Origin of the sequence: Microbacterium sp. Beta (assembly GCF_005502545.1) — a bacterium.
Lineage (GTDB): Bacteria > Actinomycetota > Actinomycetes > Actinomycetales > Microbacteriaceae > Microbacterium > Microbacterium oxydans.
On record NZ_SCOG01000018.1, the window covers coordinates 1 to 55435 of the forward strand.

General features: G+C 69.8%; 55 protein-coding genes (1 of these 55 cut by a window edge). 27 read left to right on the forward strand and 28 right to left on the reverse strand.

What is annotated here, in order from left to right; all coding sequences use genetic code 11:
- Nucleotides 1-3: 3 nt before the first annotated feature.
- The 4 genes from FFS56_RS15065 to FFS56_RS15080 all read right to left on the reverse strand — a co-directional run bounded on the left by FFS56_RS15065 (nucleotide 4) and on the right by FFS56_RS15080 (nucleotide 4616).
- Complete coding sequence (locus tag FFS56_RS15065) at nucleotides 4-948, reverse strand: hydrolase (protein ID WP_137772329.1); 945 nt, start codon at nucleotides 946-948, stop codon at nucleotides 4-6.
- Entirely contained in the window at nucleotides 948-1799 is an 852-nt protein-coding gene (locus tag FFS56_RS15070; RefSeq protein ID WP_127012641.1) for a tryptophan 2,3-dioxygenase family protein, read from the reverse strand. Before FFS56_RS15070 ends, FFS56_RS15065 begins: the two co-directional genes overlap by 1 nt.
- A 61-nt stretch (nucleotides 1800-1860) precedes the next feature.
- Entirely contained in the window at nucleotides 1861-3576 is a 1716-nt protein-coding gene (locus tag FFS56_RS15075) for an amidase (RefSeq protein ID WP_046747720.1), read from the reverse strand.
- On the reverse strand, nucleotides 3576-4616 hold the full coding sequence (locus FFS56_RS15080) for an agmatine deiminase family protein (protein WP_127012640.1): 1041 nt from the start codon (nucleotides 4614-4616) through the stop codon (nucleotides 3576-3578). Before FFS56_RS15080 ends, FFS56_RS15075 begins: the two co-directional genes overlap by 1 nt.
- A 67-nt stretch (nucleotides 4617-4683) precedes the next feature.
- Here FFS56_RS15080 and FFS56_RS15085 point away from each other — a divergent pair, with 67 nt between their 5' ends.
- Nucleotides 4684-5403, forward strand: coding sequence for a TetR/AcrR family transcriptional regulator (locus FFS56_RS15085; RefSeq protein ID WP_082108611.1), 720 nt, complete (start codon nucleotides 4684-4686; stop codon nucleotides 5401-5403).
- Between the two features lie 25 nt (nucleotides 5404-5428).
- Nucleotides 5429-6802 carry a pyridoxal-dependent decarboxylase gene (locus FFS56_RS15090; RefSeq protein WP_171011043.1) on the forward strand — a complete coding sequence of 458 codons (1374 nt, stop codon included), beginning with the start codon at nucleotides 5429-5431 and terminating at the stop codon, nucleotides 6800-6802.
- Between the two features lie 32 nt (nucleotides 6803-6834).
- Here FFS56_RS15090 and FFS56_RS15095 read toward each other — a convergent pair whose 3' ends face one another.
- Nucleotides 6835-7359, reverse strand: a complete 525-nt coding sequence (locus tag FFS56_RS15095) for a TetR/AcrR family transcriptional regulator (RefSeq protein WP_046747724.1) — start codon at nucleotides 7357-7359, stop codon at nucleotides 6835-6837.
- A 97-nt stretch (nucleotides 7360-7456) separates the two neighbouring features.
- Between FFS56_RS15095 and FFS56_RS15100 the strand changes: the two genes are divergently transcribed.
- On the forward strand, nucleotides 7457-8167 hold the full coding sequence (locus FFS56_RS15100; RefSeq protein WP_046747725.1) for an MBL fold metallo-hydrolase: 711 nt from the start codon (nucleotides 7457-7459) through the stop codon (nucleotides 8165-8167).
- 25 nt (nucleotides 8168-8192) lie between these two features.
- Here FFS56_RS15100 and FFS56_RS15105 read toward each other — a convergent pair whose 3' ends face one another.
- The 3 genes from FFS56_RS15105 to FFS56_RS15115 all read right to left on the reverse strand — a co-directional run bounded on the left by FFS56_RS15105 (nucleotide 8193) and on the right by FFS56_RS15115 (nucleotide 11554).
- A complete protein-coding gene (locus FFS56_RS15105) occupies nucleotides 8193-8756 on the reverse strand; it encodes a cysteine hydrolase (protein WP_061015729.1) in 564 nt (187 codons plus the stop codon).
- Nucleotides 8753-10195, reverse strand: a complete 1443-nt coding sequence (locus FFS56_RS15110) for a cytosine permease (protein ID WP_061015727.1) — start codon at nucleotides 10193-10195, stop codon at nucleotides 8753-8755. Before FFS56_RS15110 ends, FFS56_RS15105 begins: the two co-directional genes overlap by 4 nt.
- A gap of 78 nt (nucleotides 10196-10273) precedes the next feature.
- On the reverse strand, nucleotides 10274-11554 hold the full coding sequence (locus tag FFS56_RS15115) for a M18 family aminopeptidase (RefSeq protein ID WP_127012639.1): 1281 nt from the start codon (nucleotides 11552-11554) through the stop codon (nucleotides 10274-10276).
- Between the two features lie 267 nt (nucleotides 11555-11821).
- Between FFS56_RS15115 and FFS56_RS15120 the strand changes: the two genes are divergently transcribed.
- Together FFS56_RS15120 and FFS56_RS15125 are read left to right on the forward strand one after the other, a co-directional pair.
- Nucleotides 11822-12685 (forward strand): EamA family transporter, encoded by an 864-nt coding sequence (locus tag FFS56_RS15120; RefSeq protein ID WP_127012638.1) that lies wholly within the window; start codon nucleotides 11822-11824, stop codon nucleotides 12683-12685.
- Nucleotides 12686-12802: 117 nt separating this feature from the next.
- Nucleotides 12803-14236 carry an HNH endonuclease signature motif containing protein gene (locus FFS56_RS15125; protein WP_127012637.1) on the forward strand — a complete coding sequence of 478 codons (1434 nt, stop codon included), beginning with the start codon at nucleotides 12803-12805 and terminating at the stop codon, nucleotides 14234-14236.
- Nucleotides 14237-14259: 23 nt separating this feature from the next.
- On the opposite strand, the gene FFS56_RS15130 is transcribed toward FFS56_RS15125, so the two are convergent.
- Nucleotides 14260-14916 (reverse strand): response regulator transcription factor, encoded by a 657-nt coding sequence (locus FFS56_RS15130; protein WP_218867291.1) that lies wholly within the window; start codon nucleotides 14914-14916, stop codon nucleotides 14260-14262.
- A gap of 227 nt (nucleotides 14917-15143) precedes the next feature.
- On the opposite strand from FFS56_RS15130, the gene FFS56_RS15135 reads away from it, so the two are divergent.
- Nucleotides 15144-16286, forward strand: a complete 1143-nt coding sequence (locus FFS56_RS15135) for a histidine kinase (RefSeq protein ID WP_127012636.1) — start codon at nucleotides 15144-15146, stop codon at nucleotides 16284-16286.
- A gap of 254 nt (nucleotides 16287-16540) precedes the next feature.
- Here the strand turns inward: FFS56_RS15135 and FFS56_RS15140 are convergent, their stop codons facing one another.
- Complete coding sequence (locus tag FFS56_RS15140; RefSeq protein WP_046747733.1) at nucleotides 16541-17284, reverse strand: GntR family transcriptional regulator; 744 nt, start codon at nucleotides 17282-17284, stop codon at nucleotides 16541-16543.
- Nucleotides 17285-17453: 169 nt separating this feature from the next.
- Between FFS56_RS15140 and FFS56_RS15145 the strand changes: the two genes are divergently transcribed.
- From FFS56_RS15145 to FFS56_RS15170, 6 genes are all read left to right on the forward strand, one after another.
- Nucleotides 17454-18383, forward strand: coding sequence for a phosphate/phosphite/phosphonate ABC transporter substrate-binding protein (locus FFS56_RS15145; RefSeq protein ID WP_046747734.1), 930 nt, complete (start codon nucleotides 17454-17456; stop codon nucleotides 18381-18383).
- Nucleotides 18384-18490: 107 nt separating this feature from the next.
- Nucleotides 18491-19321 (forward strand): phosphonate ABC transporter ATP-binding protein, encoded by an 831-nt coding sequence (phnC, locus tag FFS56_RS15150; RefSeq protein ID WP_046747735.1) that lies wholly within the window; start codon nucleotides 18491-18493, stop codon nucleotides 19319-19321.
- Complete coding sequence (phnE, locus tag FFS56_RS15155) at nucleotides 19318-21072, forward strand: phosphonate ABC transporter, permease protein PhnE (protein ID WP_127012635.1); 1755 nt, start codon at nucleotides 19318-19320, stop codon at nucleotides 21070-21072. The genes phnC and phnE overlap by 4 nt, the downstream gene beginning before the upstream one ends.
- Nucleotides 21069-22208 (forward strand): TIGR03364 family FAD-dependent oxidoreductase, encoded by a 1140-nt coding sequence (locus FFS56_RS15160; protein WP_127012634.1) that lies wholly within the window; start codon nucleotides 21069-21071, stop codon nucleotides 22206-22208. The genes phnE and FFS56_RS15160 overlap by 4 nt, the downstream gene beginning before the upstream one ends.
- Nucleotides 22205-22912, forward strand: a complete 708-nt coding sequence (locus FFS56_RS15165) for a phosphonatase-like hydrolase (RefSeq protein WP_127012633.1) — start codon at nucleotides 22205-22207, stop codon at nucleotides 22910-22912. Before FFS56_RS15160 ends, FFS56_RS15165 begins: the two co-directional genes overlap by 4 nt.
- Nucleotides 22913-22923: 11 nt before the next feature.
- Entirely contained in the window at nucleotides 22924-24012 is a 1089-nt protein-coding gene (locus FFS56_RS15170; RefSeq protein WP_052748693.1) for an alcohol dehydrogenase catalytic domain-containing protein, read from the forward strand.
- Between the two features lie 69 nt (nucleotides 24013-24081).
- Here the strand turns inward: FFS56_RS15170 and FFS56_RS15175 are convergent, their stop codons facing one another.
- Both FFS56_RS15175 and FFS56_RS15180 read right to left on the reverse strand, forming a co-directional pair.
- Nucleotides 24082-24633 carry a CinA family protein gene (locus tag FFS56_RS15175; RefSeq protein ID WP_127012632.1) on the reverse strand — a complete coding sequence of 184 codons (552 nt, stop codon included), beginning with the start codon at nucleotides 24631-24633 and terminating at the stop codon, nucleotides 24082-24084.
- A 25-nt stretch (nucleotides 24634-24658) separates the two neighbouring features.
- Nucleotides 24659-25138: a hypothetical protein gene (locus tag FFS56_RS15180; protein WP_127012631.1), complete on the reverse strand. Its 480-nt coding sequence runs from the start codon at nucleotides 25136-25138 to the stop codon at nucleotides 24659-24661.
- Between the two features lie 186 nt (nucleotides 25139-25324).
- Between FFS56_RS15180 and FFS56_RS15185 the strand changes: the two genes are divergently transcribed.
- From FFS56_RS15185 to FFS56_RS15195, 3 genes are all read left to right on the forward strand, one after another.
- Nucleotides 25325-25672 carry a hypothetical protein gene (locus tag FFS56_RS15185; protein ID WP_046747740.1) on the forward strand — a complete coding sequence of 116 codons (348 nt, stop codon included), beginning with the start codon at nucleotides 25325-25327 and terminating at the stop codon, nucleotides 25670-25672.
- A 111-nt stretch (nucleotides 25673-25783) separates the two neighbouring features.
- Nucleotides 25784-26668, forward strand: coding sequence for an SDR family oxidoreductase (locus tag FFS56_RS15190; protein ID WP_127012630.1), 885 nt, complete (start codon nucleotides 25784-25786; stop codon nucleotides 26666-26668).
- A 135-nt stretch (nucleotides 26669-26803) separates the two neighbouring features.
- The gene (locus tag FFS56_RS15195; RefSeq protein WP_127012629.1) at nucleotides 26804-27721 is read left to right on the forward strand and encodes a DMT family transporter; all 918 of its coding nucleotides are present in this window, start codon (nucleotides 26804-26806) and stop codon (nucleotides 27719-27721) included.
- Here the strand turns inward: FFS56_RS15195 and yidC are convergent.
- A complete protein-coding gene (yidC, locus tag FFS56_RS15200; protein WP_127012628.1) occupies nucleotides 27693-28472 on the reverse strand; it encodes a membrane protein insertase YidC in 780 nt (259 codons plus the stop codon). The genes FFS56_RS15195 and yidC overlap by 29 nt on opposite strands.
- Nucleotides 28473-28538: 66 nt before the next feature.
- On the reverse strand, nucleotides 28539-28811 hold the full coding sequence (locus FFS56_RS15205) for a DUF6412 domain-containing protein (RefSeq protein ID WP_046747744.1): 273 nt from the start codon (nucleotides 28809-28811) through the stop codon (nucleotides 28539-28541).
- Between the two features lie 145 nt (nucleotides 28812-28956).
- Between FFS56_RS15205 and FFS56_RS15210 the strand changes: the two genes are divergently transcribed.
- Complete coding sequence (locus FFS56_RS15210; RefSeq protein WP_127012627.1) at nucleotides 28957-30003, forward strand: DUF561 domain-containing protein; 1047 nt, start codon at nucleotides 28957-28959, stop codon at nucleotides 30001-30003.
- Between the two features lie 136 nt (nucleotides 30004-30139).
- Here FFS56_RS15210 and purU read toward each other — a convergent pair whose 3' ends face one another.
- The gene (gene purU, locus FFS56_RS15215) at nucleotides 30140-30991 is read right to left on the reverse strand and encodes a formyltetrahydrofolate deformylase (RefSeq protein WP_046747746.1); all 852 of its coding nucleotides are present in this window, start codon (nucleotides 30989-30991) and stop codon (nucleotides 30140-30142) included.
- Nucleotides 30992-31107: 116 nt separating this feature from the next.
- Between purU and FFS56_RS15220 the strand changes: the two genes are divergently transcribed.
- Together FFS56_RS15220 and FFS56_RS15225 are read left to right on the forward strand one after the other, a co-directional pair.
- Nucleotides 31108-32322 (forward strand): cation:proton antiporter, encoded by a 1215-nt coding sequence (locus FFS56_RS15220; protein WP_046747747.1) that lies wholly within the window; start codon nucleotides 31108-31110, stop codon nucleotides 32320-32322.
- Nucleotides 32319-32789: a glutaminase gene (locus tag FFS56_RS15225; protein WP_127012626.1), complete on the forward strand. Its 471-nt coding sequence runs from the start codon at nucleotides 32319-32321 to the stop codon at nucleotides 32787-32789. The genes FFS56_RS15220 and FFS56_RS15225 overlap by 4 nt, the downstream gene beginning before the upstream one ends.
- Nucleotide 32790: 1 nt before the next feature.
- Here the strand turns inward: FFS56_RS15225 and FFS56_RS15230 are convergent, their stop codons facing one another.
- Genes FFS56_RS15230 through FFS56_RS15245 form a run of 4 tightly spaced genes read right to left on the reverse strand, consistent with a single transcriptional unit; the run spans nucleotide 32791 to nucleotide 36199 of the window.
- A complete protein-coding gene (locus FFS56_RS15230; RefSeq protein WP_127012625.1) occupies nucleotides 32791-33507 on the reverse strand; it encodes a GMP synthase in 717 nt (238 codons plus the stop codon).
- A 40-nt stretch (nucleotides 33508-33547) separates the two neighbouring features.
- Nucleotides 33548-34288: a substrate-binding domain-containing protein gene (locus tag FFS56_RS15235; protein WP_127012624.1), complete on the reverse strand. Its 741-nt coding sequence runs from the start codon at nucleotides 34286-34288 to the stop codon at nucleotides 33548-33550.
- A 10-nt stretch (nucleotides 34289-34298) separates the two neighbouring features.
- Nucleotides 34299-34610 carry a hypothetical protein gene (locus FFS56_RS15240; protein ID WP_046747751.1) on the reverse strand — a complete coding sequence of 104 codons (312 nt, stop codon included), beginning with the start codon at nucleotides 34608-34610 and terminating at the stop codon, nucleotides 34299-34301.
- Nucleotides 34610-36199: a PspC domain-containing protein gene (locus tag FFS56_RS15245; RefSeq protein WP_164734116.1), complete on the reverse strand. Its 1590-nt coding sequence runs from the start codon at nucleotides 36197-36199 to the stop codon at nucleotides 34610-34612. The genes FFS56_RS15240 and FFS56_RS15245 overlap by 1 nt, the downstream gene beginning before the upstream one ends.
- A 114-nt stretch (nucleotides 36200-36313) precedes the next feature.
- On the opposite strand from FFS56_RS15245, the gene FFS56_RS15250 reads away from it, so the two are divergent.
- Nucleotides 36314-37558 carry an ATP-binding protein gene (locus FFS56_RS15250; RefSeq protein ID WP_046747753.1) on the forward strand — a complete coding sequence of 415 codons (1245 nt, stop codon included), beginning with the start codon at nucleotides 36314-36316 and terminating at the stop codon, nucleotides 37556-37558.
- Nucleotides 37551-38210: a response regulator transcription factor gene (locus tag FFS56_RS15255; protein WP_046747754.1), complete on the forward strand. Its 660-nt coding sequence runs from the start codon at nucleotides 37551-37553 to the stop codon at nucleotides 38208-38210. Before FFS56_RS15250 ends, FFS56_RS15255 begins: the two co-directional genes overlap by 8 nt.
- Before the next feature lie 23 nt (nucleotides 38211-38233).
- On the opposite strand, the gene FFS56_RS15260 is transcribed toward FFS56_RS15255, so the two are convergent.
- From FFS56_RS15260 to FFS56_RS15275, 4 genes are all read right to left on the reverse strand, one after another.
- Nucleotides 38234-38641 (reverse strand): DapH/DapD/GlmU-related protein, encoded by a 408-nt coding sequence (locus FFS56_RS15260; protein WP_017829277.1) that lies wholly within the window; start codon nucleotides 38639-38641, stop codon nucleotides 38234-38236.
- A gap of 80 nt (nucleotides 38642-38721) precedes the next feature.
- A complete protein-coding gene (locus FFS56_RS15265) occupies nucleotides 38722-39495 on the reverse strand; it encodes a DNA-formamidopyrimidine glycosylase family protein (protein ID WP_046747755.1) in 774 nt (257 codons plus the stop codon).
- Nucleotides 39495-40328, reverse strand: a complete 834-nt coding sequence (locus FFS56_RS15270) for an EI24 domain-containing protein (RefSeq protein WP_127012622.1) — start codon at nucleotides 40326-40328, stop codon at nucleotides 39495-39497. The genes FFS56_RS15265 and FFS56_RS15270 overlap by 1 nt, the downstream gene beginning before the upstream one ends.
- Nucleotides 40329-40351: 23 nt before the next feature.
- Entirely contained in the window at nucleotides 40352-44932 is a 4581-nt protein-coding gene (locus FFS56_RS15275) for an ATP-dependent helicase (RefSeq protein WP_127012621.1), read from the reverse strand.
- A 70-nt stretch (nucleotides 44933-45002) separates the two neighbouring features.
- On the opposite strand from FFS56_RS15275, the gene FFS56_RS15280 reads away from it, so the two are divergent.
- From FFS56_RS15280 to FFS56_RS15295, 4 genes are all read left to right on the forward strand, one after another.
- Nucleotides 45003-45410, forward strand: a complete 408-nt coding sequence (locus FFS56_RS15280) for a DUF6157 family protein (protein ID WP_061015686.1) — start codon at nucleotides 45003-45005, stop codon at nucleotides 45408-45410.
- 147 nt (nucleotides 45411-45557) lie between these two features.
- Nucleotides 45558-46319: a DUF998 domain-containing protein gene (locus FFS56_RS15285; RefSeq protein ID WP_127012620.1), complete on the forward strand. Its 762-nt coding sequence runs from the start codon at nucleotides 45558-45560 to the stop codon at nucleotides 46317-46319.
- Between the two features lie 33 nt (nucleotides 46320-46352).
- Nucleotides 46353-47624, forward strand: a complete 1272-nt coding sequence (locus FFS56_RS15290) for a sensor histidine kinase (RefSeq protein ID WP_127012619.1) — start codon at nucleotides 46353-46355, stop codon at nucleotides 47622-47624.
- Entirely contained in the window at nucleotides 47621-48286 is a 666-nt protein-coding gene (locus FFS56_RS15295; protein WP_127012618.1) for a response regulator transcription factor, read from the forward strand. Before FFS56_RS15290 ends, FFS56_RS15295 begins: the two co-directional genes overlap by 4 nt.
- Before the next feature lie 47 nt (nucleotides 48287-48333).
- Here FFS56_RS15295 and FFS56_RS15300 read toward each other — a convergent pair whose 3' ends face one another.
- Complete coding sequence (locus tag FFS56_RS15300; protein ID WP_127012617.1) at nucleotides 48334-49953, reverse strand: ATP-binding cassette domain-containing protein; 1620 nt, start codon at nucleotides 49951-49953, stop codon at nucleotides 48334-48336.
- 288 nt (nucleotides 49954-50241) lie between these two features.
- Here FFS56_RS15300 and FFS56_RS15305 point away from each other — a divergent pair, with 288 nt between their 5' ends.
- Entirely contained in the window at nucleotides 50242-50526 is a 285-nt protein-coding gene (locus FFS56_RS15305) for a hypothetical protein (RefSeq protein WP_127012616.1), read from the forward strand.
- Here FFS56_RS15305 and FFS56_RS15310 read toward each other — a convergent pair whose 3' ends face one another.
- The gene (locus FFS56_RS15310) at nucleotides 50527-51183 is read right to left on the reverse strand and encodes an alpha/beta fold hydrolase (RefSeq protein WP_127012615.1); all 657 of its coding nucleotides are present in this window, start codon (nucleotides 51181-51183) and stop codon (nucleotides 50527-50529) included.
- Between the two features lie 120 nt (nucleotides 51184-51303).
- On the opposite strand from FFS56_RS15310, the gene FFS56_RS15315 reads away from it, so the two are divergent.
- The gene (locus tag FFS56_RS15315) at nucleotides 51304-51909 is read left to right on the forward strand and encodes an NUDIX hydrolase family protein (RefSeq protein ID WP_046747764.1); all 606 of its coding nucleotides are present in this window, start codon (nucleotides 51304-51306) and stop codon (nucleotides 51907-51909) included.
- A gap of 12 nt (nucleotides 51910-51921) precedes the next feature.
- On the opposite strand, the gene FFS56_RS15320 is transcribed toward FFS56_RS15315, so the two are convergent.
- A complete protein-coding gene (locus FFS56_RS15320; protein WP_127012614.1) occupies nucleotides 51922-52995 on the reverse strand; it encodes a low specificity L-threonine aldolase in 1074 nt (357 codons plus the stop codon).
- A gap of 55 nt (nucleotides 52996-53050) precedes the next feature.
- Between FFS56_RS15320 and FFS56_RS15325 the strand changes: the two genes are divergently transcribed.
- Nucleotides 53051-54442, forward strand: a complete 1392-nt coding sequence (locus tag FFS56_RS15325) for an MFS transporter (RefSeq protein WP_113680603.1) — start codon at nucleotides 53051-53053, stop codon at nucleotides 54440-54442.
- Nucleotides 54443-54525: 83 nt separating this feature from the next.
- Here the strand turns inward: FFS56_RS15325 and FFS56_RS15330 are convergent, their stop codons facing one another.
- Both FFS56_RS15330 and FFS56_RS15335 read right to left on the reverse strand, forming a co-directional pair.
- A complete protein-coding gene (locus FFS56_RS15330) occupies nucleotides 54526-55206 on the reverse strand; it encodes an SDR family oxidoreductase (protein ID WP_127012613.1) in 681 nt (226 codons plus the stop codon).
- Nucleotides 55207-55337: 131 nt separating this feature from the next.
- A protein-coding gene (locus FFS56_RS15335; protein WP_127012612.1) for a DUF6421 family protein crosses the window boundary here: on the reverse strand, nucleotides 55338-55435 show its 3' end. Its footprint extends 1342 nt past the window's final position; 98 of the gene's 1440 nt are visible here — the last part of the coding sequence; the start codon falls outside the window, past its right edge; the stop codon is at nucleotides 55338-55340.

A 55435-nucleotide genomic window follows, 5' to 3' on the forward strand; every position in this document is an offset into this window, starting at 1 on the left:
GGCCTAGTCTAGTGGGCTCGGAGAGGTGTATAAGGGACAGGAGGAGCTGCTGACGGGGAGGAGCAGGAGCACCGATCCGGAGTCGAGCGGATCCACGGGGGCGAGCGCTCGCAGGAGGGCCGCGTCGTCGACTCCGGCCTCGCGAAGGGCACCGACCTCGTGCGGGTTCAGGTCGACAGGCATCGGTCCGTTGCCCAGGTCGGTGCCGTAGAACACGGTGCCGCCCGCGGCGTGGAACCGGCGCACGTTGTCGATCGCGGTCGCACGCTCGGGGTCGTCGTGGATCGCGAGCGTCGAGATCCATGAGGCGGAGGCCGCCTGACGCACGATCTCGTCATCGTCGAGGCGCTCCGTGAACGGCGCATGGGCGAGCCCGGCTGCGCCGAGAGCGACCACCCGCTGCGCTTCACCCGCACCTTCGGCGTGCGCGACGACGGGGAGGTCGTGGTCGGCCGCGACCCGGACGATCGCGCGGAACAGCTCGTCGGTGAAGACCGGCCCTGCGCCGCTGTTGCTGGTGACCTTGATGCAGGTGGCACCCGCATTCGCCATCCCGGAGACCGTGGCTGCGGCAGAGTCCGCGTCCGTGATCTCGCGGACCGATCCCTCCGGCGCCCAGTCCCGGTCGGAGGGATAGCCACCAGGAGCGGTCAGGAACGCCCCGGCGAAGTCGATCTCGACGTGGCGCCGGGCGGTGGGCGTGAGCTGACGCAGCACCTCGGGGTTTCCGCCGAGGTCGACCACGCGGCCGAGGCGAGACCCTGCCAGCAGAGTGTGGTCCACCAGCTGCAGGTGCACGTGGTGGTCGGTGAATCCGCCCGTGATGACACCTCCGATGCGGGGGAGTCCGGGGGCCGGGCGCTCATCACGCAGGCGCACACGCCCGTCGACGAGCTCGACGACGCCCTCGCGCCACGCGCTCCCGTCGAAGAACGTCGCAGCGTGCATCAGCTGCCGATCTCCGTGCGCACGGTGTAGAGCTCGGGGAAGAACGTCAGATCCAGTGCGCGCTGCAGGAAGCCGACGCCGCTGGAGCCGCCGGTGCCGACCTTCATACCGATCGTGCGAGCGACGGTCTTGAGGTGTCGGAACCGCCAGAACTGGAAGTTGTCCTCGAGGTCGACCAGGTCTTCGCAGGCCTCGTACAGATCCCAGTACCGGCTCGGGTTCTGGTAGATCTCGCGGATCGCCGGCACCAGTGCCGGTGTCTCCCGATAGGGCTCCCGCACGTCACGCTCGAGGATCTCCGTCGGAACCGGCAGCCCGCGGCGGGCGGCGAAGCGCAGGAACTCGTCGTACAGCGTCGGCTTCTCCCACTCGGCGGTGAGCAGCGCGAGGTTGGCCGGGTGGTCGGCGAACACACTCAACATCTTCGCGTTCTTGTTGCCGAGGGCGAACTCCACGGCGCGGTACTGCACGGACTGGAACCCGGAGGAGTTGCCGAGCGCCCCACGGAACTGCGCGTACTCGGTGGGCGTCAGCGTCGCGAGCACCGACCACTGCTGGGTCATCACGTCCTGGATGCGTTTCACTCGGGCGATGCGCTTCAGGGCTTCGCGCAGGTCGTCCCTGGCCAGCAGCTGACGCGCGGACGACAGCTCGTGCAGCAGCTGCTTGAGCCACAGCTCCGTGGTCTGGTGCTGGATGATGAACAGCATCTCGTCGTGGTGTTCGGGTTCGCTCACCGGGTGCTGCGCCGTGAGCAGCTGGTCGAGTGCCAGGTACGAGCCGTACGTCATGCGCCCAGACAGATCGGTGACGATGCCGGATTCGAGGGCGCGTTCGTTCTCGGTGTGCATCTGCCGAACATATCACTTTCGTGGCGAGCGTCACAGGAGTGTTATGTCACGCATCCGGGATTCAGAGCGCGGGAGTGCGGGGCGGCGGCGTGCGCCGTGTGCCCGGTCGGCCGAGAGCCTCGAATGCCGCGGCGAAGCGCAGCAGCCTCGTGTCGTCGTAGGCCCGTCCCGCGAACGTCAGCCCGATCGGCATGCCGATATCGCCCATCAGCCCCATCGGCACCGTGACCGTCGGGATGCCGAGGTGCCGTATCGCGAGGTTGCCGTTCGCGATCCACACGCCGTTGCGCCACCCGAGGTCGGCCGATTCCGGGTTCACGTCCATGTCAGCCGGGCCCACATCCGCGACCGCGGGGAACACGACGGCATCGAGCCGCAGCACGTCCATCCAGACTTCGAGGTCGCGGCGACGCGTCTCCTCCAGGCCGCGCAGACCGCTTTCGAGCTCGGGCATGTCCGCGATCCCGACGCCGGGGTTGTCGCGCACCCAGCCGGGGTACTCGGCGATGTCGTCGTCGAAGCCCGTGTAGCGGTCGGGGAGTGCGCCGTCCGGATGCGGGAAGATCGTCGCCCCGTCGATCTCGGTGAGCGAGTGCAGGGCCGGATCGCCGTTCGCCCGGAGGAAGTCCTCCCACGCCCATGCCGAGAGGTCGACGATCTCGCGGTGCAGGTATTCGGGTGACACGAGGCTGCGGGTGGCGATGGTGTGTGCGCCCGGTCGGTCGCCCTCGTAATTCGAGACGACGGGGAAGTCCACCTCGACCACGGTCGCTCCCGCGGCGGTGAGATCGTGGCGCGCCGCCTCCCAGCGTTCGATGATGCTCGCCCGTGTCTCGATGCGCCGGCCCGTCGGGCCGCCGACTCCGGGATTCTCGGCACTGCCGGCATCCGGGTCGGCGTTGATGTACATCCGGGGGATGCCGATGCGGGCGCCGACGAGGGGGAGGGCGGATTCCGTCGCGAGCTCCGGATACGACTCCGGCCGGAGGGAGGATGCGGCGGGCAGCTGCACCCACGGCTGCGCGCGCCAGAAGTCGCCACGGACCTCCGCATCGTCGGCCACGATCACGTCGAGCACCTCGAGGAGGTCCGCCATGGTGCGGGTGTGCGGCACCACGACGTCCATGGTCGGCACGAGAGGCCAATTGCCGCGGGTCGAGATCACCCCGCGGGAGGGTGTGTAGGCGCACAGCGCATTGTTGGTGGCCGGCCCGCGTCCGCTCGACCAGGTCTCCTCGCCGAGTCCGAAGGCCGCGAAGCTCGCCGCCGTCGCCGTGCCTGATCCGTTCGACGACCCCGAGGCGAAGGGGGCCGTGAGGAAGGCGGCGTTGTAGGGGCTCTCGGCTCGGCCGTAGACACCGCGCTGCATGCCGCCGTTCGCCATCGGGGGCATGTTCGTCAGCCCGAGGCAGATCGCTCCCCCCGCGCGCAGTCGTTCGATCGTGAAGGCGTCGCGCTGAGCGACGAGCTGTGCGAATGCCGGGCTCCCTGCGGCGGCCGTGAGCCCGCGCACGAGGTAGCTGTCCTTCGCGGTGTACGGGATGCCGTCGAGGGGACCGCGAGCCTCGCCCCTGGCGCGGCGTGCGTCAGAGGCCGCGGCCTCGTCCCGTGCATCCGCGTTCGCGACGACGACCGCGTTCAGGGCGGTCTCGGTGTCGGGGGCGTCGTACGCGGCGATGCGTGCGAGATACGCGTCGACCAGCGCGACGGCCGTCGTCTCCCCTGTCTCGAGGGCGCGGCGCAGGTCGGCGATGGACGCCTCGACCACGTCGACCATCAGCGGAGTCCGTCGAGCGCCGGCTGCTGCTGGGTGATGCAGTGGATGCCACCGCCGCGGTCGAACAGCGGACGTGCATCCACCGTGACGACCCGGCGGCCGGGGTAGGCGTCGGCGAGGATCTCGCGTGCTGCGGCATCGGCCTTGTCATCGCCGAAGCCGCACGCCACCACGCCGTCGTTCGTGACGAGGTGGTTGACGTAGCTCCAGTCGACGGGACCCTCGTCGTCGCTCAGCATCGACGGAGCGGGCAGCCCGATCACCTCGAAGCGGCGCCCGGCGGCATCCGTCTGCTCCGAGAGCAGGGCACGCAGCTCGCGGGTGACGGCGTGGTCGGGGTGGTCGGGGTTCTGCTGGTCGTGCAGCAGCAGTCGCCCGGGGCAGGCGATGGTGGCGACGATGTCGACATGGCCGTTGGTGCCGAAGTCGTCGTAGTCGCGCGTGAGCCCCCGGGGGAGCCAGATCGCTTTCGTGGCGCCGAGCGTGCGGGACATCTCGGCCTCCACCCGCTGCTTGTCGGCGTAGGGATTGCGGCGGGGGTCGAGCTGCACGGTCTCGGTGAGGAGCACAGTGCCCTCTCCGTCGACGTGGATGCCGCCCCCCTCGTTCACCAGGGCGGAGCTCACCAGCTCGGCACCGACGACGCCGGCCACGATGCGTGCGTGCTGTGCGGCCTTCCGCCACTCCGCCCATTCCGGGGCGCCCCACCCGTTGAAGATCCAGTCGACCGCTCCGAGGACGCCAGGACGCTCGTCGTCGACCACGAACGTGGGCCCTGAATCGCGCATCCAGAACTCGTCGACGGGTGCTTCCACGATGTCGATGCCGCTGCTGAGCATGCGCCGCGCCCTGGCGAGCTCGCTCGGGTCGACCAGCATCGAGACGGGCTCGAACTCGGCGACGGCATGAGCGACAGCGGTCCAGGTGGCATAGCCCTCTTCGCGCGCCGCTGCGGTGTCGCCGAGAGTCTCTCCCTCCGCGGGGAACGCCATCCACGTGCGCTCGTGACGTGCGGTCTCGGTGGGCATGCGCCAGCTCATCGTGGTCTCCTCGTGCGGCGGGTCCGACTATTGAACATGCGATCAACAGGTGTTACGGTAACCCCTGATGAAGACGACGTCAACAGGTGCGACCGCTCGGCGGATGTCGCCGCAGGAGCGCGATCACTCGATCCTCGAGGGGGCGCTCGGCCTTGCCCGCGAAAGCGGTCTGGAGAGCCTGACGGTCCGTGCGATCGCCGCCAGAGTGGGTGTCACCCCCGCCCTCGTCGCGCATTACCGACCGGGGATGGACGCCTTCGTCGCCGAGGTCTTCGGATCGATCGTGGCGGCCGAGCGCGAAGAGGTGATCTCCGCCTTCGACGACCGCCCGTCCCGCGACGCCGCTGAGCTGGACGCCGCTGAGTTGCGCGGTGGTCTGCTGCGCCTGATCGAGACCCTTCTCGACGCCGACCGCGACGACGTCACCCTCATCTGGGTGCAGGCGTGGGCGCTCGGTGCCCGCAACGAGGCGCTCGCCGCCCGTGTGCGGCAGGAGATGGACGGATGGCAGAGCGCGCTCGAGGAGATCTTCGCCCGCGCAGCCGCCGACGGGGGGATCGAAGCGGGTCGCGCCGACACGGCCGCATGGCTGCTGCTCGCGATGGTCGACGGCATGAACGCGCACTCGCTGGTCAAGTGGGCGCCGCGCGACCGTGCCGACCTCGCCAGGCGCGCACTGTCCGCCGTGCTGGACAGTGCCGCCCCCGATGCCCTCGTCGGTGCTCGATCCTCTGACTCCCGACCTGCTGACTCCCGACCTGCTGACTCCCGACCTGCTGACTCCTGACCTGATGACACGTAAAGGAACGCCCATGGATGCTGTGCGCATGCACGCGGCCTCGCCCGAATCGACCGCGATCGTCGATGCCGTGCTCGACTACTCGCGTCGCCGCATGCTCGCGGCCGATGTGCCGCTCGACAAGCCGCAGTCCGAGGCCGAGCTGAACCGCCTCGTCGGGCCGACCATCACGGACGCGGGGCTGGGGGCGGCGCGGGCGCTCAGCGTGTTCGAGCATGTGCTCGCCCCGGCCTGCCTGACGACGAGTCATCCGCTGTACCTGTCGTTCATCCCGACGGCGCCGACCATGGCCGCCATCGCCTTCGACCTCGTCGTGTCGGCCTCCGGGCTCTACGGCGGCAGCTGGCTCGAAGGGGCCGGGGCCGTGCACGCCGAGAACGAGGTGCTGTCGTGGTTGGCCGGCGAGTTCGGGCTCCCCGACACGGCCGGTGGCGTCTTCGTGCAGGGCGGCACGATCGGGAACCTCTCGGCGCTGGTGGCCGCCCGTGAGGCGGCGAAAGCCCGTCTGGTCGCGGCGGGGAGGGAACTGCCGAGCCGGTGGAAGATCCTCTGCAGCGTCGAGGCGCACTCCTCGAACAAGTCGGCCGCGCGCGTGATGGATGCCGACGTGCTGCTGGTGCCGGCGGGAGAGGACGGCGTGCTGCGTGCCGAGGGCGTCCGCGAGGCGCTGGCCGAGCACGGGGACGAGATCTGCGCGGTGGTCGCGACCGGGGGATCGACGAACTTCGGCATCGTCGACGACATCGCCGGCATCGCCGCACTCAAGGACGAGTTCGACTTCTGGCTGCACATCGACGGCGCCTACGGCCTCACGGCCATGCTGGCCCCGGAGGCTCGGCACCTGTTCGCGGGTGTGGAGCGCGCCGACTCGGTCATCGTCGACCCGCACAAGTGGCTGTTCGCTCCGTTCGACTGCTGTGCCCTGATCTACCGCGACCCCGACAGCGGACGTCGGGCGCACACGCAGCACGCCGAGTACCTCGACATCCTGACCGACGTCGACGAGTTCAGTCCCTCGGACTATTCGATCCAGCTCACTCGTCGACCGCGCGGTCTGCCGATGTGGTTCTCCGTCGCGACTTACGGCGTGACGGCATACCGCGAGGCCGTGAGCGCCGGTCTCGCTCTGACCCGGCGGATCGCCGACGAGATCGCCCGACGCCCCGAACTGAAACTGGTGCGCGACCCGCAGCTGTCGATCGTGGTGTTCGAGCGCGAAGGATGGGAGCGCGCCGACTATGACCGCTGGTCGGCCGCTCTGCTCGACTCGCAGCGTGCCTTCGTGGTGCCCAGCTCCCACGCCGGTCGTCCGAACACGCGCTTCGCGATCCTGAATCCGCTCACCACGTTCGAAGACCTCGTCGGCATCCTCGACACCATGAGGTAGGCGAGGCGGACTCGACCTGCAGGGTGGGCAGGTCAGGCGGTGATTCCGGCCAGCAGACGGTGCAGGCCGTACTCGAAGGCGCGATCGACGTCGCCGCCGAGGCGGAACGCCCCGGACAGCTCCATCTGCAGGAAACCCGTGGCCCACGCCGTGAAGAAGCGCGCGGCGTCGAGGGCGTCTTCCTGCCCGACCAGGGCGGAGGCGGTGCGGATCAGGGGCGCGGCTGACCGTTCGAGGGCATCGTGCGGGGCCGCGATCGTGAACATGAGGCGGAAGCCCTCCGGATGCTGGTGCGCGAAGTCGCGATAGGCGTGCGCGAGCGCACCGATGTCGTCGCCCGCGGCTTCGAGACGTGCGGTGAGCGCGTCGATCGAGGCTGCGGCGACGGCGGAATGCAGTGCGTCACGGTCTCGCACGCGCTTGTACAGCGAGGGGGCGCGGACCCCCACCCGTTCTGCGACGGCCTGCATCGTGAGTCCGGAGGGACCGGCGACCTCGAGGATCTCCCGCCCGGCGGCGACGATCTCCTCGGTGGAAGTGCGTTCGGGTGTCGGCATCGATCCTCCTGCGACGGCTGTGGACTGTCATGGCTATTGACATTAGCCATGATAGCTACGTATCGTAGCCATCGCAATCATCCCGAGAGGATCAGCCATGAAGCTCGCTCCGCACCTGCACCGACTGGGCAACGACATCGTCGCCTCCTACCTCATCGACCTGCCGGAGGGGATCACCCTGATCGACGCCGGTCTCCCCGGACACTGGCACGATCTGCAGCGCGAGCTCTCGACGATCGGGCGCCCTCTGTCCGATATCCGCGGTCTCGTGTTGACGCACGGCGACGGCGACCACATCGGCTTCGCCGAACGGCTGCGGAAGGAGGTCGGGGCACCGGTGTTCATCCACGAGGCCGACAGCCATCGGGTGCGCACCGGCGAGAAGCCCAAGACCCCCATGGGGCCGGCCAAGATCGGACCGACGCTCGGGTTCCTCACCTACGGACTCCGCAAGAACGCGCTGCGCACGCCACACGTGTCGGTCGTGACCGAGGTGACAGACGGCGATGTGATCGACCTGCCGGGCGCGCCGGTCGTGCTCGGGATGCCCGGCCATTCGCCTGGGAGCATCGCGGTGCACGTCCCCGCCGTCGACGCGGTGTTCGTCGGCGACGCTCTGACGACCCGTCACGTGCTCACCGGTCGCACCGGCGCCCAACCCGCACCGTTCACCGACGAGCCCGCGGAGGCACTGGCCTCGCTCGACCGTCTCGCCGACGTGTCGGCGGCGTGGGTGCTGCCGGGGCACGGAGCGCCCTGGCACGGTTCCCCCTCCGACATCGCCGCAGCGGTCCGCGCTTCCGCCTGACGCGCCGCGGTCAGGTCGGCGCGGGTCAGTGGGCCGCGAGCACCGTCGCGGTGTCACTCATCGTGATCTGCGGCGGGTAGAGACTCATCACCCGCAGGGCGGCGGCGTGATTCTCCGCGGTCGAACCGGCACAGGCGTCGGCCGCTATCGTCACATGTGCGCCCGCGTCGGCGGCGGCCAGCGCGGTCGAGATCACGCAGCAGTCGGTCGAGACGCCCGCGAGCACGACGTGCCCGCCGCGTCCGATGATCCGCTCGAGCTCCGGACCCCACTTGCCGAACGTCGGCAGGTCGATGCTCGGGTGCGGCGAGAGCGCCTCGGCGTCGGGGACGAGGGCGAACAGGGGATCGCTCGGCGGTTGGTCCGCGAAGGGCCAGGCGTCGAAGTACGCACCCCACGACGTCGTCCTGTCGGCGGTCGGCATCCAGCGGGTCACGATCACGCGATCGCCGAACGCATCGGCCAGGGCGCGGATGCGCGGCATCACCTCGGGGAAGAACGGCGATCCCCAGGCGGAATCCGGCGCGGCGAAGATGGTCTGCGGATCGATCACCACGAGCCAGGTGTCGGTGGTCGCGGACGCATTCACGCGGCCTCCTGCTGCCGGATCTTCGCCGCCCTCGCGAAGTACGTCACGAGGAACGAGAGCACCAGCGCGAAGAACACTCCGAGGTTCGCATAGGCCCACTCGCCGTCGCGGCCGCCGATGAGGAACAGCAGGTAGCCCTGCCAGTTGTTCCAGGCTGCGTCCTCGGCGAAGTTGTTCACGACCAGGCCCCAGCCGATCACGCTGGTGACGACCATCGTGCCGATCGAGGTCCAGTCCCACGCGCCGTAGCGTCCGCGCTGGTCGAACAGTGCCTCTTCGTCGTAGTCCTTCCGGCGGCGCAGGATGTCGGCGATGAGGATGCCGGCCCACGAGGCGAGGGGAACGCCGAGCGTGATCAGGAAGCTCTGGAACGGTCCGAGGAAGTCGGTCGCGAAGAACACCACGAAGATCGTGCCGACCGTGAGGATGACCCCGTCGATCGCTGCGGCGGACGGGCGGGGGATCCGGATGCCGAGGCTGAGCAGCGTGAGCCCGGAGGAGTAGATGCCCAGCACCGCGCCCGAGACGAGGGCGAGTACCGCAGTGAGCAGGAACGGTACGAGCACCCACACCGGCAGTATCGAGGCGAGCGCGCCGATGGGGTCGGCGGCGATCGCGTTCATGAGGTCTTCGTCGGAGCCGCCCAGCAGCAGGCCGAACACCACGAGGATCACCGGTGCCACCGATCCGCCGATCGTGTTCCAGGCGACGATCGCCCCGTCCGATGCGGTGCGCTTCTGATAGCGCGACCAGTCGGCGGCGATGTTGATCCAGCCGAGACCGAAACCGGTCATCACCATGACGAGCGCGCCGATCACCTGGCCGACGCCGCCGTCGGGTCGGGCCAGCACGACCGCGAGGTCCACCTGCGGAGCGGCGAGCACGATGTAGAGCACGGTCACGACACCGGTGATCCACGTGAGCACCGACTGCAGCTTCATGATCGTGTGATAGCCGAGCACGGACGCCGTGACGATCAGCGCTGCGACGATCACGGTGGCGACGATCTTGAGCGCGATGCTGTCTCCATCACCTCCGAGCTGGGTGATCACGGTGGCGGTGGCGAGCACGGCCATGATCGCGAGGAACGTCTCCCAGCCGATCGAGGTGAGCCACGAGACGATCCCCGGCACCTTCTGACCCTGCACGCCGAAGGCCGCCCGCGAGAGCACCATCGTCGGCGCGGAGCCGCGCTTGCCGGCGATCGCGATGAGCCCGCAGAGCAGGAACGACACGACGATGCCGATGACCGAGACGATCGTCGCCTGCCAGAACGAGATGCCGAAGCCGAGGACGAACGACCCGTACGACATGCCGAACACCGACACGTTCGCGGCGAACCACGGCCAGAACAGGTCTCGCGGCTTCGCTGTCCGCTCGGATTCGGGGATGATCTCGATGCCCGCACGCTCGATGAGGGCCGGCTTGATGTCCGTCATGCTCACATCCTGGCACTGCCGAGGCGGTCGCAGGCGGTTTCGGCGGCGGCCCCGCCGCGGTGTGCAGCCGGCGGGGGCCTAGCCGGCGAAGAAGGACTGCGCTGTGCGGGTCAGATCGTGCAGGTCCGAGACCCCTGCGAGCTCTCGCGCGGAGTGCATGGACAGGATGGGGATGCCCACGTCGACCGTACGGATGCCGAGCCTGGTCGCCGTGATCGGGCCGATGGTCGAACCGCACGGCACGCTGTTGTTGGATACGAACTCCTGCGTCGTGACCCCGGCGCGCTCGCACCAGGAACGCCACGATGCCGTGCCGACCGCATCCGTGGCGTAGCGCTGGTTGGCGTTGATCTTCAGGATCGGTCCCGATCCGAGCACCGGCTGCACCACGGGGTCGTGCTTGGCGGCGTAGTTCGGGTGCACCGAGTGTCCGACATCGCTCGACAGGCACCACGACGACGCGTAGGCCTGGCGGCGTGCGGATCCGTCGGCGCCGAGGCCGGCGTACACGCGTTCGAGCACGTCTTCGAGGAAGGGGCCCGCCGCGCCGGAGCGCGACTCCGAACCCAGTTCCTCGTGGTCGAAGGCGGCGAGCACCGCGATGGGTGCTCCGGCTGCGGGGGCGTGCGCCTCGAGGGCCACCACGCCGGCGTGCACCGAGGCGAGGTCGTCGAGGCGTCCCGACGCGAAGAACGCGTTGTCCTTACCGAACACCGCACCGCGGGCGGAGTCGGCGATCACCACGTCGTAGCCGCGAACGTCGGAGGCCGAGGCGCCGGCGGAGGAGGCGAGCTCGGCGAGGATGTCGGCCTCGGTCGGGTCGCCGAGCCCCCACACCGGTTGCGTCTCGGTCTGCTTGTCGAGGGCGAGGCCATTGTTCACACCGCGGTCGAGGTGGATCGCCAGCTGCGGCAGACGCAGCAGAGCTCCGGTGTCCGCCAGCACGACACGGCCGTCGGCCAGTGCCAGTCGCCCGGCGAGGCGCAGCTCGCGGTCGAGCCACGAGTTCAGCAGCGGTCCGCCGTACACCTCGACGGCGGCCTGCAGCCAGCCCCGCGAGCCGGTCGTCGGCTGCGGCTTGAGCTTGAAGCCCGGGGAGTCGGTGTGCGCGCCGAAGATCTGCACGGGCGTCGTGGCCGCAGCATCCTCGGGGACGACCCAGGCGATCGCCGCCCCGTCGCGCACGACGACGAAGCGTCCACCGGTCGTCGGCCAGGCGTCCTCCTCGTGCAGCCGGTGGAAGCCCGCAGCCTCGAGCCGTCGGGCGACCTCCGCCGCCGCGTGGTAGCTCGACGGGGAGGCGGCGACGAAATCGGCGAGGTCCTCGGCGTGGGCGAGAGCGGCGGGGGTGACGGGCATGTCGTGACCTTCCTGGAGAGCGCGGTCCTTCGAGCGTAGTCGGGGTCTCCGTGCGTCCTCCACGACGGCGGCCCGCGCCCGCGCTGTTTCCCGGCCGTTCATCCCGGCGGGTTAGGGTGGTCCCGATAGCGCCTAGGGTTCCGGGGTTCGCGCCCGTCTGGTCCGAGCGGCGCCACGGCTCTCCTCCGCAGGAGAGCCGTCATCTGACAGGACAAAAGCCCGGAGGACCCTGTTCGTCGCGCCGTGCGCCGGACGGAAGGGTCTGTTGTGTCTCCTCTCGCCTTCGTCCTCGTCTTCGGTGCGGCCATCGCCCACGCGGCGTGGAACATCATCGCGCACGGCATCAGCAGAGCGGGCGCGCCGTTCCTGTGGTGGGGCGCCGTCGCCAGCACCGTGGTCTGGATCGGCGCGGTGCCGTTCACGGGAGGTCTCGGCGCCGACGATCTGTGGTCGTTCGCCCTCGGTGTCGTCGTCTCGTCGGTGCTCCACGTCGGCTACATGGCGGTGCTCCAGCGCGGCTATCGCGAGGGCAACCTCTCCACGGTGTACGCGACGGCCCGCGGCACCGGGCCCTTCCTCTCGGTGATCGTGGCCGTGCTGCTGCTGGGCGAGCGCCCGTCGGTGCTCGCGCTGATCGGGGTGGCGGCCGTGATCGCGGGCGTCGTCGCCATCGGACTCGTCGACCGGGGCAGGGGATCCGGCACCCGGCGGATGGATCCCGGCATCGTCTTCGGCATGCTCACCGGTGTCGCGATCGCCGTCTACACGATCTGGGATGCGCACGCGGTGCGCACGTGGAACCTCTCGCCGGTCGCCTTCATGGTGGGCACGACGCTGTTGCAGGTGCCGTTCTACTCGATCGCGGTGCGTCGGCGCTGGGACGCGGTCTGGGCGCTCTGGCGCACGCAGTGGCGCCGCATCCTCGCGTTCGGTGCCCTGTCACCGCTGTCGTACATCCTGGTGCTGACCGCGATCCAGATCGCCCCGGTGGCGCTGGTGGCGCCCCTCCGCGAGGTCAGCGTGGTGCTGGTGAGTCTGTTCGGGGTGTTCGTGCTGCGGGAGTCGCGCGGGGGCTGGCGGATCGCGGCATCCCTCGTCGTGGTGACCGGGATCGTCCTCCTCGCCGTGTGAGCCGTTGAGCGCGGGATCGACGGGTGGTGTCGAGCGTATTCCGGAATGCCAGGAAAGTACCTCTGAACAGGACTGTTTCGGCCCGGAAATGTCGGTGGTGGGGTGTGGGATGGACGTATGAACCCCCTCGCGGAAGCTCTGGATCGGGTCGTCGCCGACCTCGACGCCGTGCTGTCCGCCGCACAGCTCGCCGGACTCGACGATGCCGCGCGACTGGATGTGCTCCGCGGCGCGGGCGAGGCGCTTCGTCGCGTGGAGGCCGTCGTCGTGGAGACGACCGCCTCCGCCGAGCCCCGCTTCGCCGAGGCGACCGGATGCCGATCGATGAACGAGCTCCTGCAGCGGGTGCTGCGGGTGGATGCACCCGGAGCGTCTCGGGTGGTGAAGGCGGCCGAGGCGGTTCGGCGCGAGGTGGCGCTGACGACGGGGGAGCGGCTCCCGGCGCGCTTCCCCGCGATCCGCGAGACGATGCTCGACGGCGTGATCGGGGTGGCCGGTGTGCTCGCGGCGACCGGGCCGGTCCTGCAGGCCGGCGATCGGATCGGGGCGGAGGATCGGATCTCGGCCGACGCCGCGCTGGCCGATCTGGCACGCGGACTCCCCGAGGCGGACGGGGGCGCCGAAGGTGGAGGGCCGCCCGCCACCCCTGACGACCTCCGGCAGTACGCGATGCTGCTCGCGCAGCTGCTCGATCCGGATGGTGCCGAGCCGACGGACGCGAAGGCGCGGAATCGGAGATTCCTCACCATCGGGCGCCTGCGCAACGGGGTGCATCCGCTCCGGGGCAACCTTCTTCCCGACGTGGCCGCGCAGCTGCAGCTCATCATCGACGCTCAGAACAATCCGAAGACCGATGGCCCGCCAGAGCCGGGCGTGACCTTCCGGTCGGAGAGTGAGCGATCGGGCGCTGGAGTCGAGTCCGGCGCAGACGTCGCCGGGGCCGATCCGTGGAACTCCGACCCGCGCAACGTGATCGAACAGCGCACCGCCGCGCAGAAGCGGCACGACGCCGTGGCGGCAACACTGGCGATCGCCGCGCGTCACGAAGACATGCCTCGACTCGCCGGAGCATCCCCGACGCTCGTGGTGCACGCCGACGCGGACGACCTCGTCTCGGGCACCGGGTGGGCGACCGTAGCCGGCTCGCAGTCGCCGGTGCCGATCGGAGTCGCGACCCAGGCCGCGTGCACGGGCGCCATTCAGCGGGTGCTGTTCGACCACGGCCGGATCGTCGGCACGACCGTCACTGATCGGGTGTTCACGGTCCACCAGCGGCGCGCGATCATCGCTCGCGATGGAGAGTGTCTGATCCCCGGGTGCCATGTGCCGGCGTCATGGTGCGAGATCCACCACGTCGTCGAGCACGCCAGGGGAGGACCGACCGATACGGACAACGGCGTGCCCCTGTGCTGGTGGCATCACCGTTCGCTGGACCGATCGGGGTGGGAGATCCGGATGGCGGGAGGTACCCCGCAGGTCCGGGGCCCGGCATGGTGGGATCCCGAGCGTCGCTGGCGTGTTCCGCGGCAGCGCGAGACCGCAGTTGCGTGATAGCGCTGAAACGCGGTGGGTGATCAGCGGAAGCTGACGAGTCCGGCGTGTGCGGCCGTCACGAGGATCTGCACGCGGTCGCGCAGGTGCCACTTCGACATCATGCGCCCGAGGTGTGCCTTCACCGTCCCCTCGGAGACGATGAGCGCCTTCGCGATCTCTGCGTTCGACATCCCCTGCGCGAGGCAGTTCAGCACCTCGACCTCGCGCTCGGTGAGCGGTTCGAGCGCGGCGGCGTCGGCGGCGACCGGGGTCGAATCGCGGACGTGCTTGATCAGCATCGAAGCGATCCGCGGCGACAGCGAGCTGGCCCCGCTGTGCACCTCGCGCACACCGGTGACGATGTCCTCCGCGCTGGAGTCCTTGAGCAGATAGCCGGAAGCGCCGGCGCTCAGCATGGGGAGCACCGTGTCGCTGCCGTCGAGCGTGGTGACAGCGAGCACGCGCACGTGCGGCCATCGCTCGGCGATGACACCCGTCGCCTCGATGCCGTCCATCTCAGGCATCTGCACGTCCATCATCACGACGTCGGGCTGTTCGCGCTCGACAGTGGAGATCGCCTCGAGACCGTCCTCTGCCTGCGCGATCACGCTGATCTCCGGGTCGCGCGAAACGAAGTGCGACAACGCCGAACGGACGAGGGGATCGTCATCGACGATCACGACACGGATTTCCTGCATAGGGGGAAGCCTAACGGCGCGGGCACCTGATGGACGTCATGTAGACCTTTGGCCAAAAAGGTCTGGACCTGAGACAGATGTGCGCCACTCCTGTCGCCGAGAAGATGAATACAGACATCGACGAACGACTACATAATGGAGGTGAAGGTAATGACTTTCTGGCAGCAGGTTGGCAAGTTTTTTGGTCTCGTCCGCTAGCGTACCTGGCGAATAGGAGATAGTGAACTATGGCCTTCGACCAGTCACCCCGGCGATCTACTGATTCGTTCCGGTTGGGTCGAGGCGAGAAGCTCAGCGCGATAGAGCGGATCGTCGTCCTGGTCATCGTCTCCATCACCATCGCCACGGACGTCATAGGTTTCTTCACCACACCGGGGGTCAACCCGATAGCCCTTCTGGTGAGCGTCGCATGTACGGCAGCGTTCGCTCTCTATCTCTGGAACCCGCTCATCGCGACATGCGCCCTCGGCGTCGTGTTCGCGGCATCATTTCTCGTGGGAACGGAGTCCCAGGTTCTGACCGCCGCCGCTGTCGCGGCTGGGCTCGTCATGAGGCTGGGATGGACATCCCTGATCCTGTCGTACACCGGTACGTTCCTCATCGCTGCGGCTCTCGTCGCCAACGGCGTTGCTGACTCGGGTGTGAACGTCGGTCTCTTCCTCATCTTCGCCACGGTGGCCGGAGCTGTCGGGTTCGCCCTTCGGTTGGCCTTCGCCCGTGGCAGTCGCCTCGAGCGCGAACTCGAAGAGCGGGCTGAACAAGAACGACAGGCAGTGCTCGCCGAGCGACGTTGGATCGCCGGGGAGCTGCACGACAGCATCGCGCACCACCTCACGGTGGTGTCGCTGCACGTGCAGATGCTCGAAGACCCCGAGATGAGCACCGACTCTCGAGAGGCGATCCGCGTCGCCGCTCGCAAGGCCATGACCGATCTCCGTTTCGTGATCGAGCTCGCCGACGACGGTCCGCAGTCGTCGAGCGTGCAGACGGGCGACCTCGCGGCGGCTGTCGACGAGGCGCAGAGCGAGTTCGAAGCGGCGGGCCACTCCGTGGCCCGCGTGGGCGATCCCAGCGACGAGCGCATCCCGCGGGCCGTCGAGATCGTCCTCGCGCGCATCGTGCGCGAGTCCGCCACCAACATCCTCAAATACGCAGGCCCCGGCGAGGTGCTGATCGACCTCGCCGTGGACGACGATGTCGCGCACCTCATGCTGCGCAGCCCCCTCCCCACGACGCCGCGCCGTGAACTCTCGTCGAGTCGGACAGGACTTGGCCGGATGGCGGAGCGCGTGATGGGAGCGAGTGGCGAGTTCAGCGCCGGCGAAGTCGACGGGTTCTGGGTCGTGTCGGCCCGACTTCCGGTCGTCTGATGCCCTAGAGTGTGTGAGCACCCTCTCCACGCTCCGCGAGAACCTAGACGAAGGTCTAGCGAGGTCTCGACGTTCGACACTGTGGAACGAGTTGCAGTCCGCCATATTCTGAGGGTTCCCCAGATAAAGCGTCCCCAGCGCTGCGATCGCGAGCGCGGTCTTTCTGGCTTCTGAAACACTTTGCGCGCTCGCGATCGCCTTCTGCGTTAACGGCTGTCTTTCCGGCCTTCCGCGCGACGCTCCGTACCGCGCGACTACCCGCCCACTGCGCGCATGTAGTGGCCATCGGTGGAGATCCCCGATGCGGCGACGGTGAACCGCACGACCTCGCTCAGGTACCGGTCCTCCGAGGCCTCGAAGATCCGCCCCTCCGCGTCACGCGAGGTGCGGGTGAGACGCAGGATGGGCGTCCCGCGCGGCACGCGCAGCAACTCCGCGTCCTGGTCGTCAGCGGCCACGGCGTCGATCACGTGCTGGAGAGTGACGATGGGGTGCCCGACCGACGAGAGGTACTCCGTGATCGACACCTCGTCCAGATCCACCTCGAACAGCCTCCGGCCCGCGACCTCGGTGTAGTTGAGCCGCTCCAGCATGGTGGGGCGCCCGTCGAGCAGACGCAGCCTGACCACGCTCACGATCGTGTCCCCGGCGTCGACGCCGAGTGCCGCTCCGAGCTCTCCGGCGCGTCTCAGGCTCAGCTCCTGCGTCTCGGCCCCCGGCGTGACGCCCAGCTCGCGGGCCCAGCGAGTGAACGGCACCGACATGTCGACCGCCTGGCTCGCCTTCCTGGCGACGACCCGCGCCGGCCGACCGCGACTGGTCTCGATCAGGCCTTCGCCGCGGAGCGCGGCCAGGGCGTTGCGGATCGGCCCACGCGACGTGTGCCATCTCTCCGCGAGCTCCGCTTCGGTGGGTACGTCATCCCCGGGGCGCAGGGCACCCGCGGCGATCTGGGCGCGCAGGTCGTCGGCGATCTGGGTGTACACAGCTTCAGCCACATAGGTACATTACTTGGTCAGTCCGAGCGGCGTTGCCTCGTTCCAGGAGTGTTCACTCAGGCGAATCCCCGGTAAACGCGGCCTGAACTCTTCCGAGTTAGGTACATATCTGCGCTCATCACCTGCCAGAGTCTTCCGTGGATCACCCCTCACACCCTGAAAGGTCCTCATGAAGCTTCGCGCTCTCCCCGCCCTCGCCGGCGTCGCGCTCCTCGCCCTCGGCCTCGCCGCCTGTTCCGGCTCGGCAGATGCCGCCGGCACTCCCGGCGCCGACGAGTCGTCTTCCGCCAGCGGATTCGCGGTCGACGAGAACACCCTGGTCTTCGGTGTCGTGCCCGACTCCGTCGACACCGAGACCAACTACCAGCCGCTCATGGACTACATCGCCGAGATCACCGGCAAGACGGTCGAGTACCACGAGTCGACCGACTACGCCGCGCTCATCGAGGCCGCGGTCGCCGGCAAGGTCGACGTCGCATCGTTCTCCGGCTTCACCTACGTCACCGCCACCAACAACGGCGCCAAGCTCACCCCGATCTCCTCGATCGTGACCGAAGAAGGCCAGGAGCCCGGTTACTTCTCGCAGGCCATCGTCCCGGCCGGCAGCGACATCAAGAGCATCGATGACTTCAAGGGCAAGAAGGTCTGCTTCGTCGACCCGTCCTCCACCTCGGGCTACCTGTTCCCGTCGTACAACCTGCTCAAGGCCGGCATCGACCCCAAGACCGACATCACGCCGGTCTTCGCGGGCAAGCACGATGTGAGCGTCACCAAGGTCGGCGAGGGCGTGGAGTGCGAGGCGGGCTTCGCCGAGGACTCCGAGGTCGAGAAGTCGGACAAGGTGAAGGTCGTCGACGAGACGATGGTTCCCGGCGCGCCGCTGGTCTACTCGTCGACGCTTCCCGACGACGTCTCGAAGAAGCTCATCGACGGCCTCTCCGAGATCACGATCGACGACATCATCGCCGCCGGCATCGACGGTGCGGACACCGACGCCTTCCGCAGCGTCTTCTACGCCACGAAGCCGGTCGACGACGCGTACTACGACCTGATCCGCGACATCTGCAAGGAGACCGAAGCGGAGCAGTGCCAGGGCTGAGCCCGGCCTGACCTTTCGCCTCACCCGGCGCCCTCCGTCTCGTCCGCCTCACCCGGACGAGACGGAGGGCACCACCGCACGACTCACGACAACACAGGAGCTACGACATGACCGCCTCGGCATCCGACGCCCTCATCCGCCTCGACGGCGTGACGAAGACCTTCGGGACGACCACCGCGCTGAAGGATGCCTCGCTCGAGGTGTCCCGCGGAGAGATCGTCGTGCTCCTCGGCCTCTCCGGCTCGGGCAAGTCGACTCTGCTGCGTCACCTCGACGGCCTCGAGATCCCCACCGCGGGCTCCGTTGAGGTGCTGGGCGCCCAGGTCCCGTCGCTGAAGGGAAGGGCACTGCGCGACCTCCGCAGCCGTGTGGGGTTCATCTTCCAGCAGTTCGAGCTGGTTCCCTCTCTCACCGTGCTCGAGAACGTGCTCACCGGATCGCTGTCGGGCGTGCGCGGCCCGCGCCTCGGCCTCTGGGGATACTCGCGGGCCTCGAAGCTCACCGCCCTCGAACACCTCGACCGCGTCGGCCTCCTCGATCGCGCCTACCAGCGCAGCGACACCCTCTCCGGCGGACAGCAGCAGCGCGTGGCCATAGCCAGGGCACTCATGCAGAAGCCGGCGATCCTGTTGGCCGACGAGCCGGTCGCCTCACTCGACCCTGAGTCGAGCGAACAGGTCATGGCCCTGATCCGCGAGATCGCCGCCGACGAGGGACTCACGGTCGTGTGCAGCCTGCATCAGGTCGACCTCGCGATCTCCTGGGCCGACCGCATCGTGGGTCTGCGCCACGGCGAAGTGGTGCTCGACACCCCGACCGGTGACCTCACCAAGTCCGAGGTCATGGAGATCTACGGGCGCGTCGCCACCACGACCGCCGAGATCCGTGCCGTGGCCGAGGAGCTCGTGGAGGCGGCTGCGCAGGTGGCCGCATCATGACGGCCCTCGACTCCGCGACGGATGCAGCCACACGCGGCGGTGGGCCGGTGCCTCGGGGCGGCGGGCAGACGGTCGCCGAGCGCGCTCCGAAGCGCCCGATCTCGCCCGAGCGGATCGCGGCATCGCTCACCCTGGTCGCGCTCGTGGTGCTCGGCATCCTCGCCGTCCGCGACGTCGACATCTCGATCCCGGCGATGGTGCAGAGCCGGGGCAACGCCGAGAACTTCATGGCCCGCGTCGGCGGCCTCACCTTCCCGGCCCCCGCAGACCTCGCCTGGCTGATCGCCCTCACGGTGGGCCTCGTGCTCGTGGGCACGCTGCTCGCCGCCGTGCTCTCGGTGCCGATCGCGTACCTCGCCGCCGCCAACACCACGCCAGGCAACGGGTGGCGCGCGGCCGCGCGCTTCATCGGCGTCCTCACCCGCGCCCTGCCCGACGTCGTCCTCGCGATGGCGTTCGTGCTGATGTTCTCTCTCGGCACGCTTCCCGGCATCCTCGCCATCGCCATCCACTCGATCGGCATGATCTCGAAGATGTTCGCCGATGCGATCGAGCAGATCGACGAAGGACCGCGTCTCGCCATCCGCGCAGCGGGCGGGTCGAAGATGCAGGAGTTCACGTCGGGCATCCTGCCGCAGGTACTGCCCAGCTGGGTGGCCACCGTGCTGCACCGCAACGACATCAACCTGCGCGGCAGTGTCGTGCTCGGCTACGTCGGCGTCGCCGGCCTCGGCCTCGAGATGTCCTACGCGTTCAAGTCGCTCAATTACGGCAAGGGCCTCGGCATCGCACTGGTGATCTTCATCCTGTGCGTCGCGATGGAGATCGTCTCGAGCATGGTCCGCGGAGCGATGCTCGGCGAACAGAAGCACACCCGCTCCTGGATCGACCGGATCCTGCATCCGCGCCTCGGTGCGCACGCATCCACCCAGGTCGAGCGCCCCGCCTGGGCGGCCAGCCCGGAGACCGCCGTGCGTCGCCCCTGGACCGCGCAGCGCATCCGGCACACCATCGCCGGCGTCGTCGCCGTGCTCGTGGTGATCGGAAGCGTGCTGGTCAGCCAGATCAACTGGATGGACCTCATCACATTCTGGGCCAAGCTGCCAGAGGTCGCGGCGAAGTTCTGGCCGCCCTCGTTCGGCAACTACGACGCGAGTGCCATGTTCCAGGCCATGCGCGAGACCGTCGCGATCGCTCTCGCCGCGACCGTGCTCACCCTGCTCCCGTCACTGCTGCTCGGCTCGCTCGCGGCCCGCAACGTCGCTCCGAGCTCGGGAGCTCGGGGGACCGCACGGCTCCTGCTCGTGGGCATCCGCGGCATCCCGGAGCTGATCCTCGCGATCGTGCTCGTGGTCATCACGGGTCTCGGGGCGCAGGCCGGCGTCATCGCGCTCGCGATCGGCGGCATCGGACTGCTCGGCAAGCTCATCGCCGACTCGTTCGAAGAGGTGGACCGCGGACCGGAGCGCGCGCTGCGGGCGGTCGGCGCGACACGTCTGCAGACCTACACCTCGGCGACCGTGCCGCAGGGCATGCAGGCGCTCATCGGGCACAGCTTCTACATGCTCGACACGAACATCCGTGCGGCGACGATCCTCGGCATCGTCGGCGGTGGCGGGGTCGGCTACTACCTGCTCAACGCCAGCCAGGGGTCCCGCTACGAGACCGTGACGGCCATCGTGCTGATGATCCTCGCCACGGTGCTCGTGGTCGAAGGTCTCGCCATGTGGATGCGGAAGGTGTTCCGATGAATCGCGCTCTCGACACGGCGGATGTGGTCGTCGTCGGCTCCGGCATCGTCGGCCTCGGTGCGGCGTACGCGGCGGTCCGGCGTGGGCTGCGGGCGATCGTCGTCGACCGCACGGATGGGCCGGTCGGTGCGACGATCCGCAACTTCGGACACCTCTGCATCGGCGCGCAGGGTGGCGAGGCGCGGCGCTACGCCGATCTCGCGCGCGACCTGTGGCTGCGCCTCTCGCGGGATGCGGGATTCTGGCTGCGAGAGTCGGGCACGCTGGTCGCCGCCAGACACGACGACGAGCTCGCCGTGCTGGAGGCGGCATCCCGTGAGGGAGGCATCCGCATGCTCGAAGCCTCGGAACTCCTGCGGTCGGCCCCGCTCCGCGCCGAGGGACTCGTCGGCGGCGCGCACATCGAGACCGACCTGCAGACGGATCCGCGCACCGCGGCGGACGCGATCGTGCGCCACCTGGTCGCCCTCGGTGTCGAATTCCGCTTCCGCACCGCGGTCACCGCTGTGGGGGCCGGGCGGGTGGACACGACTCGGGGGCCGATCGCCTGCGGGAGCGTCGTCGTCGCCGTGAATCACGACATCGACCAGCTGCTCCCGGAGGTCGCCGAAAGGCACGGGGTCGTGCGGTGCGCGCTCGACATGATGCGGGCGGCCGTGTCGTTCCCGCGTCCGCTCGCGGCCCCCCTGCTCACCGGCTGGTCGCTCGTGCGCTACGGCCGCTTCGCGGACGGACCGGAGGCCCGTGCGGTGCGCGAGCGTCTGCACACCGAGCGGCCCGATCTCGCAGCGATCGACCTCAACCAGATGTACACGCAGCTCCCCGACGGCACGCTCATCATCGGGGACTCGCACGCCACGGCGCTCTCCCCGGCGCCGTTCCAGCCCGAGGCCGCATTCACCGCGTTCCTCGACGAGGCCGAGGCGCTGTTCGACGCACCCGCACCGCGGGTGATCGAGCGCTGGCAGGGCGTGTACGCGAAGGGCCCGCAGGAGTTCCTGATCGACCGGGGCGACGACGGTGTGCTGGTGCTCGCCGCGACGACCGGCATCGGGATGACCACGGGCCTCGGACTCGCCGAAGAGAACCTCGCCGCCGCCTTCGGGTGGACGGCAGCAATGGAAGGAACATCATGACCACTCCTCTCGAACTCGCCGTCCTCGATATGGCGGGGACCACGGTGCTCGACGACGGCGTCGTGGAGCAGGCCTTCCAGCGCGCCGCCGAGCGCACCGGCGTCGCCGACCGGATGCCGTGGGACGAGGCGCTCGACTACGTGCGCGTGACCATGGGGCAGTCGAAGATCGACGTCTTCACGCACCTCTCCGGCGGCGACGCAGAGGCCGCGGCACGTGCCACTGCCGCGTTCGAGGGCGCGTACGCCGAGATCGTCGCCGAGCAGGGCGTCTCCGAGATCCCCGGTGCCGCCGATGCGATCCAGGGGTTGAAGGACGCCGGGCTGAAGGTCGTGCTCACCACCGGCTTCGCCCCGGTGACCCGAGACGCCCTGATCGACGGACTCGGCTGGCGATACCTCGTCGACCTCGCGCTGTCGCCGATCGACGCCGGACGCGGACGCCCGGCGCCCGACCTCGTGCTGGCGGCCCTGCTGCGCACGCAGGCGTCATCCGTCCAGTCGATCGCGGTCGTCGGCGACACCGTCAGCGATGTCGAGTCGGGTCGTCGAGCCGGCGCCGGATTCGTCGCGGGCGTGCTCACCGGCGCCCACGATCGTCCGGCGCTGAGCGCCGCCGGAGCCGATGCCGTGCTGAGCGATGTGAGCGCGTTGCGGGATGTGCTCGTCCAGCGCGAGCTGCTGCCGCTCGTCGCCACCTCCTGAGGGATCGCGCCATGGGAACGCTGCTGATCCGTCCGCCCGGCCACCGCCGAGACGTCGCGCTGCGCCCGGCGGCCACCGCGATGGTCTGGGTCGGCGAAGGCCACCCGCACGAGACGATCGCGGTACCGGGAGTGGCTCTCGCGGACGGGGACGCGCTCGTGGCGGTCGAGATGTCGACGATCTGCGGATCCGACGTGCACACGGTGCGGGGACGACGATCCGCTCCGACGCCCCTGGTGCTCGGACACGAGAGCGTCGGACGGGTGATCGCCATCGGCGACGCCGGCGCGCGCACCGTGGACGGCACTCCGCTGCGGATCGGCGATCGGGTGGTGTGGTCGGTGACCGTATCCTGCGCGAGCTGCGATCGCTGCCTGCGGGGGCTGCCGCAGAAATGCCGTGATCTGGGGAAGTACGGGCACGATCGCGTCGGCGCGCACGGCGACCTCACCGGAGCGTTCGCGAGTCACGTGCAGCTGAGGGAGGGGACGGCCATCGTCAGGGTGCCCGAGGCGCTCCCCGCCGCGGTGCTCGCGCCCGCCTCGTGCGCCACGGCCACCGCGTGGGCGGCGGTCGCTCGAGCGGCGAAGGACCACGACCTCGACGGGGCCTCCGTGCGGATCCACGGCGCGGGTCTCGTGGGGCTGTCCGCCGCAGCCATCGCCGCCGAACAGGGGGCGACCGTGGAGGTGCGGGACCCGAACGTCGACAGGCAGGGTCTGGCCGCACGGTTCGGAGCGACGCGTCTCGACCGGGATCCTGATGTCGTGATCGAGGCGTCGGGGCATGCCGTGCAGGAAGCACTCGCCGGCGTGGCGGTCGGGGGGACGGTCGTGCTGGTCGGGAGCGTGTTCCCCGCTGACCCGGTTCCGTTCGACGCCGAGAGCATCGTGCGCCGGCTCGTCACCGTCGCGGGCATCCACAACTACACGGGCGCAGAGCTGGCTGAAGCGGTGGCGTTCCTCGCGGGCCGGGGGAGGGCCTATCCGTTCGCCGATGCCGTTGGCGCGGTGCGGCCGCTCTCCGAGATCGATGCGGCGCTGCGCGAGGCGACCACCCCACAGGCGCCGCTGCGGATCGGGCTCCTGCCCGGCCAGTGAAGCTGCGGCCAACGCGCCGACGGGGGTGCTGCGGCCTGTGACGATGCGCGACTCGTGGCGATGCCGTGGTCAGCGCGGACGACGCTCTTCGCCGTCGTTCTCCTGACCGCGCCGCGGACCCAGCGGTCGCAGCCCCTCGGCGTGGAACGCCAGCAGGCCGACGGCCGCACCGACGGTCGACGCGAGCACCTCTTCCGGGTCGCCGACCAGTGCCAGTCGACGGTGGCCCACGTCGCCATCGGCCGTGGCCCAGCCCAGATAGACGGTTCCCGCCGCGTGCCCGCCCTGGGGTTCCGGGCCGCCCACACCGGTGGTCGAGACCGCAAGGTCGACATCGAACAGGGTCCGTGCACCGGCGGCGAGCTGCTCCGCGCAGGCGGCAGAGCACGGATCCGTTCCCGGCGTCAGTCCCAGCACGCGCTCCTTGACGTCGGTGGAGTAGGCCACGATGCCCCCGGCGAACCAGCCGGAGGCACCGTCGCCGGCACCGATCGTCTCCGCGAGCATGCCCGAGGTCAGCGACTCGGCCACTCCGATGCGGAGCTCCCGCTCCGCGGCGAGTTCGCTCAACCGTGCGATGTGGCTCTGCGTGTCCGAGTCGAGAGCGTCGAGAGCGGTCACCGTGCGGAGCGTCCCTTCTCGAGCGTCATCGCTCTTCGCTCTCGTCGTAGTCCGGACGAGGGGGCTGCAGCGGCTGGTCCGAGTACTCTCCGCCCGAGCGGCCGCCGTAGGGGCGTCCGTGATCGGCGAACTCGTCGCGGGCGAACACCAGGGTCCACGGACCCGCGGTGAAGTGCGCGCCCGTGCGCAGGGTCTCGGAGTTCTCATCCACGTGCGTCGCGTCCACGCCGAGGCTCGCGTTCGTCTCGCCCTCGCCGTGCAGGGTCAGCACGTACTCGTCGCGGTCGTCGTGCGTGATCGTGGCGTGCACCGGGTCGGTGTCGGCGAGGCGCAGTTCGTTGCCCTCGGCCGAGCCGACGCGGACGACATCGTCTTCGAGCGCGAACTCGGTGCGCTCGTCGTCCCTGGTGATGCGCAGACGGGGGTTTCCCGCGCCCCACGACGCGTGCGTCGTGCCCGGGGTGTTGCCCTCGTCCGGGCGGTCATCGATGTGTCGGTCGTTCATGGCAGTGCCCTCCTCGGGGTCGAGTGGAATGAGGCTATGCGCCCCTCCAGATCTCGCCGAGGGGGTTGACTTCGCTGTGGCGACCCGGCATCGGATCCACCCGCCGAGGGACTGTGTGGCCGTCGGCTGTTTGGGGAACAATGGGTCGCAACCGTCGTCCCCACCACCACGACCGAGGAGCACTGCATGGGAAAGTTCGTCTATGAAGGCAGCGTGAAGACCGAGATCGAGGACCGGGCGCTCACGCATCTGCAGCTCGTCATCACCGCCAAGCTGCGTCGCGGTGAGCCCTTCCCGTTCAGCTGGCGAGAAGACACCAGCGTGGGCGGTGGGCGCACCACCGTCTGGATCCAGCCCGGCAGCGCGCTGGTCTTCAAGTACTTCGGCAGCAGGCAGCCCTCCGTCAACCGCGCGTGGATCGAGGCACTCGCCTTCACGGCGAACGCTCCGAGCGGGCTCTACCTCGTTCCCGAGCCCGCGGAATCGGGAACCGAGCCGGGCACCGAGGAAGTCCCGGTGACCCCGCCCGTCTGATCCTCTCGACCCCTCGCACAGGGCGGACCTGTCAACCCCCCTGACGGAAGCACGGCCGTCGGGGAGAGTCGCTCATACGACGACACGTTCCACGAGATGAGGAGGATCGCCATGACAGACGACACCACCGACCCCCGGCACGCGCATCGCGAGGAGGGCTTCCCCGCGCAGCACCAGGATCAGCCGGGGCTGACGGAGCGGACCCGGCCGGAGCCCGACCACGGGGAGCAGACCTACGCAGGCCACGGTCGCCTGGGAGGACGCCGTGCTCTGATCACGGGCGGGGACTCAGGCATCGGCCGCGCCGTCGCGATCGCCTTCGCCCGAGAGGGCGCGGACGTCGCCATCGCGCACATGCCCGAGGAACAGGCCGACGCGGAGGACACCCTCGCCCTGGTCCGCGAGGCCGGCCGGATCGGAGTGGGATTCGCGGGCGATCTGCGCGACGAGGGGTTCGCGACCGACATCGTCGCGAAGACCCGGAGCGAGCTGGGTGGACTCGACGTGCTCGTGCTCAACGCCGGCTACCAGCACGACATCGACGGTTTCGCGTCGCTGGAGACGGAGCGGATGCGCCGGGTCTTCGACACGAACCTGGCCGGAATGCTGTTCTCGGCACGTGCGGCCTATCCCGACCTCGAACCCGGTGCGAGCATCATCGTGACCGCGTCGGTGCAGGCCTACAACCCCTCGCCCGGTCTGATCGACTACGCCATGACCAAGGCGGCACAGGTGGCGTTCGTGAAGGCGCTCGCCGAGGAGGCAGGGCCCAAGGGCATCCGAGTGAACGCCGTGGCCCCCGGCCCGATCTGGACACCGCTGATCCCCGCGACGGGCTGGGACGCCGAGCGCCTGGCGACCTTCGGTGCCGACACCCCGCTCGGGCGGGCAGGGCAACCCGCGGAACTCGCCGGGGCATATGTGTACCTGGCATCGGACGAGTCCTCCTACACCTCGGGATCGGTCATCGCGGTCACGGGCGGCAAACACCTCTGACCCCTACGAGCACCCGTCGAGACCCATCGTCTTCGTCGACACCCACGCGCCGTCGCGCATTCGACGGTGGGTCTCGACAGGGACGGTGGGTCTCGACGCCGGGCTGAAGCAGGGGCAGCCGCCTAAGCTTGTCTGGTGCAGAAGCCCACCGCGTCCGGTCCCCTCGTGGGGGTCGTGCTCGTCATCGGCTCCTGCCTCTCGCTTCCCTTCGGCGCTGCTGTCGCGGCCCAGCTCTTCCCGGTGCTCGGACCGTGGGGGGTGACCTCGCTGCGCGTGGCGATCGCCGCGGTGCTGCTCGTCGTCATCGTGCGGCCGCGACCAGGGAAGTGGACCCGCGCGCAGTGGCTTGCCGCCGTGCTCTTCGGTGTCTCGCTGGCGGCGATGAACGGCTTCTTCTACGCCGCGATCGATCGCATCCCGCTGGGGCCCGCCGTCGCGATCGAGTTCCTCGGACCGCTCGTCCTCGCCGCCGTGCTCACCCGGAAGCTCAGAGATTTCGCCTGGGTCGGCATCGCCCTGCTGGGCATGGTCGTCCTCGGCATCGACGGGCTGATCGGGGCCGAGCCGCTCGATCCGCTCGGGGTCGTGTTCATCCTCATCGCCGCCGGATTCTGGGCCATGTACATCCGGATGAGCGCCCGCGTCGGCGCCCTCATCCCCGGCAGCAGCGGCCTGGCGATGGGCCTCGTGGTCGCGGCCGTGCTGCTGATCCCGGTCGGCGTTCCCGCTGTGTCGACCGTGGCGATGGACCCGCAGCTCCTGCTGCTCGCGGCGATCACCGCGGTGCTGTCGTCGGTCATCCCGTACAGCTTCGAGCTCGCGGCGCTGCGGCGGCTTCCGCAGCGCGTCTTCGGGGTGCTGCTGAGCCTGGAGCCGGCGTTCGCCACCCTCGCCGGCTGGCTCATCCTCGGTCAGGATGCGACGCCGTTGCGCATGCTCGCCATCGCTCTCGTGATCGCCGCGAGCGTCGGCACCACGCTCGGCGTGCGGAGGGACCGTCGCGACGGCGGCCCCTCCGGTCCCTTCACCGCGCCGATACCGCTGCCCGATTGACCGTCGGAGTCGGCAGCGGGAAGCGCCGACGCAGGATGACGCGCTGGACGAGCGTCCACACCACCGTGACGGTGAGGTAGAGCGCAGCGGCGAGGGGCACGAATGCGGCGAAGACCGCTGTGAGGTAGTGCGTCGCCGAGACGAGGCGCAGCATCGTGGGCGAGTTCAACGGGGAGTCGTCACCCTCGACCGGAGTGGGACGGAACACGCGGCGGGTGACTTCGGCGACCGCGACCATGACCGCCAGCAGCACTCCGAACACCAGGAACGTGGCGGGCGTCGCCGTGCCGCCGAAGAGCGCGGAGACCAGGCTCGTCCCCAGCGGGGCGCCGAACAGGTCGTGCGCGAGCAGTTCGTTCGGATGACCGGCGATCTCGGGACGGAGGAACAGCGTGTACAGGATGCCGACGACGGGGGCCTGCGCCAGCACCGGGAGCATCCCCGCGAACGGCGACGTGTTCTCGGCCTTGTAGAGCGCCAACGTCTCCTTCTGCAGGCGCTCGGGGTTCTTCTTGTGGCGGCGCTGCAGCTCACGCAGCTTCGGGGCGAGACGCGCCCTGGTCTGTTCGGCCTTGGCCTGGGATATGCCCACCGGGATGAGCAGCGCCCGCACCAGCAGGGTGACGAGCACCACGGCGAGTGCTGCGGCCGCGGCGCCGGCGAGAGGGGTGAGGAGGTCGGAGAGCCCGGTCATGGCGCCGTAGGCGGCGTCGAGGATGGCGGCGAGAGGAGGGAAAGCGAAGATGTCCAAGAGAGTGTCCGTTCGTGGCGTCGGGAAGGGTCGGCGAAGGCCGCGCTGTCCCGTCGTGCGAACGGACTACGCGGCGGTCGCGACTCCCGGCGCCCGAGGGCGCGGGTGCCCGGCGGCATCGGGGTCACTCTGCGTGAGGAGGGTGCCGACGTCGATGGCCCGCAGCGGATGCGGGGCGTCGGCTGTGGCCTCGGGGTGCACGCTCAGCACGATGGCGAGCGTGAGGGCGGTCACGGCGAGCAGCGCGATCGCGAGGCCGAGGGCCGTTGCGTCGGGCATCGACACGAGGCCGATCGCGGTCGCGACGAAGCTCAGCATCTGCCCGAACCACTCGCTCATGTGCGCACCCCTTCCTGCGACGAGGGTATCACCGGGGTCCGGGTGACGTTCGAATCGCGCGACTGGTTCCCTCCGGGCGTCGGATACGACCAGTTGCGCGATTCGAACGCGGCCTCGGGGTCGCCCGCGGGCGTAACGTCGAAGCATGAGTGACCTTCGCACCCTGCTCGGGATCGAGCATCCGATCGTTCTCGGCCCGTTCGGCGGGCTCTCCTCGACCGCGCTCACCGCCGCGGTCAGCAACGCGGGTGGACTGGGGTCGTTCGGACTCTACGGTTACGACGGCGATCGCATCCGTGCGACCGGGGCCGAGCTGCGTGCCCTGACCGACCGGCCCTATGCGGTGAACGTCTGGCTTCCGATGGGAGACGAGGTCGAGCCGAACCCGCAGCACACCGTGTTCGCGCAGGCCCTGCAGCCGTTCTACGAAGCCGTGGGCGTGGACGTCCCCGCGCGGCCGGAGCGGTACGCCCCGACCCTGGACGAACAGCTCGAGGCCGTCTGGGAGATCGAGCCCGCCGTGCTCAGCGTGGTGTTCGGCGTGCCGTCGGACGACCTGATCGAGGAGGCGCATCGCCGCGGCATCCTCGTCGTCGGCACGGCGACCGCGGTGGCTGAGGCCGTCGCGCTCGACGCAGCGGGCGTGGACGCCGTGGTCGCGAGCGGCGCCGAGGCCGCGGGTCATCGGGTCGCATTCCTGCGTTCAGCGGAGGAGTCGCTGGTCGGGACGTTCGCGCTGGTGCCTCAGATGGTCGACGCGGTCGGGGTGCCCGTGATCGCGGCAGGAGGTGTCTCCGATCGTCGCGGGGTGGCGGCGGCGTTGGCCCTGGGCGCGGCGGGAGTGCAGGTGGGGACGGCGTTCCTCGCCACCGCGGAGTCGGCCGCGAACGAAGCGCACCGCGACGCGATCCGATCCACCGCCGCCGACGAGACCGTGCTCACACGTGCGATGAGCGGACGCCTGGCTCGCGGCGCCCGCAACCGTGTGGTGCGGGCGATCGAGGCGAGCGGCACGATCGCGCCGTTCCCGATGCAGAACTGGCTGACAGGGCGCTTCCGCACCGCGGCGGGGGAGCAGAACCTGGGCGCGCTGCAGTCGCTGTGGATGGGGCAGGCCGCGCCGCTGGTGCGTCATGGCACGGCTGCCGAGGTCTTCGCCGAGCTGATGGCAGGGCTCCCGGCGACACCGTGACCCTCGCTGCGGCCCGGATCGCGGGCTGCTCCGCGCTGTGGACGAATGACCGACGCCTGTCAGCGGCCTCCCACGGGCTCGCGGTCGATATCCTGAGCGACCGCGACTGACCCGCGTCCACCCGGGAACGACCGGGCTAGAGGATCACGGTGGATTTGCCGTGCACGATCACGCGATCCTCGGCGTGCCACTGCACGGCGCGGGCGAGCACGAGGCGCTCGACGTCGGCACCGCGACTCTGCAGCTCGGCGGCCGACTCGGAGTGGGTGACGCGCGTGACGTCCTGTTCGATGATCGGTCCCTCGTCAAGATCGGCCGTCGCGTAGTGCGCGGTCGCGCCGATCAGCTTGACGCCACGGTCCTTGGCGCGAGCGTACGGGTTCGCTCCGATGAACGCGGGCAGGAACGAGTGGTGGATGTTGATGACCGGAGCTTCGAGGCGCGTGATGAAGTCGTCGGAGAGGATCTGCATGTAGCGGGCGAGCACGACGAGGTCGACGTTCCCGCGCAGCAGTTCGAGCTGACGATCCTCCATGGCGGCCTTGTCGCCGGAGGGGATGTGCACGAACGGCACACCGAATGAGCGGACGGCCTCGGCCAGGTCGGGGTGGTTGGACACGACCATGGTGATGTCGATGTCGAGCTGTCCGCGCTGCGTACGCCACAGCAGCTCCATGAGGCAGTGATCGTACTTCGAGACGAAGATCGCGACGCGCTTGCGGCGGGCCACGTCGTGCAGCGACCACTCCATGCCGAAGCGCTCGGCGACGGCCGCGATGTCGGCTTCGAGTGCCGGGCGCGCCGCTGCCAGACCGTCGAGGTGGATGACCGTGCGCTGGAAGAAGCGTCCGCCCTCGGAGTCGGTCGAGTGCTGATCGAGCGAGATGATGTTCGCGCCGTGATGAGCGAGCACGCCGGCGACGGCGGCGACGATGCCGGGCTGGTCGTCGCAGGCGATGAGCAGGCGGGCGGTATCGGGCTGAGACATGGGGGCTCCTCGAGGGTGTGCATCGATTCTGCCGTGGATGCGCCGAGCGGGCGAATCGCGAAAGATCACCCGCTGCACTGCCTGCGCACTGCACCGCTCTCACCTACCCTGAGAGCATGAATGCGAGTGACCTCGGCCTCGTGCTGATCCCGCTGCTCGCCGTGGCGGCGCCGCTTCTCGCACGCGGCGTGCGACCGGTGGTCCGGGTGCCCATCGTGGTGTTCGAGCTCGTGCTCGGCATCCTCGTCGGTCCCGCTGTCTTCGGCTGGGTCGAACCGGGACCGCTGCTGGAGAAGCTCAGCGATTTCGGCCTCGCGCTGCTGTTCTTCGTCGCCGGAACCGAGATCGACTTCAAGATGGTGGCGGGCAAGCCGCTCGCACGCGCCTCTCTGGGCTGGCTGCTCAGCGTGCTCCTGGGCATAGGTCTGGGCTTCTTCTTCGCGCCGGGAGAGGGGATGGTGGTGGTCGGCATCGCGCTCAGCTCCACGGCGCTGGGCACCCTGATGCCGATCCTGCGCGATGCCCGCGAGCTCGACACCCCCTTCGGTCGTGCCATCAGCGCGATCGGCGCGGTGGGCGAGTTCCTCCCGTTGATCGCGATCTCGATCTTCCTCAGCACGCGGACCACGCCGATCGCCACGGCCGTGCTGCTGACCTTCGTGGTGCTCGCCGGGCTCGCGGTGCTGCTGGCGCACCGCGTCCCGCACGGGCGGCTGCACGGCATCGTGCGGGCGACACTGCACACCTCGGATCAGTTCGGCGTGCGCTTCGTGATCCTGCTCATCGCCGCTCTCGTCGGGCTGAGCGTCATGCTCGATCTCGACATGCTGCTCGGGGCTTTCGTGGCCGGGGCGGTCTGGCGCATCATCATGGCGCGTGCACCGAAGAAGGACGCGGAAGAGGTCGAGAGCAAGATCGAGGCGATCGCCTTCGGTTTCCTCGTGCCGATCTTCTTCCTCTACACCGGGGTCACGTTCGATCTGCAGGCATTGCTGTCTTCGCCGACGGCGTTGGGGCTGGTGCCCATCTTCCTGATCGCTCTGCTCGTGATCCGCGGATCCGCGGCGCAGCTCTCGGCGCCGGCGGGGATGAGCGTGCGCGACCGCGCGGCCCTCGGACTGCTCGCCGCGACGGGCCTGCCGATCATCGTGGCTGTCACCGCCATCGGTGTGGATCAGAAGATGCTCGACACCGGCACGGCTGCGGCGCTCGTCGGAGCCGGAATGCTGTCCGTGCTGCTGTATCCCCTGATCGGGATGACGCTCCGCGGCGACCGCGCGGAGGTCGTGGGCCCGCGACTGGCCGACAAGACACGACAGGGAGAGCTGTGACCACCGCATCCGCGCTGCTGACACAGGCCGTGCACAACCTGAAGGGCGCTCCGAAGGAAGGGCTCGGTGAACAGCGCGATTCCCGCTGGCGCGGGCGTCGCATCGTCAGGGTCGGTGAGGCGTGGCACCTGGGTGTGCTGCTGCTGACCGAGACACATGCGCTGGCGACGGCCGAGGTCCTGCGCGCGGCGGACCCGGGGCGTCGCGGCTACACGGCCGAGTCGGCCAGGGAGCGGGCGGAGCGCAGGGCCGAGGCGCTGCGCGGCGGCTTCGACGAGGGCGATGTCGTGCACGTGGGATGGAGCGTCGTCGACGTCGACGCCGTGGACGCCGGAGGTTCATCCGGTCCGCTCGCTCAGGTCGACGGCGTGCCCTCCGTGCGCTGGAGCACCGCGGGAGGATTCATGCCGTTGGAGGCATACCTGCGCGAGCGCGTACCGCTGCTCCGCGACTCGGCGTCGAGCTGATTCAGGCGAAGGTCTCGGCGAAGCGTCGCAGCAGGGCCGCCCCCTCGGTGACCGAGGCTGCGAGAACCTGCTGCTGCACGGCGTCGAACTCGTCGGGGTCGAAGTAGCCGGTGGTGCGGTAGAACGTCATCCGGTCGGCGAAGTCGCGAGGCGTGGGCTCTGGGTGGAACTGAGCGGCGTAGAGATGCGTGCCCACGCGGTACGCCTGCACGGGGCAGGCCTCGTTCGTGGCCAGCAGCACGGCGCCGGGCGGGGTCGCCGCCGCGCTCTCCTTATGGGCCGTGAAGACCGTCAGAGCGGAGCCGCTGGGTCCGAACACCGGATCGGCCGCGCCCGCCTGCGTGGTCTCGATGACCGTGGCGCTCGCGGGCTCCGGAGTGTCGGTCACCACCTCGCCGCCGAGCATGCGGGTGACGACACCGATGCTGAAGCAGGTGAAGAACACCGCGACCTCGGCGGCCATCGCCGCGTCGGCCAGCGTGCGGAGGTCGGCCTCGACACGAAGCTGCTCGGCGGACTTCACCGCATCGGAGACGTTGAACGGCGAGCCCCCGACGACGATGCCGCGATATCCCCGCAGGCGTTCCATCGGCAACGCCCCGTGCAGCAGATCGAGCCGGTCGACCACGTCGACGCCCAGCGCCCGACGGAAGGAGGCATGCTCGGCATCCGCCGCCCCGGTCTCGGGTCGCACGCAGACGTAGAGAAGCGAGGCCATCAGGAGATTCTAACGAGCGCGCGTGGCCGAGCAGACGCGGTCACCGCGAGGAGTTCGCCGTGCGACCGCGGACGATGCCCACGAACGTCTCGACGTCGGCCGTGGTGCGCTCCCGCGGCCACACCAGCGCGACGGTCGAGGTCGGTCCGTGCGCGAGGACGCGGTGATCGGCGTCCTTGCGATGGTGCAGACGCGCGAGAGACATCGGGACGACGACGATGCCGACGCCGGATGCCGCCGTCGCGATCGCCTCGTCGGTGGGAAGGGGATCGAAGGTCGCCTGGACAGTCCCCGGGAACACGGGAGAACCCAGGACATCGTCGGTCAGCGCGATCACGACCTCGCCTTCGAGGTCGGCCGCGGTGAGCTGCTCCGCGGCCATCAGATGCGAATCGACCGCTGCGACGACGACCGGGACTTCGTCGTACAGGGGGATGATGTGCAGCGACTCGTCGGTGAGGGGCAGACGAAGGAGCGCCGCATCGACGCGGTCGAGTGCATCGCGCTGGGCGGCCGGGTCGATCGTCACGAGCTCGAGCGGCACACGCGGCATCCGCTGCTTCCAGGCGTCGATCCACTTGCCGGGGGTCGCGCCGGGCACAGCGCCGAGGCGGAAGGTGCGCGGCGCTTCCGGTTCGGGCTGCGGGGCATCGAAGACGACCTTGGAGGTGGGCTTCTTCGGCTTCTGCGGGGGATACCGCTCCGCGGGTGCTGCCTTGCTTCGGCGTACCGGTGTTCCGCGGCCTGTGCCCTTCGCGGGGCGTCTTCCCTGGTTCGCCATGCGGTCAAGGCTACTCGGCGGGAGTGCCCGGCACCTCCGTCGGCGCAGCAGGGCTCGTGGTGGAGAGCTTCCGCTGCGCGCGACGGACGAGTCCGGCGGCTCCGCCGACCAGGAGCAGCACGCCGACGGTCAGGAGCGCGACCGCGACGGCGGCCGTCGGGGTGAGGGCCAGCAGGGCGTCGGCGGCTGCATCGCGGCGGTCGGCGTCTGCCAGCATCCAGAGGGCTGTCGTCGAGATCGCGGCGAACAGGAGCCCCCAGATGATGGCCGCCCAGCGGGTGCGGGGCACGGCGGTGGTCTCGGTGATCGACGGAACGCTCATCACTGGTCTTCCTTCGCGGGCTCGGCGACGGTGATGGAGATGTCACCGCTGTTCTGATCGAGGGTGATCGGTTGGATGGTCGTCGGGGAGGCGGTGTCGGCCGAGATGCTCTGCACGATCACCGCCTCCTCTCCTGCGCGCTCGTCTCCGTCACGCGTGCCGAGCCACGTGCCGGAGTCGACGATCGTTCCCGAGTCGCCTTCCACGCGGGTCCAGGTCACGGATGCCGTGTCCACCGTCGCTCGGAGCTGCAGCTCGACGCCGGGATCGACATAGATGTACGTCCCCCCGGAGGACTTCTCGATCACGATCGGTCGCGGCGCGCCGTCGTGCTGATAGAGGGTGACGGAGAGGTCGCCGAACGGCTGACGGATGTGCTGCTCGCGGCTGTTGGTGATCGAGGCCCATCCGAAGGTCAGGCCCTGCAGCGTGGAGAACGCCCCGGCCACGAGTCCGCCGACGAGGGTGATGACCGTCACGAAGGCCAGGAAACCGCTGCGCCGACGGAACGCCCCGGCGACGATCATCCCGAGCGCGAGGATCAGGGCTGCGGCGAGGAGGCCGAGAGCTCCGCCGAGCTGGGCTGCGCCGGTCGCCAGTCCCACGGCAGCACCGGTGATGATCGCGAGCCCCACCATCGTCGCCACGAACGCGAATCCGGCGCGCGGGTTCGACTCCCGGCGGATGCGACGGCGTTCGGTGGCTTCGGCGGCGAACACGGCGGCCTCGGCCTGGCGCTCACGGCGCAGCTGGTCGCGGGCGGCGCGCTCGACGTCCTGCTGCTGGCGCCGCCACGCCTGATCCTGTTCCTTCCACGCGGCATGCTGGGCGCGCCAGGCTTCGAGGGCTGCGGGATCCTGCGAACCGGGCGGCAGAGGGGCCGGCGGTGCCGGCGGGATCGCGCCGAGTGCGGGATCCGGTGACATCGGCTCTGCTGCGATGCCGGCGTCGGATTCCGCGGCGGCGGAGAGAGTGGCGTCCGCCCCCTCGGTGGTACCCGAACCGGCGAGGGGGGCGGACGCGGCCGGGGCCGTCTGATCTGCGGAAGCCGTCGGCAGATCAGACGCGGAAGCGCCCGGGGTGCGGCTGGCAGCACGCACGATCAGGAAGAGCAGGCCGGCGACGAGCACGAGCCCGACGATCCAGCTGAGGAGGGAGAGGGCCGACCAGTCGCCGTAACCGAGCCCGAACAGGCGGCCAGCGAGCGGAGCGGTCGGGAACAGCCCGATGACGGCCATCGCCAGGATGCCCCACTGCACGGGCTGGTAGTCGCGACGCAGCAGGTCGCGCAGGTGCACCCGTCCATCGATGTCGGGCAGCAGCGCCCACGCGGCGGCGTACAGGAAGATCACCGGCAGTCCGAAGAGCGCGGCCACCACCAGCACCCCTCGCACGATGAGCGGGTCGATCCGCAGGCGTGCGGCGATACCGGCGGCGACGCCACCCAGCCAGCCCTCGGAGCGGGCGACGCCGAGACCGGCGACCCAGAGCAGGAAGCGGTCGGCGCCGCGCAGGGTGCCCGTGCCGGGACCGCCGACGGCCGGAGCGTCTGGATCGGCAGGGGGCGGAGGCGCAGTCGGAATCGTCATGCTTCGATCCTGGCGGTGGCGCGGGGCGCTGTGCCATGGGGGGAACCCCTGAGCGACCCCTGATTCTCGCCGGGGGAGCCCCCGGAGCATCGGCGCGGATGATTGGATGGCGACATGTCCTCTTCGGCGCACGCTCCCGCGCGACCTCCGCGCGTCGCCGCTCCACCGCGCCCGTCGCTGACCCGCGATCGCGACTGCCTGGTCGCCGGCGTCAGTGCCGGACTCGCACGCCACCTGGGCGCACGGCCGTGGATGGTGCGCGCTCTGTTCATCGCCCTCGCGCTGTGCGGCGGTGCAGGGGTGCTGCTCTACGCCTGGTGCTGGATGTTCACGCCGTGGGCGGAGGGTGAGGACGCACCGACCAGACGGATGCCCGTGGCGTGGCTGCTGCTGGCTCCCGCGGCCGTGGGGGTCCTCGTCGTGCTGGTGTGGCGCGGCGGCAGCGACTGGCTGACCGGGTCGATCCCTCCCGATGTCGCGGCGGTCGTCGTCGGCGGAACGGTGGTCTTCGCGACCGGCGCCGGGCTCTGGGCGACGCTGATCGACAGCACCGACACCGCACGGGGGCCACGGCACACGCTGAGCATCCGGATCCTCTCGATCGTCCTGCTGGCCCTGCTGTTCACGATCCTGCTGTCCTGGCCGGTGGCCCGTTCGGGCGTGGCGCTGGTGCTGCTCCCGCTGGTCGGGCTCGCGGCCGTGGTGTCCTCGTCGTTGATACCCCGATGGCGCGAGCTGTCCGGTGAGCGGGTGCGCCGCATCCGCGAGGAGCAGCGCAGCCAGATGGCCGCCCACCTGCACGATTCGGTGCTGCAGACACTGGCGCTGATCCAGAACAGGGCGGGAGCTTCCAGCGAAGCTGCGCGCCTCGCCAGGGCGCAGGAGCGCGAGCTGCGTGCCTGGTTGTACGACGGCGATGCTCCGGCCGACAGTGATCTTCCGACCGACCTGCGCGACTATGCCGGAGCGTTGGAGCTCGACTACCCGGTGCGCATCGACGTGGTCTCCGCCGGCCTGTCGACAGAGCGGGCGAGCGGAGAGCTCGCCGCCGCCGCCAGGGAGGCGATCCTGAACGCGGCCCGCCACGCAGGAGGCGAGATCTCGGTGTACATCGAGGGAAGCGTGTCAGGCGTCGATGTGTTCATCCGCGATCGGGGCCCGGGATTCCAGCTCGATGAGGTGCCCAGCGATCGGTTGGGCGTGCGCGAGTCGATCATCGGACGGATGCGCCGTGCGGGTGGCAGTGGAGGGGTTCGCAGCGATGAGAGCGGCACAGAGGTGCATCTGCGCATCATGACACCGTCCAACCAGGAGCGGCCGGTACCGCGTGCGACGGCTCGGGAGGAGCACCATGGCTGAGATCATCCGTGTCGTGATCGTCGACGATCACTCGATCTTCCGCTCCGGCCTGCGCGCAGACCTCGATGCGAGCGTCGATGTGGTGGGCGAAGCGGCAGATGTGCCGTCGGCGATCGCGGTGATCGGCGAGACGCGACCGGATGTCGTTCTCCTCGACGTGCATCTCCCGGGCGGCGCCGGCGAGGACGCGGCCGGAGGTGAGGCGGTGATCCGCGGGTCGTCTCCGACCGATGCCCGCTTCCTCGCGTTGAGCGTGTCCGACGCCGCGGCCGACGTGGTGCGGGTGATCCGCGCCGGCGCGCGGGGCTACATCACGAAGGGCTCATCCGGCGTCGAGGTCAGCAGCGCGGTGCGGGCCGTGGCCGAGGGCGATGCGGTCTTCTCGCCGAGGCTTGCCGGCTTCGTGCTCGACGCCTTCGGGGCGGTCGCCGGCGAGACCGCGACAGCGACCGACGAACTCGACCGGCTCTCGGCACGCGAGCAGGAGGTCATGCGCCTGATCGCTCGGGGCTACGCGTACAAAGAGGTCGCGTCGGAGCTGTTCATCTCGATCAAGACGGTCGAGACGCATGTGTCGTCGGTGCTGCGCAAGCTTCAGCTCTCCTCACGACACGAACTCACGGCATGGGCCTCCGAGCGGCGGCTGTTGTGAGCGCACCGCTCGGGTGAGGTCGCTCAGGCCGCGAGCCACAGACCTTTCTGATCCGTCGCGATGGTGAGTCCGGCCGCGACCGTCTCGTCGTCGCCGATCCTGGCACCGCGGACGATGCGCGCTCCGGCACCGATATCGGTGCGGACGCCCACGTAGGCGTGGTCGCCGATCGCCGCGCCATGGCCGACGTGCGCGTGCGCGTCCACGAACGCGCCCTCGCCGATCACGGCGTCTTCGTCGATCCAGGCACCGCGGGCGATGGTCGCGCCGGCACCGACGCGCGCCCCCGGTTCGATATAGGCACCCGCCTCGATGTGTGCCTTCGGGTGCACCTTCGCGCCATGCGCGACGAGACCCCGGCCGTTCGCGTGCTTGCGATACCGCAGCGTCGCGCCCTGGTCGTTCTCGATGTCGACGTAGTTCTTGCCCACGATTCCTCCCGTGCTCCGGAGTTCTCCGGATATATCAACAACCACGACAGGGGCGGATTCATTCCCGCGGATGGATGTGGTCAGTGCTGACAGGAGGGGCACCAGAAGGTGATGCGTTCGCGGGTCGGATCGGCGCCCTGCTCGCCCCGCCGGATCAAGGTGCCGCAGCGTCGGCACGGACGTCCGGCGCGGCCGTACACCCAGGTGCCCTGGCCGGGCCGATCGACGCCGGTGAAGGTGCGGTGACGGCGGTCCCGGTTGGCGCGGATCGTGCGCACACCGAGGTCGAGGAGGGCGGCGACATCGACCTCCGGCGTCGGTCTGGTCGGCAGGATTCCTCGGAGGAACAGGAGTTCTGCGGCGTACTCGTTGCCGAATCCCGCGACGTTGCGCTGATCGAGGAGGGCGACGTGGATGCTGCGGGCGTCGGCCTCGAGACGTCGGACTGCCTCTGCCGCATCCCAGTCGTCGGCGAGCGGATCAGGTCCGAGGTAACCGACGAGCTGATCCTCGTCACGGGTGGGGACGACCTCGATCTCGGCGATGTCGACGCCCACGGCTTCGCCCCGCGGCGTACCGACGACCGCACGCACCTTGAACGCCGGATGCCGCCACTTCTCGCCGGGGCGATAGGTGAACCACGCGCCGTCCATACGCAGATGCGAATGCAGTGTGCTGTCGCCGATGCGCATGAGCAGATGCTTGCCGCGGGGGATCACGGCATGCACCGGCTGGCCGGTCAGGTCGAGCGTGGCGAATCGGGGCACGCGCAGGTCGAATCGGGTGACCTCCGCGCCGGCCAGAGCTTCGTCGAGTCGTCGTGCCGTGCGGAAGACGGTGTCGCCCTCGGGCATCAGGGGGCGCCGATGGGAGTGGGCGGCGGCGGGGTGCGCGGCGACGCGGTGGGCGGCGCGACGGGCGGTGTGGTGGGCAGCGTGGTGGGGGACGTGGCGAATCCGGCTCGCGCGAGCATGTCTCGCGCGAGCATCGTGCTTCCGGCCACGGCGGCCGGCATGATCGCGACGGCTCCGCCAGGGATCAGGAAGCAGAGCTGTGTCGCCACTCCGAAGCCGAGAACCCGCGCCCGGCTGCCCGAGAACAGGGTAGCGCGCTGGGCGGGGCTGAGATCGCGGGCATCGAAGGCTCGACCTGTGAGCTCTCGGGCCAGCAGTCGACCGGTCAGGACGACTCCGGCGATGGGGCCGAAGAACCCGCCGACGGCAGGGATCAGACCGATGAGGAGCACGACGATCGCGATCAGGATGCCGAGCAGAACCAGGCGGAGTCCCTCGCCGAGAGTGGTCCAGAAGCTGCCGCCGTCGGCCGGGGGCGCGTCGCCGAGGTCGGCCTCGACCGCGTGCCAGATGCGCTGGTAGAACGGATCGCCGATGGTCAGGGTGAGGGCGCTGAAGACCACGCTGGCCAGGGCGAGCGCGGCCGCGACGATCACGAAGCTCACCGCAGACCGCAGCAGGCCGCGCCACGGTTCGAGCCACCCCTCGGCGAACGGCGTCAGCCACATGGAGACCGACGGCAGACCGATGATCAGCGGTACGAGCGCGGCAGCGAGCAGGAGCAATGCGATGACCGCGGGGACCAGTCCGAGCAGCATGAGTCCCGGCCGGGTGCGCCACAGCCCGAAGCCGCGCAGCAGTGTGCGGATACCGGTGGCGAACTCGCGGATCATGGCTTCCAGCGTAGGCGTAGTGCTCAGACGACCTTGCGGAGCGTGTATCCGCGAGGGGTCGCCACGAAGCCGGACTCCTGCAGTGCGAGGGCGAGTTCAGTGCCGTAGACGCCCTCGCCGTTGATCTTCTCGACGGTGAGCGTGTCGAGGCGACGGGCGCGCGCGGTGGCCGCGAGGTCGGAGGCCGCGGCGCGCAGCACCTCGGCGTCGTCGCTGAACGACAGCACGGTGCGTCCGCCGCGTTCGAGGGACAGCACCAGTGCACCGTCGACGAGCACGACCAGACCGCCCGCTTTGCGCCCTGGACGATGCGAGACCCCGTCGAGCTTGGGCCAGCCGAGGGCGGCGCCGTACGGGTTCGCCGGATCGGTCGACGCGAGAGTCACGCTCTTGCGCGGCGGCGGATCCGCGAGGCCCGCATAGGTGCGCAACCGGTCGACGGTGCCGGACGCGGCGAACTGCGCAGCTCCGAGCTTCTCGATCACGTAGCCCCGGCGGCAATGCCCCGCCTCTTCGAAGCCCGCGAGCACCCGATAGGCCTGGGCGAAGCCGCCGGGAACACCCTCAGCCTGCACGGCGCCGCGCGTGACGACGCCGTAGCGGTCGAGCAGGAGCCCTGCGGTGACGGTCGCCCGGCGGGCAGGATCGGTCTCGAGCGCCGGCAGCAGCGACCAGCGGCCGCCGATCGAGGGCGGGCGGGGTGCCGCGGTCCCGGTGAAGGACACCCCGCGGTAGGTGCGGGCGCGGGGCGCACGGCGTTTGACCTTGTGCGCCTGCGAGCCGCCGGTGAGGAGCGAGCGGATGGGGGCGAAGGTGTCGTTGGTGACGTAGCCCGCCCAGGTCAGAGACCACAGCGCCTCGAGCACCGACTGCTCGTTCTCGGTCGCCGCCATGTCTTTCAGCTGTCCGGCGAAGTAGGCACCCCCGACGTCGAGCGCGATGAGGATGCGCGACTCCAGGGAGTCGGACGCGATCTCGGTGTCGCGCTCCGGGAGGGTGAAGGGCGCGATGTCGGCCGGATGCAGCGACACCCAGCCGTCCCGTCCCGGGAGGGTGCCGTGTCCGGACCAGATGACCTCCCCCGATGCCGTCAGTTCGTCGAGCATCGCCGGGGAGTAGTCGCGCACGCGGGAGGGCAGGATCAGCGACTCCCACGCACTCGCGGGGATCGGTACACCGGCGAACTGCTCGATCACGTTCAGCACGCCGTCGACGCCTTCGAGCGGACGACCGATGTGCTGCCAATCCGGGAGGAACCGTGCGTACGCCTCGGGAGAGACCGGCTCGACCGAACCGCGGATGGCCGCCAGCGAGCGCATCCGGAGCCGACGCAGCACCTCGGAGTCGCACCACTCGACCGCGTCGCCGCTGCCTGCCGCCTCGGGCAGGAAGTACCCGCTCGTGAGCCGTCCTGCCGTCTCGAGCCGCTGCAGCGTATGCCGCGCGACGGCGGCACCCAGCCCGAATCGGGAGGCGACGGCATCTGTCGTGAACGGCCCGTGCGTGCGGGCATGGCGAGCCACGAGGTCGCCGAGCGGATCCGCGACCGGTTCGAGGAACGCCACCGGGATTCCCGTGGGCAGCGCTGCACCGAGCGCATCGCGCAGCCGACCGGCATCCTCGATCGCTGCCACCCTGGTCGCTCCGGCGATCGTGACGGGGATCGCCCGTCGCGCGGTGACGAGGTCGTCCAGCAGAGCGGCTGCCGAGGCACCTGCTGTCGATTCGGGGTCGAGGCGCGCAGTGACCTCTTCGGCGTCGAGCGGGCCGAGCATCCGGAGCAGGTCCGCGACGCCCTCGAGGCCTCGTGCGCGGCGGTCGGGATCGAGACGCTGGGCCTCGCGTTCGAACTGCGCGATCACGTCGGGGTCGAGCAGTTCCCGCAGTTCGACCGTGCCCAGCAGCTCCCCGAGCAGAGCGGGGTCGACCGAGAGCGCGGCCGCCCTCCGTTCGGCGAGCGGAGAGTCTCCTTCGTACATGAAGGCGCCCACGTAGCCGAACAGCAGGTCGCGCGCGTACGGCGACGGCTGGCCCGGCTCGGTCTCGACCAGGCGGATGCGTCGGTCGGCGATCGATGTCGCGAGCCTGCGCAGCGACGGCAGATCGTAGACATCCTGCAGCACCTCGCGCAGGGTCTCCAGGATCACCGGGAACGTCGGATGGCGCCTGGCGACCTCGAGCAGTTGGGCCGACCGCTGCCGCTGCTGCCACAGCGGTGTGCGCTTGTTCGGGTTCATGCGGGGCATGAGCAGCGCCCTGGCCGCGCATTCGCGGAAGCGGGAGGCGAACAGCGCGGAGCCGCCGACCTCCTGGGTGACCAGGAGTTCCAGCTCCTCGGGGTCGAACACGAACAGTTCGGCACCGGGCGGTTCCGCCTCGGCATCGGGAATGCGCACGATGATGCCGTCGTCGCTCGCGACCGCCGATCCTTCCACGCCGAGACGTTCGCGCACCCGGGCGTTGATCGCCAGAGCCCAGGGCGCGTGCACCTTCATCCCGTAGGGCGAGTGCAGGATCACCCGCCAATCGCCGACCTCGTCGCGGCCGCGCTCGACGGTGAGGGTGCGGTCGGTGGGGAGCGTGCCCGTCGCCTCGCGCTGTTCGGTCAGATGGGCCATGAGGTTCGTCCGTGCCTGCTCGTCGAGCCCCGCATCGATGAGCCGCTGTGCCGCCTTCTCGGGCGTCGCCGCCGAGACCTCGCGCGAGAAAGCCCCCAGCGCCTCGCCCAGTTCGAACGGCCGACCGATGCCGTCGCCGTGCCAGAACGGCACCTTGCCCGGCTGCCCGTAAGCGGGGATCACGTTCACGCGGTCGTGCGTGATCTCGGCGATCCGCCAGCTCGTCGTGCCGAGCGTGAACACATCGCCCACCCGCGACTCGTAGACCATCTCCTCGTCGAGCTCGCCGACCCTGGCGCCGGTCGTCTCGCCCGCGACGAACACGCCGAACAGGCCGCGGTCGGGGATCGTGCCGCCGCTGGTCACCGCGATGCGTTGTGCCCCCGGCCTTCCCGTCAGCGTGCCGGCGTCACGATCCCACACGAGGCGTGGCCGCAGTTCGGCGAACTCGTCCGAGGGGAAGCGGCCCGCCAGCAGATCGAGCGTCGCCTCGTACGCCGAACGCGGGAGCGCCTGGAACGGCGCCGATCGGCGAACGGTCTCGAACCACTCCTCGACGCCGATGGCTCCCAGCGCGCTCGCCGCGACGGTCTGCTGGGCGAGGATGTCGAGCGGGTTGCGCGGCACCTGGATCGCCTCGATCTTGCCCGCCAGCATGCGCTCGGTCACGATCGCGGTGTGCAGCACGTCGCCGCGGTGCTTCGGGAAGAGGGCGGCCCGGCTGATCTCGCCCACCTGGTGCCCGGCGCGGCCGACCCGCTGCAGACCCGAGGCGGCAGACGGCGGAGCCTCGACCTGGATCACGAGGTCGACGGCACCCATGTCGATGCCGAGCTCGAGACTGCTCGTCGCCACGACGCAGCGCAGCACTCCCGACTTGAGCTCCTCTTCGACCTGTGCCCGTTGCTCTTTCGACACCGATCCGTGGTGCGCCTTCGCGAGCACGGGATCGGCCCCCGCGGTGGCTCCGGCCTGGGCCATCATCGCGGCGGGCACGGTCGTATCGGGGAGGGGTACGCCGATCCGCTCGGAGTAGATCTCGTTCAGTCGCCCGGTGAGGCGCTCGGCCAGCCGACGGGAATTGGCGAACACGATCGTCGAGTTGTTCTGCAGGATGCGGTCGACGATCGCTTCCTCGACGTGCGGCCATACCGAACCGGTGACCTCGGAGTATTCGGCTCCGTCGGCGTCTCCCGGAACTCCGGGCGGTGGAGGCGGATTCGTCATGTCGTCCATCGGGACGACCACACCGAGCTCGAAGGTCTTGGAGGCGGGAGGTGCCACGATCTCGACCGGGGCAGAGCCGCCGAGGAACCGGGCCACCTCGTCGATCGGCCGCACCGTGGCGGAGAGGCCGATGCGCTGAGCCGGTGTCTCGACGCCGTTCGCGCGGCGCAGGGCGTCGAGCCGTTCGAGGCTGACGGCGAGGTGCGCTCCGCGCTTGGTGGCGGCGACGGCATGCACCTCGTCGATGATCACGGTGTGCACGCCACGCAGCGTCTCGCCCGCGCGGCTCGTGAGCATGAGATACAGCGACTCGGGGGTCGTGATGAGGATGTCGGGCGGATCGGACACCAACTTTCGCCGGTCGCTCGATGTCGTGTCGCCGGAGCGCACCCCGACGGTGACCGCAGGGGCCGTCACCCCGAGCCGTCTGGCCGACTGGCCGATGCCGATCAGCGGGGAGCGGAGATTGCGCTCGACGTCGACGCCGAGCGCCTTCAGGGGGGAGATGTAGAGGATGCGCGTTCGGGGCTCGCCCTTCGCCGACGGCGTGGTCTCGCCCATGCGCTCGCGGAACACGCTGTCGATCGCCCACAGGAACGCGGACAGCGTCTTGCCCGATCCGGTCGGGGCGACCACGAGGGCGTGCTTGCCGGCGGAGATCGCGTTCCAGGCACCCGCCTGCGCGGGAGTGGGCGCGGGGAACGCCCCCCGGAACCAGTCCTGCGTGGCGGGAGTGAAGCGGTCGAGCACGTCGCTCATCCCTCCATCATCGTCGAGGCCGCAGACATCGGGGCGTGACGATGTCGGCGGGAGGGAGGATGCTGGGGGAATGGCGCACACCACGAACTACGTCGACACGTTCATCGAGGTCGCCGACGACTGCCCGATCGCGCACGCGACCGAGCCGCCGGTCGCCGAGAAGCCCTCGATCGCGGCGATGCATTACCGTCTGATCGCCGAGCAGCCCTACGCGCGCACCTCCGACGACGTGATCTTCGAGACGTATGCGCTGCGCAACGGCATCGCCGTGGACGACACTGCCGCACGGGCGTCGTTCTTCTCGAAGGGACAGCCCTGCCTGCGCTCCTCGCCGCTGGGAAAGCGCTACGGATGGGGCGTCCACCACGACGCGGAGGGTCGGGTCGCTCTGGTTCCGCGGGACTCGGCGGAGTACACGGCGCTCGCCGCAGACCCCGCGCTCGCGCACACTCGGGCGATGCGGAGTCGGCGGGCGTGACACCTGCTCACGCTCGCCGAGGAGGCGGCAGAGGCCCACGCCGGCGAAGCTGACGAGCAGGGTGTCTCGTACTGAGGTACGACGACCCCTGACAGTGGGCACTTCGGGCCGACGCGACGGGGTGGCCTCCGCTTTTACCGTCGCCCTATGCCCGCCGAGAACACCCTTCCCCACCCCGCCGCCAGCGCTCTCCGTGTCATCGCCTCGATCGTCGGAAGCGTGCTCGTCGCCGCCGCTCTGAGCATCATCTGGGTCGCCCGTCTGAGCATCGACCGGGTCCTGTACGTGAGCGGCCTCGGAGCCGACGGAGAGCCGACGGCCGGATGGTTCGAGCTCGCCCTGCTGCTCCTCGTCGTGGGTGGTCTCTCGGTCGCGTGGGCGGCACGCGGACTGCGGTCGACGGTGCCCTGGCTGAGCATCTGGACGCCGTCCTTCTCGGTGGCGATGGCGTCCGCGCTGTTCCTGGTGGCCTCCCAGGTCACATGCACGACGGGATGCCCGCTTCCCGTCGGCCCGGCCTTCACCTGGCAGGACCTCGTGCACACGACCGTCGCCGTCCTCGCCTTCGCGCTGGCCGCGTTCGCGATGCTCCAGGTGTCGTTCGTCGAGGGGAGGCGCACGCTGCGGATCCTCTCCTTGGTGGCGGGTATCTCGACCGCGGTGATCGCGGCGGCCGGTGGCCTCCTCTCGCTGCTGCAGTTCCGCACCGATATCGGCAGCATCCTCGAGCTCGTCGCGACCACGATCGGCATGGGCTGGCTCGCGATCCTCGGGATGGACACCGCGTTCGCCCAGCGTGCAGGTGCGGCGCGCAGGCAGACGTGGGTCCGGGTCTCGAAGGAGAAGACCGGCGCTCTGGTGGGGGAGCGTCGCACCGCGACCGGATCGCTCCTCGTCGTCTCTCGCTGACGGAGTCCAGGATGCGGTGCGTAGAGTCGACCCATGCGAGAGCCAGCACCCGTCGCCGCCGGAGAGGCCAGAGCGATGGGTCTGCCTCGGCCTCCCGGTGCGCTGGGGCGGTTCTGGAAGACGCACCCCTGGCTCTTCGACGGACTCCTCGCCGCCGGCTACCTGGTCGTGAGTGCGTTCTGGTCCCTGGTCACTCCGCTGTCCTCCGGCGTATGGTCGCCCGCGTGGCCGTACATGATCCCGCTGTTCGTGAGCGTGGTGACCTCCGCCTCCCTGATGTTCCGCTCCCATCGACCCTGGCTCACGTACCTGGTGTTCGGGGCGGGTGCGGTCGTCGCGTTCGTCACCGACACCGTCGTCGAGACGTTCGGGGTCAGCCTCGCGGTCTACGCGCTGTTCGTCTACCGGTCGAATCGCAGCGGCTGGATCGCGTTCGGCATCACCGTGGTGGGAGGGGTCCTCGTCCTCCCTGCCCTGGACTGGCTGCGCGAACCCGATCCGGAACGTCTCTTCGTCTCGGTACCCACGAGCGTGCTGTTCCTCGCCGTGATGCTGATCGCTGCCCTCCTCGGAGTCAACGTGGGTGACCGGCGGCGGTACATCGGGGCGATCCTCGATCGCGCCAACCAGCTCGCGCGCGAACGCGACCAGCAGGCACGGATCGCGACTCTGGCCGAGCGCGCCAGGATCACGCGCGAGATCCACGATGTCGTGGCGCACAGCGTGTCGGTGATGGTGTCGCTCGCAGACGGTGCGGATGCCCTGGCCGAGAAGGACCCGCAGCGGTCGAGGGACGCCGTGCAGGAGATCGGCGAGATCGGGCGGCAGTCGCTCGTCGAGATGCGGCAGCTGCTCGGTGCTCTGGGCGACGACACGGCGGAGAGCGAAGAAGACGGTTCGTTGCGACCGAATCCGGGACTTGCCGAGCTCGTGCCGCTCGTCGAGACCTTCCGCACCGCGGGGCTCCCCGTGTCGGTGCGCACGGAGGGGAGTGCGCCTTCGTCGCCCGCTCTGCAGAACACGATCCACCGCATCGTGCAGGAGGCGCTCACGAACGCGCTGCGCTACGCGAAGGATCCGCGTGAGGTGCGGGTGCTGCTCGACTTCCGCGACGACGTCCTCGTGATCGAGGTCACCGACGACGGGCAGCCGGGACCACCCGCCGCCTCGGTGGGGTCGGGTCGCGGGCTCGTCGGCGTGCGTGAGCGGGCGCGGCTGGCCGGCGGAACAGTGCAGACCGGACCTCTGCCCGACGGCGGATGGCGCGTGCGGGTGGAGATCCCCGAACAGGAGGACCAGCGATGACCGAGGAACCGACCCCGATCCGGGTGCTCATCGTCGACGATCACGAGTTGATCCGGCGAGGGATGAGGATGGTGCTCGACGCCGAAGACGACATGAAGGTCGTCGGCGAGGCAGCATCGGGAGCCGAGGCCGTGCACATGGCCGCGGATCTGCGCCCCGACGTGATCCTGATGGACATCCGGATGCCGGAGATGGACGGCATCGAGGCGACCAGGCGCATCGTCAGGGGCACTCCGTCGAGCAGGGTGCTGGTGCTCACGACCTTCGACCTCGACGAGTACGCGTTCGGGAGCCTTCGTGCGGGAGCGAGTGGTTTCCTGTTGAAGAACACTCCGCCCGCGCAGCTGACGGCGGCGATCAGGGCGATCGCCGCCGGTGATGCTCTGGTCTCGCCGCGTGTCACCCGGTCGATGCTCGATCTGTTCGCCACACGCCTGCCCCGACAGGCGGAGCGTGGGGATGCGCGCCTGGACGTGCTGACCGAGCGGGAGCGCGACGTGTTCCTCGCCATCGCCAAGGGGTACAACAACACCGAGATCGGTGAGAGCCTCTTCGTGTCCGAGTCGACCGTGAAGACCCATGTCGGCAGGGTGCTGCTGAAACTCGATCTGCGTGACCGCGTGCAGGCCGTCATCCTCGCGTACGAGATCGGTCTGGTCTGACGGGGTGCGACGTCAGGGAGCTCTCTCCCCGACGTCGCACGTCCGCGTCAGGGCTCGAGCGTCACCTCCTGCAGTGCGCCTTCGCCGTCGATCTCGAGCGTCAGATCGAGGTCGAGGCGACGCAGGAATGCGTCGTCGTGGCTCACGACGAGCACGGCGCCTCGGTAGGCGCGGAGGGCTTCGACGAGCTGGTCGACCGTGTCGAGGTCGAGGTTGTTCGTCGGCTCGTCGAGCACCACGAGGTGCGGTGCGGGGTCGGCGAGCAGCAGCGTCGCCAGCGCGACGCGGAACCGCTCACCGCCGGAGAGGGACGCCACAGGGCGCTCGGCCGTGGCTCCTCGGATGAGGAACCGGGCGAGCCGGTTGCGCAGCTCCTTCTCCGGCACGTGGGGTGCTGCGGCGGCGATGTTCTCGAACACCGAGCGCTGCTCGTCGAGTCCGTCGACCCGCTGCGGCAGGTAGCCGATCAGGTCGGTGTGGGCCTCGGCGTGCAGCGGATGCTCATCCGGAGCCGAGCCGCCGGCGACCAACCGCTCCAGCAGCGTGGTCTTGCCCGCCCCGTTCCGGCCGATCAGTGCGACCCGTTCCGGACCCTGGATCACCCAGGCTCGTTCGTCATCGCCGACCGTCGCGATGCGGCGGCTGCGGGACACCTGCGGGTCGGGCAGTTCGGTCTTCATCGATGCATCAGAGCGCACACGGCGCCCCGCTTCATCGAGGAGCGACCGCGCCGCATCCTCCTTCGCTCCGACCTCGGTGCGCAGTCGGCCCGCCGAGACCTCAGCGGCCATCTTGCGCCCGTGGGCCACGATCTTCGGGACGCGCTTCTCGATCTCCGCCTTCTTCGCGGTGCGTGCGCGGTGGGCGAGCTTCACTTCGGCTTCGATCCGCTGACGCTTCTCCTTGCGGAGCACCTGGGCGGCGGTGACCTCGGCTTGCTTCGCCGCATCCTGCTCGGCGTCCAGCCACGCCCGCCACTCGGAGTACGGGCCGCCGTACACGCTCAGCGTCTGGGCGTAGAGCTCGGCGGTGTCGTCCATCAGCTCGAGCAGAGACAGGTCGTGGCTCACGACGATGAGCGTGCCCTTCCAGGTGCGCACCATCGCCGCGAGCTTCGCTCTGGCGTCGCGGTCGAGGTTGTTGGTCGGCTCGTCGAGGACCGTGATGGGCGCGCGGCGCAGACGGATGCCGGCGATCGCGACGAGCACCGCCTCCCCTCCCGAGAGCTCGCCGACCGTGCGGTCGAGGAAGTCCGGGGCCAGTCCGGCCTCGGCCAGCGACGCCTCCGCGCGCGCTTCGATGTCCCAGTCGTCCCCGACCGCATCGAAGTGGGCCGGGTCGACGTCGCCCGTGCCGATCGCCCGCACGGCATCGAGGGCTTCGGACACCCCGAGGAGGTCGCTGACGCGGCGGTCGACATCGAGTGTCAGCTGCTGCGGAAGGTACGCGACCTCGCCGGATGCGGTGACGACGCCCGAGGTGGAGTCGAGCTCGCCGGCGATCAGTCGCAGCAGCGTGGACTTGCCGGCGCCGTTGCGTCCGACGAGCCCGGTGCGTCCCGAGCCGAAGGACCCGGAGATGCCGTCGAGCGCGATCGAGCCGTCGGGCCAGGTGAAGGTGAGCCGGTCGAGGACGACCGAGGCGTGAAGAGTTGTGGGGGTTGACATGAGTGTCTCCTGTCGAGTGCGAGGGTGCACTGACACCGAGCCCCTGCCGGGCCGTGACACGCGTCACGGGATGGGGAGGAGTGGGTCTGCCGTGGAGTCGGCGATCGTCGGGTCAGCGCGCGGAAAGATGAGCGCGGAGGCGACGGATCAGATCAAAGGACTTCCAGACACGGCGGACAGGACTCCCCGACGATACCCGGGCGTGTCGCGATCGCGCAACCCCGGGCGTGTCGGGTTGTCCGTCGCGCGGGGGATGCCGTCGCCTCCACCGGTGCGTAGCGTGGAGGCATGGCAGATCACGATCCGAGTCCGCAGGAGTCGCGTTCGCGTATGGGCCTGGGTGTCGGGCTCGCGCTCGGAGTGGCGATCGGGGCGTCGCTGGGCGCCGCCCTGCAGAACTGGGCCCTCGGAATCGGAATCGGAGTGGCGATCGGCGTCGCCCTCTCCGTCGCCATCACCTCGGGCGGCGGATCCGGTTCCCGCGAGCGCGAGGACGAGCGCGACGGGGGCGACGAGACCGACGGGCGCCCTGGTGACGACTCTGGTGCGTCCGAGGAGGAGCCGGAGCGCTGATCAGCTCGCGGCGATCCCCTCGACCCACTTGGTGAGGAAGCGGTGCACGTCGGTCAGTTCCTCCTCCGAGATGCTGTGCGTGAGTCCGGTGTACACCCGACCGGACAGCTCGGAGTGCGTCGGCAGCCATTGGGCCGTGTGGTCGACCAGCGCCGGCGGGATGACGTCGTCGTGCGTGCCCCGACCCCAGAACACCGGTGGGCGCAGCTCGGCCAGTGCCTCGTCGTTCGGAAGGTCTCCCGGTGCGGCGTATCCGCTCAGCGCCGCCACCGCGCCGAAGCGTTCCGGAGCCAGACGGAGGGCCTGCAGCGCCACCGCCGCGCCCTGAGAGAAGCCGAGCAGCGCCACCGACGGGGCCTCGGCGGCTGCGGAGTCGAGCCAGCGCAGGAAGGCGTCTGCCGCGGCGGTGACCGCCTCTGAGCTGCGTCCGTCGAGTCCTTCGATCGGGTACCAGGAGCGCCCCGGCATGGGCCACGGAGGGGCGAGCGGAGCGGCGACGGAGGCCACGGCGATGCCCTCGGGGAGGTAGGGGATGAGTCCGACGAGGTCGTGTTCGTCCGCCCCGTAACCGTGCAGGAGGACCAGCAGAGGCGCCCCTGCACGGTCGGTGGACGACCATCGGGTCGCGGAGTCGTCGATCGTCAGGTTCTCGCTCACACCGTCATCCTGCCAGGGGCCACCCTCATCGTCTGCTCAGCCGTCGCGCGTCGGCCGTCCACTCGAGGCGCATGGCCGGGCGCGGTGTCGGTTCTGAGGGACGGCTGGTAGAAAGGACACATGGCGGTCCGCACACCTGATCCTGATCCGGAACCCGACGACGACGGTCTCGGCGAGTTCCCGGATTCGAATCGCCCTGCGCCCGATGCGAACCCCGGCTGGTTGAGCGAGTTCGAGCTCGAAGAGGCTCGGCGTCGGCTGCCGATGCTCTATGTGGAGGCGATCCCGGTGCGCACCGATGGCTCCGGCCAGGTGATCGAGATCGGCATCCTGCTGCGCTCCACCCCGATGGGGGAGATGACCCGCACGATCGTTTCCGGGCGCGTCCGCTTCGGCGAGACGATCCGCGACGCCCTCTTCCGCCACGTCGAGAACGATCTGGGCCCGATGGCCTTCCCGCTGCTTCCGCCGCAGCCGCTGCCGTTCACCGTGGCCGAGTACTTCCCGATCCCCGGGGTGAGTGCCTTCCACGACGACAGGCAGCATGCGGTGTCGCTGGCCTTCGTCGTGCCGGTGACCGGCACGTGCGAGCCACGGCAGGATGCTCTCGAGGTCACCTGGTTCTCGCCGGAGGCCGCCGGTTCCGACGCGGTCGCCGCCGAGATGGAGAACGGTCGAGGCACTCTCATCCGTCAGGCTCTCGCGAGCCTCGGCCTCCTGCGCTGATACCTCCGGTGCTCAGGCTCCGGCTGTGGTGAGGCGCGAGAGCTCGGCGACGAAGGCGTCGACGTCGGCTTCTTCGGTGTCGAAACCGCACATCCAGCGCACCTCCTTGCGCGCCGCGTCCCAGTCGTAGAAGCGGAACGAGTCGCGCAGCCGGTCGGCGACGCCGTCCGGGAGCGTGGCGAAGACGCCGTTGGACTGCGTCGGCTGGGTGAAGTCGACGCCGCGGATGGAGCCGTCGGCGATGCCCGCCTCGATCTCCGAACGCAGACGCGCCGCCATGGCGTTCGCGTGCTTCGCGTTGCGCAGCCACAGGTCGGTCTCGAGCAGAGCGATCAGCTGCGCCGACACGAACCGCATCTTCGACGACAGCTGCATGTTGAACTTGCGCGAGTACTTCAGGCCGTCGGCGGCGTCGGGGTTCAGCACGACGATGGCCTCGCCGAGCATGGCGCCGTTCTTGGTGCCGCCGAAGGTCAGCACATCGACGCCGGCGTCGCGGGTGAACGCACGCAGCGGTAGGTCGAGGGCCGCTGCCGCGTTCGAGAGGCGCGCACCGTCGAGGTGCAGCTTCATGCCGCGCTCGTGCGCGTGGTCGGCGATCGTGCGGATCTCCTCGGCCGTGTACAGCGTGCCGAGCTCGGTGGTCTGGGTGATCGAGACGACCAGCGGCTGTGCGCGGTGCTCGTCGCCCCAGCCCCAGGCTTCGCGGTCGATCAGCTCGGGCGTGAGCTTGCCGTCGTCGGTGGGGACGGTCAGCAGCTTGAAGCCGCCGATCTTCTCCGGGGCCGCGGCCTCGTCGACGTTGATGTGGGCGGTCGAAGCGGCGATCACCGCCCCCCAACGCGGCAGCATGGACTGCAGGCCGGTGACGTTCGCGCCGGTGCCGTTGAACACCGGGAACGCCTCCACGCCCTCGCCGAAGTGCTCCTGGAAGACCTCCTGCAGGCGCGCGGTGTACGCGTCCTCGCCGTAGGCGCTCTGGTGGCCTCCGTTCGCCGCGGCGATGGCCGCGAGGACGTCGGGGTGGATACCGGAGTAGTTGTCACTGGCGAAGCCCCGGATCGCGGGGTCATGCTGGATGCTCACCGCTCAAGCCTAATCGCCCTACCGGATGTCCCCGCCCCGCTCTACCCTCGAATCCATGGAGCGCACCGTAGCGAAGAGAGCCTTCGCCAACGTCCTCGTCAACACGCTCATCGCGAACGTGACGACGAGCTTCCTGTGGTTCGCGCTGACGTTCTGGGTCTACATCGAGACGCAGTCGGTGCTGGCCACGGGCATCATCGGCGGCGCCTACATGCTGTTCGTCGCGTTCTTCGCGATGGCGTTCGGCACGATCGTCGATCGCAACCGCAAGCACACCGTCATGGTGATCTCGAGCATCATCTCCGCGGTCTCCTTCCTCGTCGCCGGGGTGCTCTACCTCTGGCAGCCCGAGGCGGCGCTGCTCGATCTGGGAGGGCCGTGGTTCTGGCTGTTCTCCGGCATCATCCTGTTCGGCGGCGTGATCGAGCAGCTGCGCAACATCGCGCTGTCCACGACCGTGACCCTGCTCATCCCCGAGGAGAAGCGCGCGAACGCGAACGGTCTGGTCGGCACGGTGCAGGGCATCGCCTTCCTGGTCACCAGTGTGTTCTCGGGATTGTCGATCGGCTTTCTCGGCATGGGATGGACCCTGGCGATCGCCATCGCCGCCATGGCGCTCACCTTCGCGCACCTGCTGTTCATCCGCATCCCTGAGGGCGCTCCGGAGCCCGACCCGAACGCCTCCAGCGCCCTCGACTTCCGGGGAAGCGTGCAGGCCATCCGGCTGGCGCCCGGGCTGTTCGCCCTGATCATCTTCTCCACGTTCAACAACCTCATCGGGGGCGTCTACATGGCGCTCATGGACCCCTACGGGCTCACGCTCTTCGATGCCCAGACCTGGGGGTTCGCTTTGGCCTTCGCCTCGACCGGCTTCCTCGTCGGCGGCGGGCTGGTGGCCAAGTTCGGCCTCGGTCCCAAGCCCATGCGCACGATGCTGCTCGTGGTCATCGCGATGGGACTGCTCGGGTCGGTGTTCATGCTGCGAGAGTGGTGGCCGCTCTACGTGGTCGGCATGTGGGTGTACATGGCACTGGTGCCTCCGGTCGAGGCCGCGGAGCAGACCGTGATCCAGAAGGTCGTGCCGTTCCAGCGTCAGGGGCGTGTGTTCGGGGTGGCCGCAGCGATGGAAGCGGCGGCGGCTCCGCTCACGGCCTTCCTGATCGCCCCGATCGCCGAATTCCTGATCATCCCCTACATGAGGACCGCCCAGGGGCAGCAGCAGTGGGGGTGGCTGCTCGGAGAAGGCGAGGCGCGAGGCATCGCGCTGATCTGCCTGTTCGCCGGACTGATCATGGTCGTCGCCGCCACGCTGGCCTTCTTCACGCGCTCCTATCGCAAACTCACCGAGCTCTACGCCGAGGCTCCCGAGCAGGAGATCGACGCGCCGGAACCGGAGGGGGCGGATGCTCCACCCGTGGTTCCGGGGATGCCTCCGGATTCCCGCTGACGCTGACCGCCGCGCAGGAGCGGACAGGGGGCATCGAGACGGCATCGAGGGAGCCTCGGTGCCGTGCCGTGCCGGGCCGGGGATCAGCCCAGGTCCAGCACCCGGTCGTTGAGCGCGGTCGCGTCCTCGTCCCACAGCGCGACGATCCGGGCGGCCAGCGCATCGGGATCGAGTGCCTTGGCGCGGAACACCACGGACGCGGTGCGCAGGGGCTCGTCGGCTTCGCGTGCGGCCTTGGCGTATCCCTGGGCCACCGCTCGCGCCCAGGCCTCGCTCGCAGCCTTGACCGCGGCGTAGTTCGCCCCGCCGGCGAGGGGGCGCGCGACGGCGGTGGATGAGACGATCGCGAAGCGTCCGGCGTCTGAGGCGCGCACCACATCGTCGAACGCCCGGCTCGTGGCTCGCACGGCGTCGAGCGCGGGGAGCAGCGCGGCGAAGTCCTCATCGGACTGTCCGGCCAGGCCCCCGCCTCCTCTCCACCCTCCGACCAGCGGAACCACTGCATCCACGGGGCCGAGCCGCGAGGCCAGGGCGGTCATCTCGTCGAGAGAGGTCGCATCGGCGACCTCGACCTGAGCCCCGGCACGCGCCAACTCCTGCAGGCGCTCCTCCGAGCGGCCGGTCGCGAAGACCCGTGCGTTCGCGGCGACCAGCGCCCGCGTCACCGCGAGGCCGGCCGCACTGGTGGCCCCGGCGAGCAGGACGATGCGTCCGGAAGCCGTCGATTCGGTGCGCTCGGCCTCGTGTGCCACGTGTTCAGCCATGTCGTCCACTCTCCCGGATCGGAGGGGCTTCCGCGGCCGGAACCTGCGGGAGATCCCGCACGAGAGGTTCCGGCCGCAGCGCGGTGCGCCCCAGCGTCACACTCGGAACGCGCGCGGTGCGCGCGTGGTCATCAGTCGTCCGTGCCGCGGATTCCGACGGTCGACTCGATGACCGGCTTCATCTTCTTGTCGAGGGTCTCGAAGAACATCGACAGCGGGAACTCGTCGT

Coding starts and splice junctions, on each gene's coding strand:
- FFS56_RS15065 (WP_137772329.1), bottom strand. CDS start 948: ATGCACGCTGCGACGTTCTTCGACGGGAGCGCGTGGCGCGAGGGCGTC.
- FFS56_RS15070 (WP_127012641.1), bottom strand. CDS start 1,799: ATGCACACCGAGAACGAACGCGCCCTCGAATCCGGCATCGTCACCGAT.
- FFS56_RS15075 (WP_046747720.1), bottom strand. CDS start 3,576: ATGGTCGACGTGGTCGAGGCGTCCATCGCCGACCTGCGCCGCGCCCTC.
- FFS56_RS15080 (WP_127012640.1), bottom strand. CDS start 4,616: ATGAGCTGGCGCATGCCCACCGAGACCGCACGTCACGAGCGCACGTGG.
- FFS56_RS15085 (WP_082108611.1), top strand. CDS start 4,684: ATGAAGACGACGTCAACAGGTGCGACCGCTCGGCGGATGTCGCCGCAG.
- FFS56_RS15090 (WP_171011043.1), top strand. CDS start 5,429: ATGGATGCTGTGCGCATGCACGCGGCCTCGCCCGAATCGACCGCGATC.
- FFS56_RS15095 (WP_046747724.1), bottom strand. CDS start 7,359: ATGCCGACACCCGAACGCACTTCCACCGAGGAGATCGTCGCCGCCGGG.
- FFS56_RS15100 (WP_046747725.1), top strand. CDS start 7,457: ATGAAGCTCGCTCCGCACCTGCACCGACTGGGCAACGACATCGTCGCC.
- FFS56_RS15110 (WP_061015727.1), bottom strand. CDS start 10,195: ATGACGGACATCAAGCCGGCCCTCATCGAGCGTGCGGGCATCGAGATC.
- FFS56_RS15115 (WP_127012639.1), bottom strand. CDS start 11,554: ATGCCCGTCACCCCCGCCGCTCTCGCCCACGCCGAGGACCTCGCCGAT.
- FFS56_RS15125 (WP_127012637.1), top strand. CDS start 12,803: ATGAACCCCCTCGCGGAAGCTCTGGATCGGGTCGTCGCCGACCTCGAC.
- FFS56_RS15130 (WP_218867291.1), bottom strand. CDS start 14,916: ATGCAGGAAATCCGTGTCGTGATCGTCGATGACGATCCCCTCGTCCGT.
- FFS56_RS15135 (WP_127012636.1), top strand. CDS start 15,144: ATGGCCTTCGACCAGTCACCCCGGCGATCTACTGATTCGTTCCGGTTG.
- FFS56_RS15145 (WP_046747734.1), top strand. CDS start 17,454: ATGAAGCTTCGCGCTCTCCCCGCCCTCGCCGGCGTCGCGCTCCTCGCC.
- phnC (WP_046747735.1), top strand. CDS start 18,491: ATGACCGCCTCGGCATCCGACGCCCTCATCCGCCTCGACGGCGTGACG.
- phnE (WP_127012635.1), top strand. CDS start 19,318: ATGACGGCCCTCGACTCCGCGACGGATGCAGCCACACGCGGCGGTGGG.
- FFS56_RS15160 (WP_127012634.1), top strand. CDS start 21,069: ATGAATCGCGCTCTCGACACGGCGGATGTGGTCGTCGTCGGCTCCGGC.
- FFS56_RS15165 (WP_127012633.1), top strand. CDS start 22,205: ATGACCACTCCTCTCGAACTCGCCGTCCTCGATATGGCGGGGACCACG.
- FFS56_RS15170 (WP_052748693.1), top strand. CDS start 22,924: ATGGGAACGCTGCTGATCCGTCCGCCCGGCCACCGCCGAGACGTCGCG.
- FFS56_RS15180 (WP_127012631.1), bottom strand. CDS start 25,138: ATGAACGACCGACACATCGATGACCGCCCGGACGAGGGCAACACCCCG.
- FFS56_RS15185 (WP_046747740.1), top strand. CDS start 25,325: ATGGGAAAGTTCGTCTATGAAGGCAGCGTGAAGACCGAGATCGAGGAC.
- FFS56_RS15190 (WP_127012630.1), top strand. CDS start 25,784: ATGACAGACGACACCACCGACCCCCGGCACGCGCATCGCGAGGAGGGC.
- FFS56_RS15205 (WP_046747744.1), bottom strand. CDS start 28,811: ATGAGCGAGTGGTTCGGGCAGATGCTGAGCTTCGTCGCGACCGCGATC.
- FFS56_RS15210 (WP_127012627.1), top strand. CDS start 28,957: ATGAGTGACCTTCGCACCCTGCTCGGGATCGAGCATCCGATCGTTCTC.
- purU (WP_046747746.1), bottom strand. CDS start 30,991: ATGTCTCAGCCCGATACCGCCCGCCTGCTCATCGCCTGCGACGACCAG.
- FFS56_RS15220 (WP_046747747.1), top strand. CDS start 31,108: ATGAATGCGAGTGACCTCGGCCTCGTGCTGATCCCGCTGCTCGCCGTG.
- FFS56_RS15230 (WP_127012625.1), bottom strand. CDS start 33,507: ATGGCCTCGCTTCTCTACGTCTGCGTGCGACCCGAGACCGGGGCGGCG.
- FFS56_RS15235 (WP_127012624.1), bottom strand. CDS start 34,288: ATGGCGAACCAGGGAAGACGCCCCGCGAAGGGCACAGGCCGCGGAACA.
- FFS56_RS15240 (WP_046747751.1), bottom strand. CDS start 34,610: ATGAGCGTTCCGTCGATCACCGAGACCACCGCCGTGCCCCGCACCCGC.
- FFS56_RS15245 (WP_164734116.1), bottom strand. CDS start 36,199: ATGACGATTCCGACTGCGCCTCCGCCCCCTGCCGATCCAGACGCTCCG.
- FFS56_RS15250 (WP_046747753.1), top strand. CDS start 36,314: ATGTCCTCTTCGGCGCACGCTCCCGCGCGACCTCCGCGCGTCGCCGCT.
- FFS56_RS15255 (WP_046747754.1), top strand. CDS start 37,551: ATGGCTGAGATCATCCGTGTCGTGATCGTCGACGATCACTCGATCTTC.
- FFS56_RS15265 (WP_046747755.1), bottom strand. CDS start 39,495: ATGCCCGAGGGCGACACCGTCTTCCGCACGGCACGACGACTCGACGAA.
- FFS56_RS15270 (WP_127012622.1), bottom strand. CDS start 40,328: ATGATCCGCGAGTTCGCCACCGGTATCCGCACACTGCTGCGCGGCTTC.
- FFS56_RS15275 (WP_127012621.1), bottom strand. CDS start 44,932: ATGAGCGACGTGCTCGACCGCTTCACTCCCGCCACGCAGGACTGGTTC.
- FFS56_RS15280 (WP_061015686.1), top strand. CDS start 45,003: ATGGCGCACACCACGAACTACGTCGACACGTTCATCGAGGTCGCCGAC.
- FFS56_RS15285 (WP_127012620.1), top strand. CDS start 45,558: ATGCCCGCCGAGAACACCCTTCCCCACCCCGCCGCCAGCGCTCTCCGT.
- FFS56_RS15290 (WP_127012619.1), top strand. CDS start 46,353: ATGCGAGAGCCAGCACCCGTCGCCGCCGGAGAGGCCAGAGCGATGGGT.
- FFS56_RS15295 (WP_127012618.1), top strand. CDS start 47,621: ATGACCGAGGAACCGACCCCGATCCGGGTGCTCATCGTCGACGATCAC.
- FFS56_RS15300 (WP_127012617.1), bottom strand. CDS start 49,953: ATGTCAACCCCCACAACTCTTCACGCCTCGGTCGTCCTCGACCGGCTC.
- FFS56_RS15305 (WP_127012616.1), top strand. CDS start 50,242: ATGGCAGATCACGATCCGAGTCCGCAGGAGTCGCGTTCGCGTATGGGC.
- FFS56_RS15315 (WP_046747764.1), top strand. CDS start 51,304: ATGGCGGTCCGCACACCTGATCCTGATCCGGAACCCGACGACGACGGT.
- FFS56_RS15325 (WP_113680603.1), top strand. CDS start 53,051: ATGGAGCGCACCGTAGCGAAGAGAGCCTTCGCCAACGTCCTCGTCAAC.
- FFS56_RS15330 (WP_127012613.1), bottom strand. CDS start 55,206: ATGGCTGAACACGTGGCACACGAGGCCGAGCGCACCGAATCGACGGCT.